69 protein-coding genes (1 of these 69 running past the window's edge) are annotated in these 55,489 nt (G+C 40.6%); 42 read left to right on the top strand and 27 right to left on the bottom strand.

Going from position 1 to position 55,489, the window contains the following annotated elements:
• Positions 1-437: 437 nt before the first annotated feature.
• The 5 genes from LXF01_RS06460 to LXF01_RS06480 all read right to left on the bottom strand — a co-directional run bounded on the left by LXF01_RS06460 (position 438) and on the right by LXF01_RS06480 (position 4,406).
• Complete coding sequence (locus tag LXF01_RS06460) at positions 438-995, bottom strand: flavoprotein (protein ID WP_233945227.1); 558 nt, start codon at positions 993-995, stop codon at positions 438-440.
• Positions 996-1,259: 264 nt separating this feature from the next.
• Positions 1,260-1,736 carry an inner membrane protein YiaA gene (yiaA, locus tag LXF01_RS06465; RefSeq protein ID WP_233945228.1) on the bottom strand — a complete coding sequence of 159 codons (477 nt, stop codon included), beginning with the start codon at positions 1,734-1,736 and terminating at the stop codon, positions 1,260-1,262.
• A gap of 233 nt (positions 1,737-1,969) precedes the next feature.
• Positions 1,970-2,977: an LLM class flavin-dependent oxidoreductase gene (locus LXF01_RS06470; protein ID WP_233945229.1), complete on the bottom strand. Its 1,008-nt coding sequence runs from the start codon at positions 2,975-2,977 to the stop codon at positions 1,970-1,972.
• A gap of 179 nt (positions 2,978-3,156) precedes the next feature.
• A complete protein-coding gene (locus LXF01_RS06475) occupies positions 3,157-3,684 on the bottom strand; it encodes a hypothetical protein (RefSeq protein ID WP_168377731.1) in 528 nt (175 codons plus the stop codon).
• Between the two features lie 293 nt (positions 3,685-3,977).
• Positions 3,978-4,406 (bottom strand): glycine zipper domain-containing protein, encoded by a 429-nt coding sequence (locus LXF01_RS06480; protein ID WP_078193959.1) that lies wholly within the window; start codon positions 4,404-4,406, stop codon positions 3,978-3,980.
• A 368-nt stretch (positions 4,407-4,774) separates the two neighbouring features.
• On the opposite strand from LXF01_RS06480, the gene prfA reads away from it, so the two are divergent.
• Positions 4,775-5,863 carry a peptide chain release factor 1 gene (gene prfA, locus LXF01_RS06485; RefSeq protein ID WP_078188570.1) on the top strand — a complete coding sequence of 363 codons (1,089 nt, stop codon included), beginning with the start codon at positions 4,775-4,777 and terminating at the stop codon, positions 5,861-5,863.
• The gene (prmC, locus tag LXF01_RS06490) at positions 5,863-6,681 is read left to right on the top strand and encodes a peptide chain release factor N(5)-glutamine methyltransferase (protein ID WP_078188569.1); all 819 of its coding nucleotides are present in this window, start codon (positions 5,863-5,865) and stop codon (positions 6,679-6,681) included. The genes prfA and prmC overlap by 1 nt, the downstream gene beginning before the upstream one ends.
• A 115-nt stretch (positions 6,682-6,796) precedes the next feature.
• On the opposite strand, the gene LXF01_RS06495 is transcribed toward prmC, so the two are convergent.
• From LXF01_RS06495 to LXF01_RS06510, 4 genes are all read right to left on the bottom strand, one after another.
• A complete protein-coding gene (locus LXF01_RS06495) occupies positions 6,797-7,558 on the bottom strand; it encodes an ABC transporter permease (protein ID WP_372491147.1) in 762 nt (253 codons plus the stop codon).
• A 70-nt stretch (positions 7,559-7,628) separates the two neighbouring features.
• Complete coding sequence (locus LXF01_RS06500) at positions 7,629-8,597, bottom strand: aliphatic sulfonate ABC transporter substrate-binding protein (RefSeq protein ID WP_233945230.1); 969 nt, start codon at positions 8,595-8,597, stop codon at positions 7,629-7,631.
• 314 nt (positions 8,598-8,911) lie between these two features.
• On the bottom strand, positions 8,912-9,265 hold the full coding sequence (locus tag LXF01_RS06505; protein WP_078188566.1) for a hypothetical protein: 354 nt from the start codon (positions 9,263-9,265) through the stop codon (positions 8,912-8,914).
• A gap of 200 nt (positions 9,266-9,465) precedes the next feature.
• Positions 9,466-10,500 (bottom strand): AraC family transcriptional regulator, encoded by a 1,035-nt coding sequence (locus tag LXF01_RS06510; protein WP_233945231.1) that lies wholly within the window; start codon positions 10,498-10,500, stop codon positions 9,466-9,468.
• Between the two features lie 141 nt (positions 10,501-10,641).
• Here LXF01_RS06510 and LXF01_RS06515 point away from each other — a divergent pair, with 141 nt between their 5' ends.
• The 3 genes from LXF01_RS06515 to LXF01_RS06525 all read left to right on the top strand — a co-directional run bounded on the left by LXF01_RS06515 (position 10,642) and on the right by LXF01_RS06525 (position 14,822).
• A complete protein-coding gene (locus LXF01_RS06515; RefSeq protein WP_078193953.1) occupies positions 10,642-11,412 on the top strand; it encodes a 3-hydroxyacyl-CoA dehydrogenase in 771 nt (256 codons plus the stop codon).
• A 319-nt stretch (positions 11,413-11,731) separates the two neighbouring features.
• Positions 11,732-12,868, top strand: coding sequence for an acyl-CoA dehydrogenase family protein (locus tag LXF01_RS06520; protein ID WP_078193952.1), 1,137 nt, complete (start codon positions 11,732-11,734; stop codon positions 12,866-12,868).
• A gap of 310 nt (positions 12,869-13,178) precedes the next feature.
• Positions 13,179-14,822 (top strand): AMP-binding protein, encoded by a 1,644-nt coding sequence (locus tag LXF01_RS06525; RefSeq protein WP_233945232.1) that lies wholly within the window; start codon positions 13,179-13,181, stop codon positions 14,820-14,822.
• A 162-nt stretch (positions 14,823-14,984) separates the two neighbouring features.
• On the opposite strand, the gene LXF01_RS06530 is transcribed toward LXF01_RS06525, so the two are convergent.
• On the bottom strand, positions 14,985-15,500 hold the full coding sequence (locus LXF01_RS06530) for a pyridoxamine 5'-phosphate oxidase family protein (RefSeq protein WP_180023516.1): 516 nt from the start codon (positions 15,498-15,500) through the stop codon (positions 14,985-14,987).
• A gap of 661 nt (positions 15,501-16,161) precedes the next feature.
• Between LXF01_RS06530 and LXF01_RS06535 the strand changes: the two genes are divergently transcribed.
• The 6 genes from LXF01_RS06535 (at position 16,162) to LXF01_RS06560 (ending at position 20,616) form a co-directional block, all read left to right on the top strand.
• Positions 16,162-16,890: a HesA/MoeB/ThiF family protein gene (locus LXF01_RS06535; RefSeq protein WP_180035801.1), complete on the top strand. Its 729-nt coding sequence runs from the start codon at positions 16,162-16,164 to the stop codon at positions 16,888-16,890.
• A gap of 58 nt (positions 16,891-16,948) precedes the next feature.
• Positions 16,949-18,247 (top strand): ABC1 kinase family protein, encoded by a 1,299-nt coding sequence (locus LXF01_RS06540; protein WP_233945233.1) that lies wholly within the window; start codon positions 16,949-16,951, stop codon positions 18,245-18,247.
• Between the two features lie 83 nt (positions 18,248-18,330).
• On the top strand, positions 18,331-18,711 hold the full coding sequence (gene folB, locus LXF01_RS06545; RefSeq protein ID WP_180004951.1) for a dihydroneopterin aldolase: 381 nt from the start codon (positions 18,331-18,333) through the stop codon (positions 18,709-18,711).
• Entirely contained in the window at positions 18,668-19,117 is a 450-nt protein-coding gene (locus tag LXF01_RS06550) for a 2-amino-4-hydroxy-6-hydroxymethyldihydropteridine diphosphokinase (RefSeq protein WP_180111673.1), read from the top strand. The genes folB and LXF01_RS06550 overlap by 44 nt, the downstream gene beginning before the upstream one ends.
• A gap of 162 nt (positions 19,118-19,279) precedes the next feature.
• The gene (locus LXF01_RS06555; RefSeq protein ID WP_233945234.1) at positions 19,280-19,858 is read left to right on the top strand and encodes a DedA family protein; all 579 of its coding nucleotides are present in this window, start codon (positions 19,280-19,282) and stop codon (positions 19,856-19,858) included.
• Positions 19,859-19,935: 77 nt separating this feature from the next.
• A complete protein-coding gene (locus tag LXF01_RS06560; RefSeq protein WP_233945235.1) occupies positions 19,936-20,616 on the top strand; it encodes a hypothetical protein in 681 nt (226 codons plus the stop codon).
• A gap of 68 nt (positions 20,617-20,684) precedes the next feature.
• Here the strand turns inward: LXF01_RS06560 and coq7 are convergent, their stop codons facing one another.
• Both coq7 and LXF01_RS06570 read right to left on the bottom strand, forming a co-directional pair.
• Positions 20,685-21,320: a 2-polyprenyl-3-methyl-6-methoxy-1,4-benzoquinone monooxygenase gene (gene coq7, locus LXF01_RS06565; protein WP_233945236.1), complete on the bottom strand. Its 636-nt coding sequence runs from the start codon at positions 21,318-21,320 to the stop codon at positions 20,685-20,687.
• 3 nt (positions 21,321-21,323) lie between these two features.
• Positions 21,324-22,643, bottom strand: a complete 1,320-nt coding sequence (locus LXF01_RS06570) for an MFS transporter (protein WP_233945237.1) — start codon at positions 22,641-22,643, stop codon at positions 21,324-21,326.
• 177 nt (positions 22,644-22,820) lie between these two features.
• On the opposite strand from LXF01_RS06570, the gene LXF01_RS06575 reads away from it, so the two are divergent.
• From LXF01_RS06575 to LXF01_RS06585, 3 genes are all read left to right on the top strand, one after another.
• Complete coding sequence (locus LXF01_RS06575) at positions 22,821-25,562, top strand: autotransporter assembly complex protein TamA (RefSeq protein WP_233945238.1); 2,742 nt, start codon at positions 22,821-22,823, stop codon at positions 25,560-25,562.
• A 21-nt stretch (positions 25,563-25,583) separates the two neighbouring features.
• Entirely contained in the window at positions 25,584-30,104 is a 4,521-nt protein-coding gene (locus LXF01_RS06580; RefSeq protein WP_233945239.1) for a translocation/assembly module TamB domain-containing protein, read from the top strand.
• Positions 30,105-30,257: 153 nt separating this feature from the next.
• Entirely contained in the window at positions 30,258-31,463 is a 1,206-nt protein-coding gene (locus tag LXF01_RS06585; RefSeq protein WP_233945240.1) for a tyrosine-type recombinase/integrase, read from the top strand.
• Here the strand turns inward: LXF01_RS06585 and LXF01_RS06590 are convergent.
• From LXF01_RS06590 to LXF01_RS06650, 13 genes are read right to left on the bottom strand one after another with little or no spacing between them, the layout of a single operon-like run.
• Positions 31,460-31,726: a helix-turn-helix domain-containing protein gene (locus LXF01_RS06590; protein ID WP_233945241.1), complete on the bottom strand. Its 267-nt coding sequence runs from the start codon at positions 31,724-31,726 to the stop codon at positions 31,460-31,462. The genes LXF01_RS06585 and LXF01_RS06590 overlap by 4 nt on opposite strands.
• On the bottom strand, positions 31,723-32,037 hold the full coding sequence (locus tag LXF01_RS06595; RefSeq protein WP_233945242.1) for a hypothetical protein: 315 nt from the start codon (positions 32,035-32,037) through the stop codon (positions 31,723-31,725). The genes LXF01_RS06590 and LXF01_RS06595 overlap by 4 nt, the downstream gene beginning before the upstream one ends.
• Positions 32,030-32,281 carry a hypothetical protein gene (locus tag LXF01_RS06600; RefSeq protein ID WP_233945243.1) on the bottom strand — a complete coding sequence of 84 codons (252 nt, stop codon included), beginning with the start codon at positions 32,279-32,281 and terminating at the stop codon, positions 32,030-32,032. Before LXF01_RS06600 ends, LXF01_RS06595 begins: the two co-directional genes overlap by 8 nt.
• On the bottom strand, positions 32,274-32,588 hold the full coding sequence (locus tag LXF01_RS06605; RefSeq protein ID WP_233945244.1) for a hypothetical protein: 315 nt from the start codon (positions 32,586-32,588) through the stop codon (positions 32,274-32,276). Before LXF01_RS06605 ends, LXF01_RS06600 begins: the two co-directional genes overlap by 8 nt.
• Complete coding sequence (locus LXF01_RS06610) at positions 32,588-32,902, bottom strand: hypothetical protein (protein ID WP_233945245.1); 315 nt, start codon at positions 32,900-32,902, stop codon at positions 32,588-32,590. The genes LXF01_RS06605 and LXF01_RS06610 overlap by 1 nt, the downstream gene beginning before the upstream one ends.
• On the bottom strand, positions 32,902-33,063 hold the full coding sequence (locus tag LXF01_RS06615; RefSeq protein ID WP_233945246.1) for a hypothetical protein: 162 nt from the start codon (positions 33,061-33,063) through the stop codon (positions 32,902-32,904). The genes LXF01_RS06610 and LXF01_RS06615 overlap by 1 nt, the downstream gene beginning before the upstream one ends.
• Positions 33,063-33,380 carry a hypothetical protein gene (locus LXF01_RS06620; RefSeq protein WP_233945247.1) on the bottom strand — a complete coding sequence of 106 codons (318 nt, stop codon included), beginning with the start codon at positions 33,378-33,380 and terminating at the stop codon, positions 33,063-33,065. Before LXF01_RS06620 ends, LXF01_RS06615 begins: the two co-directional genes overlap by 1 nt.
• A complete protein-coding gene (locus LXF01_RS06625; protein ID WP_233945248.1) occupies positions 33,373-33,516 on the bottom strand; it encodes a hypothetical protein in 144 nt (47 codons plus the stop codon). The genes LXF01_RS06620 and LXF01_RS06625 overlap by 8 nt, the downstream gene beginning before the upstream one ends.
• Positions 33,513-34,496, bottom strand: coding sequence for a recombinase RecT (locus tag LXF01_RS06630; protein ID WP_233945249.1), 984 nt, complete (start codon positions 34,494-34,496; stop codon positions 33,513-33,515). The genes LXF01_RS06625 and LXF01_RS06630 overlap by 4 nt, the downstream gene beginning before the upstream one ends.
• A gap of 23 nt (positions 34,497-34,519) precedes the next feature.
• Entirely contained in the window at positions 34,520-35,500 is a 981-nt protein-coding gene (locus LXF01_RS06635) for a YqaJ viral recombinase family nuclease (protein WP_233945250.1), read from the bottom strand.
• A 1-nt stretch (position 35,501) separates the two neighbouring features.
• Complete coding sequence (locus LXF01_RS06640; protein ID WP_233945251.1) at positions 35,502-35,759, bottom strand: hypothetical protein; 258 nt, start codon at positions 35,757-35,759, stop codon at positions 35,502-35,504.
• A 10-nt stretch (positions 35,760-35,769) separates the two neighbouring features.
• The gene (locus tag LXF01_RS06645) at positions 35,770-36,030 is read right to left on the bottom strand and encodes a hypothetical protein (protein ID WP_233945252.1); all 261 of its coding nucleotides are present in this window, start codon (positions 36,028-36,030) and stop codon (positions 35,770-35,772) included.
• Positions 36,027-36,278 (bottom strand): hypothetical protein, encoded by a 252-nt coding sequence (locus LXF01_RS06650; RefSeq protein WP_233945253.1) that lies wholly within the window; start codon positions 36,276-36,278, stop codon positions 36,027-36,029. Before LXF01_RS06650 ends, LXF01_RS06645 begins: the two co-directional genes overlap by 4 nt.
• Positions 36,279-36,483: 205 nt before the next feature.
• Here LXF01_RS06650 and LXF01_RS17525 point away from each other — a divergent pair, with 205 nt between their 5' ends.
• Entirely contained in the window at positions 36,484-36,609 is a 126-nt protein-coding gene (locus LXF01_RS17525) for a hypothetical protein (protein ID WP_267967531.1), read from the top strand.
• On the opposite strand, the gene LXF01_RS06655 is transcribed toward LXF01_RS17525, so the two are convergent.
• Together LXF01_RS06655 and LXF01_RS06660 are read right to left on the bottom strand one after the other, a co-directional pair.
• The gene (locus LXF01_RS06655; protein ID WP_233945254.1) at positions 36,610-36,834 is read right to left on the bottom strand and encodes a hypothetical protein; all 225 of its coding nucleotides are present in this window, start codon (positions 36,832-36,834) and stop codon (positions 36,610-36,612) included.
• A gap of 89 nt (positions 36,835-36,923) precedes the next feature.
• Positions 36,924-37,592 carry a LexA family protein gene (locus LXF01_RS06660; RefSeq protein ID WP_233945255.1) on the bottom strand — a complete coding sequence of 223 codons (669 nt, stop codon included), beginning with the start codon at positions 37,590-37,592 and terminating at the stop codon, positions 36,924-36,926.
• 77 nt (positions 37,593-37,669) lie between these two features.
• Between LXF01_RS06660 and LXF01_RS06665 the strand changes: the two genes are divergently transcribed.
• From LXF01_RS06665 to LXF01_RS06795, 27 genes are all read left to right on the top strand, one after another.
• Entirely contained in the window at positions 37,670-37,858 is a 189-nt protein-coding gene (locus LXF01_RS06665; protein WP_180004867.1) for a Cro/CI family transcriptional regulator, read from the top strand.
• Complete coding sequence (locus tag LXF01_RS06670; RefSeq protein ID WP_078191951.1) at positions 37,855-38,130, top strand: hypothetical protein; 276 nt, start codon at positions 37,855-37,857, stop codon at positions 38,128-38,130. Before LXF01_RS06665 ends, LXF01_RS06670 begins: the two co-directional genes overlap by 4 nt.
• A 161-nt stretch (positions 38,131-38,291) precedes the next feature.
• A complete protein-coding gene (locus LXF01_RS06675) occupies positions 38,292-39,185 on the top strand; it encodes a hypothetical protein (RefSeq protein ID WP_233945256.1) in 894 nt (297 codons plus the stop codon).
• Positions 39,182-39,925, top strand: a complete 744-nt coding sequence (locus LXF01_RS06680; protein ID WP_233945257.1) for an ATP-binding protein — start codon at positions 39,182-39,184, stop codon at positions 39,923-39,925. Before LXF01_RS06675 ends, LXF01_RS06680 begins: the two co-directional genes overlap by 4 nt.
• 23 nt (positions 39,926-39,948) lie before the next feature.
• Positions 39,949-40,887 (top strand): DNA cytosine methyltransferase, encoded by a 939-nt coding sequence (locus LXF01_RS06685; protein WP_233945434.1) that lies wholly within the window; start codon positions 39,949-39,951, stop codon positions 40,885-40,887.
• Positions 40,884-41,132, top strand: a complete 249-nt coding sequence (locus LXF01_RS06690; RefSeq protein ID WP_233945258.1) for a hypothetical protein — start codon at positions 40,884-40,886, stop codon at positions 41,130-41,132. The genes LXF01_RS06685 and LXF01_RS06690 overlap by 4 nt, the downstream gene beginning before the upstream one ends.
• Positions 41,129-41,365 (top strand): hypothetical protein, encoded by a 237-nt coding sequence (locus tag LXF01_RS06695; RefSeq protein WP_233945259.1) that lies wholly within the window; start codon positions 41,129-41,131, stop codon positions 41,363-41,365. Before LXF01_RS06690 ends, LXF01_RS06695 begins: the two co-directional genes overlap by 4 nt.
• A gap of 2 nt (positions 41,366-41,367) precedes the next feature.
• Entirely contained in the window at positions 41,368-41,718 is a 351-nt protein-coding gene (locus LXF01_RS06700; protein ID WP_233945260.1) for a hypothetical protein, read from the top strand.
• Positions 41,696-42,100, top strand: coding sequence for a DUF1064 domain-containing protein (locus tag LXF01_RS06705; protein ID WP_233945261.1), 405 nt, complete (start codon positions 41,696-41,698; stop codon positions 42,098-42,100). The genes LXF01_RS06700 and LXF01_RS06705 overlap by 23 nt, the downstream gene beginning before the upstream one ends.
• Positions 42,101-42,109: 9 nt before the next feature.
• Positions 42,110-42,352, top strand: a complete 243-nt coding sequence (locus tag LXF01_RS06710) for a hypothetical protein (protein ID WP_233945262.1) — start codon at positions 42,110-42,112, stop codon at positions 42,350-42,352.
• Between the two features lie 12 nt (positions 42,353-42,364).
• Positions 42,365-42,916 carry a hypothetical protein gene (locus LXF01_RS06715; RefSeq protein WP_233945263.1) on the top strand — a complete coding sequence of 184 codons (552 nt, stop codon included), beginning with the start codon at positions 42,365-42,367 and terminating at the stop codon, positions 42,914-42,916.
• 763 nt (positions 42,917-43,679) lie between these two features.
• A complete protein-coding gene (locus LXF01_RS06720; protein WP_233945264.1) occupies positions 43,680-44,102 on the top strand; it encodes a hypothetical protein in 423 nt (140 codons plus the stop codon).
• 251 nt (positions 44,103-44,353) lie between these two features.
• A complete protein-coding gene (locus tag LXF01_RS06725) occupies positions 44,354-44,545 on the top strand; it encodes a hypothetical protein (RefSeq protein WP_233945265.1) in 192 nt (63 codons plus the stop codon).
• Positions 44,520-44,795, top strand: coding sequence for a DUF968 domain-containing protein (locus LXF01_RS06730; RefSeq protein ID WP_233945266.1), 276 nt, complete (start codon positions 44,520-44,522; stop codon positions 44,793-44,795). The genes LXF01_RS06725 and LXF01_RS06730 overlap by 26 nt, the downstream gene beginning before the upstream one ends.
• A 112-nt stretch (positions 44,796-44,907) precedes the next feature.
• Complete coding sequence (locus LXF01_RS06735) at positions 44,908-45,777, top strand: hypothetical protein (protein WP_233945267.1); 870 nt, start codon at positions 44,908-44,910, stop codon at positions 45,775-45,777.
• Positions 45,778-45,800: 23 nt separating this feature from the next.
• Positions 45,801-46,406 (top strand): hypothetical protein, encoded by a 606-nt coding sequence (locus LXF01_RS06740; protein ID WP_233945268.1) that lies wholly within the window; start codon positions 45,801-45,803, stop codon positions 46,404-46,406.
• A gap of 58 nt (positions 46,407-46,464) precedes the next feature.
• On the top strand, positions 46,465-46,959 hold the full coding sequence (locus LXF01_RS06745; RefSeq protein WP_233945269.1) for a hypothetical protein: 495 nt from the start codon (positions 46,465-46,467) through the stop codon (positions 46,957-46,959).
• Entirely contained in the window at positions 46,956-47,585 is a 630-nt protein-coding gene (locus tag LXF01_RS06750) for a putative metallopeptidase (RefSeq protein WP_442781354.1), read from the top strand. The genes LXF01_RS06745 and LXF01_RS06750 overlap by 4 nt, the downstream gene beginning before the upstream one ends.
• A 46-nt stretch (positions 47,586-47,631) precedes the next feature.
• On the top strand, positions 47,632-48,090 hold the full coding sequence (locus LXF01_RS06755) for a DUF2280 domain-containing protein (protein ID WP_233945270.1): 459 nt from the start codon (positions 47,632-47,634) through the stop codon (positions 48,088-48,090).
• Position 48,091: 1 nt separating this feature from the next.
• The gene (terL, locus tag LXF01_RS06760; RefSeq protein WP_233945271.1) at positions 48,092-49,627 is read left to right on the top strand and encodes a phage terminase large subunit; all 1,536 of its coding nucleotides are present in this window, start codon (positions 48,092-48,094) and stop codon (positions 49,625-49,627) included.
• A gap of 9 nt (positions 49,628-49,636) precedes the next feature.
• Positions 49,637-51,121 (top strand): phage portal protein family protein, encoded by a 1,485-nt coding sequence (locus LXF01_RS06765; protein ID WP_233945272.1) that lies wholly within the window; start codon positions 49,637-49,639, stop codon positions 51,119-51,121.
• Positions 51,122-52,324 (top strand): phage head morphogenesis protein, encoded by a 1,203-nt coding sequence (locus LXF01_RS06770; protein WP_233945273.1) that lies wholly within the window; start codon positions 51,122-51,124, stop codon positions 52,322-52,324.
• Positions 52,325-52,378: 54 nt separating this feature from the next.
• Complete coding sequence (locus tag LXF01_RS06775; protein ID WP_233945274.1) at positions 52,379-53,347, top strand: YkyA family protein; 969 nt, start codon at positions 52,379-52,381, stop codon at positions 53,345-53,347.
• A gap of 3 nt (positions 53,348-53,350) precedes the next feature.
• Positions 53,351-53,725, top strand: coding sequence for a hypothetical protein (locus LXF01_RS06780; protein ID WP_233945275.1), 375 nt, complete (start codon positions 53,351-53,353; stop codon positions 53,723-53,725).
• A gap of 5 nt (positions 53,726-53,730) precedes the next feature.
• The gene (locus LXF01_RS06785) at positions 53,731-54,810 is read left to right on the top strand and encodes a major capsid protein (protein ID WP_233945276.1); all 1,080 of its coding nucleotides are present in this window, start codon (positions 53,731-53,733) and stop codon (positions 54,808-54,810) included.
• A gap of 10 nt (positions 54,811-54,820) precedes the next feature.
• Positions 54,821-55,177, top strand: a complete 357-nt coding sequence (locus tag LXF01_RS06790; protein WP_233945436.1) for a hypothetical protein — start codon at positions 54,821-54,823, stop codon at positions 55,175-55,177.
• A 7-nt stretch (positions 55,178-55,184) separates the two neighbouring features.
• Positions 55,185-55,489, top strand: partial view of a gp436 family protein gene (locus tag LXF01_RS06795; protein ID WP_180182811.1) — the 5' portion only. The gene runs 136 nt beyond the window's last position; only the first 305 of its 441 coding nucleotides appear in the window; its start codon is at positions 55,185-55,187; its stop codon lies beyond the right edge, outside the window.

A 55,489-nucleotide genomic window follows, 5' to 3' on the forward strand; every position in this document is an offset into this window, starting at 1 on the left:
AAATATAGATAACAATATAGGTAAATATCGGTTGAACATAAGCATCAATATAAATTTTTCAACTTACAGTTAAGGAGTAAATAGAGCTGTGTAAAAAAATAAGCACTGAAAAAATTATTGGTTTGAAATAAAGTTTTCATGAAGAATTGATCATAACTATTCAAAATTGCACGTCTATAAACTCGCTGTAGCTGCTGGTGCAGGTCGGAAACATGATTTAAGTCTGAGAGCTGAAAAAGCATGTAGCACGATTAAAGCTATTTTCATTTATGGATTTTTAAGAATCCTTAGCCTTTTCGAATGAAAGTATCCAATATAGTAGGGGAGCAACCAAAAGCCGCCAGAGATGGCTTTTGGTGTTGTGAGTTTTGATCAATCGGATAAATTATAGTAAATGTTATGTGAAAATCATTTCATTGTAATTACTTTTCTTTAGGCTAGTTAGATTCGCTGCGCACAATGACATCACACTCAAACGTATGCTCATCTAAAGCCGTGATTGAATTACTCTGAATTTTTGCAATTGGCCAAGTATTTAAGATGCAGTTTGGCTGCTGTAATGCTGCATAATAATGATCAGATTTTAGGAAGGTTTTGTTCTGAATTGCGGTATTTGGACTGAGTAAATGTCTTAACCAATGGTTCGGCACTTGATCTTCTAAAAAGCGAATCGCCAAAATACTCTTAATACGATTGCTAAATAAACGTCGATTTTTTGCAATCAGTGGGTGCTGAATTAATTTATTCAGTAGACGTTCGGTGCGTGGTAAGACAAATTGCGGTTTGATTTGATAGACCATGATGTTATCTGCAACCTGACATAGATGGTGCAATTCAGAGACCACATGCTGATCTATCCCAATAATTGCGATTTTTTGCTTCTTAAAGTCATAATCTTTGATCTGTTCTGAACTGATGATCGTTCCACGAAAGTGTTCAAAATCCTCTAGATGATTATTAAAAATATGGTGGGTTGCATCCTGCTTGTTGGCCATATTTATTCCTTGTCTTTTGTTTTTTTAGTTGAGTCTTAGATAAGAATATATTCTGTGATGGGCCACTTGGCGTAAAGCGTTATTTCAGTCTGAAGAGTCATGCAATTTGTCTAGAATTGATTTGCTTGGCCCTTGTCATTGGTAAATTTCTAGGAGTGAGCTAATTTTTTTCTGCATTGAAGTTTATGAATTGCTCAAGTAGGTCGAAAAAAACAATAAGCGACCTGCATGAACAGCTTTTGAGAACTATGGATGTGGCGAATTTTAAACTGGTTCATCATTTTGTGAGCTATAGTCAAGCTGACTCGGGGTTGAATGCTTAAATTCGGGTTGGTCGGTATGTGTACGTAAATAGTCCATATCACGAATATTTTTTTGTACAGCAACTGCACCAAACAGACTCATTAGGAAAGCCATCATGTAAAAACCTTTTTCACTTAATGCCAGTTCAGCATTCCATAGACCAATGGCAAGAAGTACGAGGCAAATAATGACGGATGCCCAGCACAGTCCAAAGTAGATTGCAGTGACATGCATTCCTTCTAAACGGTCACGAATGATTTTTTGTAGTGAAACCGATGAAAATAATCCATAAAGCAATAAAATGAGATAAAAGCCTTTTTCATTCAACATCATATTTGCATTGAATAAACCTATGCAAAACACCACAGCGCCTAAGATCAGTGCACACCAACTTGCTGCGATAAATGCGGGTGTGGGTTTATTAATATATTGGCTCATCTGCTTATTTTTCTCTTTGTTTTGCTTATGTTTAATATTTATACAGCAATAAAAATGAGTAAAGCAATTATTTCGTTGAGGCAATGATGGTTTTTAAGTACAGGTTTGGTCGTTGTTAGCCGAAACCATATTATCTGTTGACTGCTATCCGTCTAAAGAGCCACAAAAAATGTAGTCACAATTCTACCTTTAGACGGATTAAACGCTTGGATTAGATCATTAAGTTGAGAGTCTTAAGCCAGATCATTTTTGATTTGCATTAAACGTTCGAAGTTTTCAATGCGCTTATCGGTATCGTAAATGTCGCAGGTGAAAATAAATTCATCAACGTCATATTTGGTGAGTAGGTTTTCTAAACCTGCTCGAACGGTTGCATTTGAACCGACTTGTCCCATAGCGTAGAAATTATCAACAGACATCTTCTCTGCAGCAGACCATAAGCCTTGCATACTGTCGACTGGAGCTTTGAGTTTTAAACTTTGACCACGCATTAAACCTAAAACGCGTTGATAAGCACTCGTTGCCAGATATTCTGCTTCTTCATCAGTTTCAGCAACAACCGTTGGTACGCCCATAGACACATAAGGTTGATCTAAATATTCGGATGCTTGGAAATTTTCACGATAGAGCTGAATTGCTTGTCCAAGCATGCGTGGTGCGAAATGTGAAGCAAAAGAATAGGGTAAACCTAAACGTGCAGCGAGTTGTGCACTGAATAGACTTGAACCTAAAAGCCATACAGGAACATGTGTATTTTGTCCCGGTGTAGCAATGATGCGCTGCTGTGGCTCAGGTGCTTTAAAGTATTGCAATATCTCAAGGACATCTTGTGGAAATTGATCTTCGGTTTCCTGACGGCCACGGCGTAAAGCGCGCATGGTGGTTTGGTCGGTACCTGGTGCCCGACCTAAGCCGAGTTCAATGCGGCCAGGATATAGCGTTTCAAGCGTGCCAAATTGTTCAGCGACAACCAACGGCGCATGGTTAGGCAACATAATCCCGCCTGAACCGAGCTTGATAGATTGTGTATTTGCTAAGAGATAACCGAGTAAAACCGCAGTTGCAGAACTTGCGATGCCATCCATATTGTGGTGTTCGGCTAACCATAGACGCTCATAGCCAAGTTGTTCTGCTTTCTGTGTTAACTGGAGTGCATGTTTGAGTGAAAATTCGATGGTTTTATCATCTCGAACAGGTGCGAGTTCAAGTATTGAAAATTTTGTATCGGTTAGAGTACGCATGTTTTCTCTCAGAGATCTTTATATCGAAATAATACGATATAAAAAGCTGAATGTATATCGAATAAGTTCGATATAGTTGTGGGGCGGTGTAAAAAGACAACTTTAGATATATCTAAACTTTTTTTATATACAAAAAAAGCACCCGAAGGTGCTGATTTTTTTCCATTGAAATATATCGATTAACGTTTACCGTTTTTGTACCAACCTAAGTGACGACCATTGTCTCCACGGTAGCCTCGGTCGTTGTAGCTATAATTATTGGTACGATAGCCACGGTTGTTATAACGACGGTCATAGCGATCATCATAACGACCATTGTAGCGGTCATCATAGCGACGGTCTTCAGACACTTTTTTACCTAGTGCAGAACCACCAGCTGAACCAAGTGCAGCACCGATATAACCACCGTTTGTGCCGCCCATGTTTTTACCTACGGTATAACCACCTGCGCCACCAAGTGCACCACCGATGATGGCACCATTACGGTCACGTTTGTTTGCCGATGCTGCTGCACCTGCACCGCCACCAATTGCTGAACCAATCATTGCGCCAGTTTGGCCGCCAACTTGGTTACCGATTGCTGCACCAACAACACCACCTAAAGCAGATGTTAATGCAGTATTGGTGCTATTACCTGCATGTGTTGCAGTCATAGTAAGTGCTGAAGCGGCAATTGCTGCACTGAATAGAATTTTATTAATTTTCATTTTTAAACTCCTTACGAAGCATGATGTTTATCTGTTGATATCAATATATGAAAACACATAGCGAATATTTGGAGCGTGATGTGAAATAAAATACGTGTTCCGTTGCTGCAATGTAAATTTTGCACTTTATTTCTACATGATTGATTACATGGATAGAGAGAAGGCAAATCTGCATATGTATGAAGTGCAATAAATTAAGTTGTACTTATCATTTGAAAAATGGCGATACATAAAAAAAGCACCCGAAGGTGCTCTTTTCACTATCCAATAAGTTTGGACTCACTAATTTAAAATTAGTGACGACGGCGGTAACGTTTTTTGTATTTACGTTCTTGGTGTTTGTCGTAAGCTTTATCTTTAGAAATTTTGTTACCTAAAGCAGCACCACCAGCAGCACCTAGTGCAGAACCGATGTAACCACCGTTTGTACCGCCCATGCTTTTACCAACGGTATAACCTGTACCGCCACCTAAAGCACCGCCGATTGCAGATTCTGTACGGTTACGTTTATTACTTGCTACCGCAGCACCACCAGCACCACCAAGAGCAGCACCAATTGTAGCGCCGGTATTACCGCCCATGTTTTTACCAATTGCAGTACCTGCAACACTACCTAATGCACTAGCTGCAGCAACGCGTGTTGTACTATCTGCATTTGCAGACACAGTGAACATAGAAGCAGTTGCTAGAGTGGCTGTCATTAAAAGAGTATTCAGTTTCATAGTTCACTCCATGTCCTTCATAAACGCGAGGACTTTTTCATAATCATTTCGATGGCAGTAAATGTAACAAAACTATTCGCTATAAATATGGAGAGCTTTCTCTTTATCTGGTGATTTGAGTGTCTAGTTTGTATAAGTTTTATTAATATTGTGAAAAAAACGGTTGAATGCTGAAAATCTATACAGCTTTGTGAAGAAAGGTAGGAGTGATGAAGTTCACACTTTGATATTTCGGGCGATAGATAGGCTAGAAAACAATATATATGTCATTTCAGACCCATTATCGGTACACTAGCGCCATTATTTTGAATTTTGGCATATCCGTGAAAGTTTAGCGGTAGAGCCTGTGTATTGAGATTTTTTGAAAAATGAAAGAATCGTTACGTTTACGATTAGATCAGCTCTCTGACCGTCACGAAGAATTAAATGCATTACTCGCAGATGTAGAAGTCATTTCAGATAACAAACGTTTCCGTCAGTTGTCACGTGAGCATAGTGATTTATCTGAAATCACTGAAGTTTGGAAAAAATACCGTCAAGCAGAAGAAGATATTGAGACTGCTGAAGTAATGATGACGGATCCAGATTTTAAAGAGATGGCCGTTGAGGAAATCAAAGAAAATAAAGCTTTGATCGGTCAGCTTGAAGCAGACTTAAACATTCTGATGATTCCAAAAGATCCGAATGATGCGAACTCTGCTTATTTAGAAATTCGTGCCGGAACAGGTGGTGATGAAGCTGCAATTTTCTCTGGTGACTTGTATCGCATGTACAGTAAATATGCTGAATCACAAGGTTGGCGTATTGAAGTGCTGTCTGAAAATGACGGCGAACATGGCGGTTATAAAGAAGTGATTTGCCTCATCAATGGTGAAGGCGTATATGGTCGTTTGAAATTTGAAAGTGGTGCACATCGTGTACAGCGTGTTCCTGCAACTGAGTCACAAGGTCGTGTTCATACTTCGGCATGTACTGTTGCGATTTTGCCGGAAATTGATGTAGACACCAGTGTTGAAATTAATCCTTCAGAATTACGTATTGATACCTATCGTGCCTCTGGTGCGGGTGGTCAGCACATTAACAAAACTGACTCTGCTGTACGTATTACCCATATTCCAACGGGTACAGTTGTAGAATGTCAGGACGAACGTTCACAGCATAAAAACAAAGCCAAAGCGATGGCGCTGTTGGTTTCTCGTTTAGAAAATGCCAAACGCGCAGCGGCAGATGCCGCGACGTCTGAAATGCGTCGTGACTTGGTGGGTTCTGGTGACCGTTCTGAGCGTATTCGTACCTATAACTATCCACAAGGTCGTATGACTGATCATCGTATTAACCTAACACTGTATAAGTTGGATGCAGTGATGGAAGGTGATTTGACTGAATTGCTAGATAGTTTGCATCGTGAATATCAAGCCGATCAGTTGGCGTTATTAGCACAGCAGAATGGTGGCTAATGAATATTGCACAGGCTTTGGCCTATCGTGGTGAACCTGAGAGTTATGAACGTCAGGAAAATGCGTGGTTGTTAGAGCATATCACCAAGATTGATTCTTTTGATTTAATCATGAAAAAGGATCAAGAATTGACGGCAGAACAAGAACAACTGTATGTCGACAGTCTTACTCGTATTGCTGCGGGTGAGCCTTTGGCTTATGTCACAGGTTCTCAGCCATTTTGGACGCTAGACTTAAAAGTGACTAAAGATACTTTGGTGCCACGTCCTGATACGGAAGTACTTGTTGAAACTGTACTGCGTTTAGAACTTCCTGAAGATGCTCGTGTGGTCGATTTAGGAACAGGAACTGGTGCTGTAGCGTTATCATTAGCCAGTGAACGTCCAGATTGGTCAATTGTGGCTTCAGATATTTACGAACCTACATTGGAAGTCGCTGAGTTTAATGCCAAAAAGCATGATCTTGAACATGTGCAGTTTGTCTTAGGTTCTTGGTTGAAACCCTTTGGTCGTGCTTTCTTTGATGTAATTGTGTCAAATCCGCCGTATATCGATGCTGATGATGTACACATGAAGGATTTGGCAACAGAGCCTGAACGTGCTTTGGTTGCAGATAATCATGGGCTTGCAGATCTTGAACAAATCATTCTTCAAGCCAAAAAACATTTAACCGTGAATGGTTGGGTGGTGCTCGAACATGGTTATGACCAAGGGGAAGCAGTCAGACATTTGTTCTTACAAGCTGGTTATCGAAATGTTCGGACTGTAAAAGATTATGGTGGCAATGACCGTGTCAGCTTAGGTCAGTGGCAACATTGATTTGGTATTAGAGAAATAGTCAAAAATAAAGCGCATTGAATGTGCTTTATTTTTTTGTTTTTCAATTCACATGTGAGCGTTTGTATGTGTGCATTTGCAAGTGTAGAAAATAGGTTTACTTCACCACATCTCGCCAACGCAATAGATATTGTTCTAGATATTTCATCAGGCTATCGGTGATTTTCCCTAAGAGTGCCAATAGAATAATGGCGATAATCACGATATCTGGACGTGAGGTTTCACGACCATCACTGAGCAAATAGCCAATACCTTGCGTGGCTGCAATCAGTTCGGCAGCAATCATAAACATCCACGCCAAACTTAAACTATTGCGTAAGCCTGTAAGTATACCCGGCGATGCAGCAGGTAAAATAATCTCACGAATCTGCCTGAAATATTTCAAACGATAAACTTGTGCAACTTCAATGAGTTTTCGGTCTACACCTTGAATCGCTGCAACGGTATTGGTATAGGTCGGGAAAAAAGCACCTATGGCAATGAGGGTGATTTTTGATGATTCATCAATACCTAACCATAAGAGCAGTAAGGGAATCCATGCCAAACTAGGGATAGATTTAATTGCTGAAAATGTAGGTTCCAAAAATGCTTCGGCTTGTTTGTTCAAACCGACTAAGAGTGCAAAAATCAGAGCAAGTCCGCTACCAATAAAAAAGCCTAAAAATACCCGCCAAGTACTAGTCCAGATATGCTGCCAAAGTTCACCTTCAGATAACTCTATAAATGACTGCCAAAGACTACTCGGAGCGGGGAGTAGATACGGTTCGATAACACCATTTTTGACCAAGATTTCACATAGCAGCAATAAAACCACAGGTAGAGCAAGACCTTTTAAAATCAAGATCAACTTGGGTTTTATATGGTTTGATGAATCGGAAGCGGTCGAAACCGCTGTATCGATTTTGGGTTGAGTCAGTGATGATGACATGTTATTTCACAACCTTTTTCGCATAACGTGCTTCAAAAAGTTGATCAATGACTTGATTGACATTGGTTCCTTTACGAACTAAATCTTCTTCAGTCAAAATCGTGCCAGATTTCTTTAAGGCCGCAATGTGTTTAGCTGTTGGGATATTTTGATCAAAATTGGTACGACTCAACTGAAGCTTGGCAACAGCCAATGGAAGCTTGGACTCACGTGCCAATAATTCGGCTAATTTATCTGGATTGGCTTTAGCCCATTGTCGTGCTTGTTCATAGGCTTTAATCACAGCTTCAACGGCTTCAGGACTTTGCTGGCTAAATTGTTGTTTGGTACTTAAAACACTATAGCTGTTAAAACCCACATTTCTATACAGCAAACGTGCGCCTGATTGTACTTGTACCGATGCCATAAGTGGATCTAATCCCGCCCATGCATCGACTTGACCACGTTCTAAAGCTGTTTTTCCATCAGGATGTTGTAAATGTACCAATTGCACATCACGTTTATTGAGGCCGACTGTTTCCAACGACTGCAATGTAAACATGAATGGATCGGTTCCTTTGGTCGCTGCAATTTTTTTGCCTTTGAGGTCTTTCAGACTTTTAATCGGAGAGTTTTTTGCCACAAGCAATGCCGTCCATTCAGGCTGTGACTGTATATATACGGTTTTAATCGGACTGCCATTGGCACGACTCAAAACGGCTGCAAGTCCTGCCGTTGAGGCAAAATCCACACTGCCACTATTTAGATATTCGAGTGAGCGATTACTGCCTTGGCTAAAGACCCATTTAATTTGTGTCTTGGGTAAAGCTTTTTCTAAGAGTTTTTGTTCCTTCACCACTAAACTGGTCGGTGCATAGTAGGCATAATCCAGTTTGAGTGTCGAAGGAATAGCAGCAAAGATAGAGCTACTGAGTAGGCTGAACGTCAGCGTAGAAAAAATCAGTTTTGAGCTTTTAAATAGGGAAGTCATATCGTTCACAAACAAGTGTTGAATTATGAGCACATAGATACGACGGAAATATTTCAGAAACAAAACAGAATAAATGCTAAGAATAATAGAAAACGAGATAAGCTTATAGTTTAAATATAAGTAGTTAATATAAAATATTTTATTGAATTTAATTATGCTGAATTTTTTTTATATAAATTAATGTGTAAGCTTGCATGAAAAATGCTTAGGTATTTTAGTGTAATGAATATTCAAAAATTATAGTGAATTATAGGCTTAAATAATCTTTCCAATAAAAAAGCAGCTTTCGCTGCTTTTTTAAATTCGATCAATGCTTACATTGGGTAGTCTTGTAAGCTATCGAAAACTTCAACTTGTTCTAAAGCTGCTGTTTCTACTGCAAGACAGTAAGCAATAATTTTTGCAGTTGCATTCACTAAATTTTCATCTTTTAGATTTGCACCTGCTTGAATTGCTTCAATGTCATCCGCTTGGATATCCAGTGCATGAGCAACTTCAACTGCATTTTCAGTGCTAAAAAATTGTGAGATCAAATTTTGCAAATCGATATCTGCGACAGTTTTAAGCTGTTCATGAAACAGTTCATCAATTGCGTCAATCTGAGTGAAAAGAGAATCTGAAAAGTTTTGAACAAGTTGTTGTTCAAGAACATCAATCATCTTAAGCATAGGAAAGCCTTTCAAGGAGATGCAGGAGAATTGGAAAATAAATAAGCAAAGTGCTTTAAATTGAGTGAAAAATAACCTAATTAGACTAAAGTAGCAATCGTTCAAGGATGAATGGTCAGTCTATTTATTGAATATTTTTAAGTTATTGATTTTCTATTAATTAGATGAATATTCAATTTGTAAATAGCGAATATCAAATTTTAGGCCTTGAATTCAGGCGCATTATTTTGTCGATACGCACCGGGACTGACGCCTGTCCATTTTTTAAATGCCCGATGAAAAGCACTCGGATCATGAAAATTTAGTTCTTCACTGATATCTTGTAAGCTTTTATCAGTATGAGTTAAAAAATCGATGGCGGTATCTCGTCGGATATCATTTTTGAGTTGTTGATAACTCACACCTTCACTTTTAAGACGGCGATGCATCGTGGCTTCCGACATATTCATTTTGACCGCCAACTCATAAAACTCTAACCATTCAGCAGGAGGAACGTCTAACAGTTGTTTACGAATTTGGCTGCTGAGCGCATAGGGGTTTTTAAAGCGCACCAAAAGGTTTTCAGGTGTTTGTTGTAGGAATTGATACCACGAACGTGTGTCTTGTTTGATTGGCAGACTTAAATAACTGGCATCGAGCTGTATATAGTTTTGACTGGCTTGGTAATGAATATTCTCACAGAAGCGAACTTTATAGTCGTGATCATCAAGCGGCGCATCACATTTAAATTGGATTTGGTTTAATAAAATCCGTTGACCACTTAGCCAGCACAGTAGCGTGTGGATGAGCATTAAATATGTTGCATAGCTGAACATGCGTTTAGGCGCATGTTGGTCATAGATCACGATATAAGCAAAGTGATCTTCAATAGTTAAATCACTATGCAAGTCATCTAAAACCAGATTTAAAAATTGTAGGATTTGCTTGAGTGCATCACCCAAGCTGCTGTTATGCATGACTATTTTTGACAGTAGCTTAAAACTGCCACGTCGCATGGCATGCCGATCCATGCCAAAAAATTCATCATCCATCACATCTGCAAGATGAGTCCATAAAGCCGCATATTGTGAAACGGAAACTCTGGTCTTACTTGATAGCAGTAACTCTGAGGGTATACCAGACTTTTGTAAAATAGCAGAAATATCAAAGTGCTTTTTTTGCGCATCGTGTAATGCTTCATGCACCAAGTCGATTGAAATCGTCCCTTTGCTGTATTCGAGTCCATGCTTCGGCATATGTGCGGATAGGTCCTTGTTCAGAATTGTCCAAATACATCAGAAAAGATGCAACATTTGGAAATTGTACTGAATAAATTCTCTGTTTACTCTGCATCTTAAGTCGAATTTAAAACAAGACATCGTAAATAGGGAATTGATATGGACATTAAAGGAAAAGTTTTTGTTGTGACTGGTGGTGCATCAGGACTAGGCGCTGCGACAGCAACACATCTGATTGGCCTGGGTGCAAAAGTGATTATTGTGGATATGAATCATGAGCATGGCGAAGCGATGCAACGTCAACTGGGTGATCATGCCAAATTTGTTCAATTGGATGTCACTGATGAACAAGCGGTTGGCGCTTTCTTTGCACAAGTTGAAGCGGAATTTGGTCAACTCAATGGTTTAGTGAACTGTGCCGGTATCGCACCCTCTGCAAAAGTTTTAGGTCGTGACGGATTGCATGATTTGGCGATGTTCCAAAAAGTATTAAATATTAATGTTTCAGGTACATTTAATATGCTGCGCTATGCGGCACAACTGATTGCTAAATATGAATTAAAAGCGGGTGAAGAAGAGCGTGGCGTGATTGTGAATACGGCGTCAGTTGCTGCTTTTGATGGTCAAATTGGTCAGTCGGCTTATGCAGCATCTAAAGGGGCAGTGGTTGCAATGACATTACCTCTTGCACGTGAGCTTGCACGTGAGTCGATTCGTGTGATGACTATTGCTCCGGGCATTATGGAAACCCCGATGCTCAAAGGCTTAGCACAAAATGTACAAGATGCTTTGGGGAAAATGGTGCCTTTCCCACCACGTTTAGCAAAACCACAAGAGTTTGCAAAATTAGTGACGCATATTTTTGAAAATGCTTATCTCAATGGTGAAGTGATACGTCTTGATGGCGCGATCCGTATGCAGCCTAAATAGTTATTTATTAAAACTGCTTATTCAGGCTTCTACGACGGAGTCTTATCGAGAATAACTTCGTTGACAGTAGCTCATCTCGTTACTTTTGTTTCGGCAAAAGTAACCAAAAACATTGTCATTTGTAAAGCTCGTCATCAAGTATTTATTGATTTATAGGTTGCAGAAAGATTAGAGATTAATGGCGTCCTGCCTCAGACAGTTGCAAATGACTTCGTCGTGTATCCAACTTTGCTTTAATACAGTCAAAGAATTTTTAATTCCGCAGTTATCCAACATTTAAAGCTATACGCGCTATAAAAGATTTAGAAAAGGAAGTCTCATGATTTTAAATGATGAACAAAAAATGGTTCAGGACATGATGCGAAGCTATTCGCAAGAAAAACTGAAACCAACGGCTGCAGAGCGTGATAAAACGGCAGCATTTCCTGCACAAGAGTTAAAGGAGCTTGGTGAGCTGGGTGCTTTAGGCATGACGGTTTCGGATGAATGGGGTGGTGCTGGTTTAGACTACGTGTCTTTGGTTGTTGCCTTAGAAGAAATTGCTGCAGGTGATGGTGCGATTTCGACGATTGTCAGCGTACAAAACTCACTGCCATGTGGTATTACACAGCGTTATGGTACAGAAGCACAAAAAGAAAAATACTTAAAAAAATTAGCCACTGGCGAATGGTTAGGTTGTTTTTGCCTAACAGAACCACAAGTGGGTTCAGATGCGAGCGCATTGGAATGCAAAGCGGAGCGTGATGGTGACGAGTGGGTGTTAAATGGCACCAAGCAATTTATTACCACAGGAAAACATGCCCAAGTAGCCTTAGTTTTTGCGGTAACGGATAAGTCTGCAGGTAAAAAAGGGATTTCGTGCTTTTTAGTACCAACGGATGCGCCAGGTTATATCGTATCGCGATTAGAAGACAAAATGGGTCAGCATTGTTCCGATACAGCAACGATTGTTTTAGATGACTGTCGTATTCCTGCGGATAGTCTTTTAGGCCAAGAGGGGGAAGGCTATAAAATTGCCTTATCAAACCTAGAGTCAGGTCGAATTGGTATTGCTGCGCAGTCTGTGGGTATGGCACGAGCAGCATTAGATGCGGCTGTTGAATATGCCAATGAACGCAAGGCATTTGGGGTGGAGATTGTACAGCATCAGGCCGTGGCATTTCGCCTAGCAGATATGGCCACCCAAATTGAGGCGGCACGTCAATTAATCTTCCATGCAGCGACGTTAAAAGATGCAGGTTTTCCATGCTTAAAAGAAGCCTCGATGGCGAAACTTTTTGCATCGACGATGGCTGAACGTGTGTGTTCAGATGCGATTCAAATCCATGGGGGCTATGGTTATGTATCTGATTTCCCAGTAGAGCGAATTTATCGTGATGTGCGTGTCAGTCAAATCTATGAAGGTGCATCGGACATTCAGCGGCTGGTGATTGCACGTGAAGTCACCAAAGGGTGAAAGGTTAAAAAATAGACTTTAGTCGATGTTCAAACCCTGCAATGGCGTTGATGGTTATGGAAATTGCAGGGCACATCCAAACATGGTTATCTAGGTATAGACAGTCTAAGAATAGGTAATTTACGAATAGATTGTCGAAGAGTATAAGTTTCAAAACTAAAAAACCGACATTGCAATCGGTGTATAGAAAAGCAGTAAAAGCGGATGTGGCAAAGGAATCGTCACTAGTACGCAGCGGTACAACAACAAGATCAATAAACCTCAAAGTCTTGCACTTTGAATCATAGAGAACAGGATAGGAATTGTCGTCATGAAGACACTAGAACAAGCATATCGTGATTTTAATTTTGAAAAAATGGTTGCAGAACAATTGGTCGGTACGCCAAGTTCTATAAACGCTTATGATGAATGTTGTGGGCGCTATGTTGGGCAAAATAGAACTGCGCTGATTTGGGAAGGTAAAAATGGTGAATCTGAACAATGGACTTTTGAGCAATTAGATTTAGCTTCTGCACAATTGGCGAATTATTATCAGCGCATTGGGCTAAAAGCAGGTGATTGCATTGCAGGTCTATTACCCCGTACTGCAGAGTTATTGATTACTATTTTGGCAACATGGCGTATAGGGGCAATTTATCAGCCTTTGTTTACGGCATTTGAGTCCAAAGCGATTGAGCATCGGGTGCAAACTGCGGGAACAAAGCTGATTGTAACCAACACTGAGCAACGATCAAAACTTAATCACATTGATTTACCGCATATTTTAAACGTACATGCCGATCAAGCAATTCAAACAGATCCTGACTTTTGGTCAGAGTTGCAATTGCATGACGCCACATTTAACTCAGTTCCCCGTTCATTTGACGATGAATTTTTAATGATGTTTACATCAGGAACGACCGGTTTAGCCAAGTCTGTACCTGTGCCACACAAAGCGTTATTGGCATTTAAAGGGTATATGACACATGCGGTTGATTTGCGTGATGAAGATTCATTTTGGAATTTGGCAGATCCGGGTTGGGCTTATGGTTTGTACTATGGAATTGCAGGGCCATTAAGTTTAGGACACAGCATTATTATGGATGAACGTGCTTTTAGTGTTGATCATGCACTTCAAGTCATCAAAAAATATAAAGTCAGTAATTTGACCGGTTCACCAACGGCATTTCGTATGTTCTTTGGTTTTAAAGAAAAATTTGATGAATCCCTAAAATCACATTTACGGGTTGTGAGTAGTGCAGGAGAGCCACTAACGCCCGAAGTGATTCAATGGTTTAATCACGATTTAAACGTCAATATTTATGACCAATATGGGCAAACAGAACTCGGTATGGTGATTGCAAATCATCACGCTTTAGAACACTACAAAAAAGTGGGTTCAGCCGGTTTTGCTATACCGGGCCATCGTTTCGCGGTGCTTAATAAAGACTATCAAGAAATTGAACGTGGTGGCATTGGAACATTGGCATTAGACTGGTCGCAATCTCCACTCATGTGGTTCACAGGCTATGGTGGCAATAATCGTAAAGCCTTTGTCGGGAACTACTATTTAACTGGTGATACTGTTCGTTTAAACGAAAAAGGCGGCATTGATTTTGTAGGTCGTGCAGACGATGTCATTACAACGTCAGGCTATCGTGTAGGGCCTTTCGATGTGGAAAGCACATTATTAGAATGTGAAGAGGTTTTAGAGTCAGCAGTTGTTGGTAAGCCTGATCCTCAGCGAACTGAATTGGTTAAAGCTTTTGTGGTATTGAAACCACAATATCAAGCAAGTTCGGAACTCATGGATAAACTACAAGCCTATGTACGATCTCGTTTATCCAAGCATGCTTATCCAAAAGAAATTGAATTTGTAGATGGGTTGCCTAAAACATCGAGTGGAAAAATCCAACGTAATTTGTTGAAGCAACAAGAAGTGGCCAAAGCGCAATTAATTCAAAAGGTCAGTTGAGTCAATTTATATACGCAAAAAAGGCTGCTTGATGCAGCCTTTTTGAAATTGATATTTGAGCTGGTGAAACCATTCATTCCAGATCATATATGCACTTGACTAACTATGGGCCAATCCAAATTAACCTAAAATTAAAGCATTAATTCAAATCAATAAAATCATTTATTTTAAGTTCAGGGTATTATGTTCAGTATCAAGTTCTTGAGTTTTACCCGTTAAATTGCCCTTCAAAACTTTGAATAAATGGGTGACTTTATTGTCTTTGACATTCCAGAATTCTGCACTAATAGCATTAGCTATCAAAACGCGAACAGTAGGATCAGTCTTGCCATCGAACCAGTTTTCAGCCCAAGGATTCCATAATTTATCGATTAGGGCCGCATCTGTACTGATTTCTCCATGAGCACTAATTGATACATAAATATCGTCTGAAGGTTTAGCGAATGCTAATCCAAGATGATTACGACCTGCATTGACTGCCTCTACAAGGTCATTGTTTTCTTTCATAAGAAAATAGATATTTTCATGCTCATTCATCTTATCAGAATTAAGCATGGTCATAGGTTGAGAATGAATTTCTTGCTTGTCAGTGACATGGCTAATCATGGTGAAACGCACGTCTTTAATGAGTTCCCATAATTTTTGTCGCTGATCTTGTTCAACGTATTCTTGTGACATTTTTATTCTCCACTTTTAAGTAATCACTTTGGGGTAAAGGGGTAAATATAACTGAGCACAAAGTATGTGAATAATGTGTGTTAGGTCATAAGTTTATCGAACATATTGTGTCAGCAATTTAATTCTCACTGAATTCATACATATACCTACGGATTAAATCTCTTTGCATACATAAACGCTTAAAATGTCTTGGATTAAGTTTTATTTTCTGAGGCTAAGGTAGAAAAGAATCATTAAAATTAACCTAATATAAGCAGCTCTAGTGCAACTAAATACGGTTAAAAATATAACTATATTTTTAATTTATTATTTTTAAAACATGTATACGCTATACCTCTATGATGTTTCTACATACTAAGGTGTTTGAGATACTGTATTTTAAATAATGTAATTGAAGATACGCTAACTGAGAAAAATGCCATGTCTACAGAGCATTTATTTTAACTTTAAGCTGTATATTGTCTTGCTCAAATAGCAGGGTGTTTTTACACTGTTTCGGGTTTGTACTCGAACAACATTTGATGGATATCGATGTTTTAATCTTTTGCGTGCGGTATAAACTCGCCTATTTTTTATGCTTGACGAATTTTAATAAGGAAATACTTTGTCTACGTTTAAATCGAATGAATCAACATCTGAATTTGAATTAAGTGATGATGAAATGCATTTATATAGCCGTCAAATATTGCTTGATGGATGGGACATCGATGCACAAGAGAAGCTAAAACTTGCCAATGTACTCATCGTAGGGTGTGGTGGAATTGGGTGTACCACAGCCGAATTATTGGCACGTGCAGGCGTCGGACAAATCACTTTAATCGATGCAGATCGAATTGAAATCAGTAATTTACAACGACAAATCGCGTATACCAAAGACGATGTGGGTTTTTATAAATCAGAAATTTTGGCTAAACGCTTAAAAGCGATTAACCCGCATATCCGAGTGCAAAGCTATACCACAAAATTAGATGAAAGCAACGCAAAGACATTGATTTCACAGCAAGATTTGGTTCTCGATGGTTGTGATAATTTCAGCACGCGTTATTTGGTCAATGTGAGCTGCGTAGAAAATAATGTGGCGCTGATTAGTGCTTCAGCGATTGGTTTCCAAGGGCAACTGTTTATGGTCGAAGGAAACGCGGCATGTTATGAATGTCTATTTCCAAAAGAACAACAAGCCAATGAAAGTTTGCGCTGTGCAGACTCGGGTGTGCTTGCAACCACACCAAATGTTATGGCAAGTTTGCAAGCACATCATGCTTTGCTTTATTTGGGTTTAGGAAAGACAGTATTGAAACAAAAACTTTTGTTGTGGGATGGTCTGTCAATGAAACAAAAAATTCTCGCTTTTGAAAAAGATCCCGATTGTCCAATCTGTCAGGCAAGATAAAGCAGCAAGCCCTTATTTTTTTGCTACACTCACGTTAATTATTTTTTTCTAAGACATTATGAAAAACAATATCTGGTTAGATGGAATTCGCTCGGTTGCCCGCATGGGTGAGACCGCTGTCGTTGCGGCTAAAGCCGGCTTTAAATATGCAACTGAAAAACCAAGTAACGCAAAATTAATGCGTGAAACTTTTGAATCACTAGGTTCAACCTATATTAAATTGGGTCAATTTATTGCCAGTACACCTTCTTTATTTCCGCGTGAATATGTCGAAGAGTTCCAAGGCTGTTTAGATCAGACACCGTCATTGCCGTTTAGTTATGTGCAGCAGGTATTGGCTTCAGAATTTGCTGGTCGTAATTTAGATGAAATATTTGCTTCAATTGATGAAAAGCCTTTGGCTTCTGCATCGATTGCACAGGTGCATGCCGCTAAATTGGTCACTGGTGAAAATGTTGTTATTAAGGTGCAAAAACCGGGTGTCGAGACGATTCTCTATACAGATTTAAACGTCTTACATTGGGCTACTAAACTGGTCGAAAAAGCTGTACCCAAAGTCAAATTTGCTTCACTTGCAGATATCGTTGAAGAAATTAAAGTTCGCATGGTACGTGAGGTGGACTTTATTGAAGAAGCTCAAAATCTTGACGACTTTGTGAATTATCTGAATGTGACTCAAAACAAAGCCGCAACAGCACCAAAAGTTTATCACCAATATTCAACGCGTCGAGTCTTAACGATGGAACGTTTATACGGCGTACCATTGACTGATTTTGATGTGGTTAAAAAAGTCGCTAAAGATCCATCGCAAGTTTTGGTAACAGCGATGAATACATGGTTTGGCAGCTTGATGTTATGTAATAGTTTCCATGCAGACTTACATGCAGGCAACCTGATGCTGCTTGAAGATGGTCGAGTTGGCTTCATCGATTTTGGTATCGTGGGCCAGTTGAAACCTGAAGTGTGGACAGCATGTATTGCGTTTATGGATGCCCTACAAAAAACTGACTACAACTTGATGGCTGAAAATATGCTGAAAATGGGCATGACGGCTGTCAAAATTGACACACAAGTCTTAGCTGCCGACTTAGAGCGCTTATTTAGCGGTGTGCTTTTGGCTGATCCACAGGAATTATTAACCTCAAATCCTGCCGATTTGAATGACATTATGATGGATATGGTACAAGTCGGAGAGCGTCATGGTATTCGCTTCCCACGTGACTTCGCTTTATTATTCAAACAAATGTTGTACTTCGATCGCTTTATGCGCATCCTTGCGCCATATATCGATATTTATGCAGACCAGCGTATTCAAATGGTGCAGACTATGGACCCTAATTTATTGTTGAAGCAATAATTTAGCCGCAAGATATAAATAAAATCCTCTTGCTTAAACAGGAGGATTTTATCGATGTTTAAGATTTTATTTTGAGTGTAAGAATGGACGCAATTATCATTGAAGGTTTGAAAGTTGAAACTGTAGTCGGCTGTTTCAATTGGGAGCGTCAGATTATTCAGCCTTTGATGCTCGACCTCAATATTCAAACCAGTTTAGCGCAGGCGGCTCAGTCAGATGAGCTTGAAGATACCTTGAATTATGCTGAAATTTGCGAAATATCAGCCAAAGTCATTCAAACTGCTCAACCTAAATTGATCGAACATGCAGCAAAACTGGTGATTGATGCACTTTTTGCTACCTATGACAGCATTGAATCTATTATGATTAGCATCCGGAAGCCTGCCATTATCGCGCAAGCCAATTCTGTAGGAATTCGTCTTGAACGCCACCGAAACGATTTTCGCCCTAGCTCTGGCGAGTAATTTCAATCCCAAACCGCATTTTCAACTGGCTTTACGTCAAATTCAGGCTTTGGGTCATGCTGAATTTTCCAAAATTTATGTGATTCCTTGTCGTGATGGCATTGGGGCGGATTATTGGAATGCAGCTTGTTTGGTGAAAAGCAGTTTATCTGTAGATGAAATCAGCACCTTACTGAAAAAAATGGAAGCAGACTCAGGTCGTGTTCGTCCGTCTCATAATATCGCTTTGGATCTGGATCTGATCGCGTGGGGCGAAAGTTTAGCGCACATGCAATTTAATCCGAAAAAACTGCCTTTAGCACTCGATGTTAAAATACCAATGTTCGACATTTGGAAAAATGAAATGTTTGAACATCCAGCACATCAATTTCCTATGGTGAGTTGCCAAAAGGTTTTAGTGGATTGAGCGAATGAAACGCAATGCTTTCAAAACTCATGACGTATATTTCAAATGTCCCTAAATATCCCAAGTAGACAATAACAAAAAATGTTCAAATCCTGTCATGGTATGCGCTAGCGTATAGGCTGTCGTAGGATTACATTATCTTTTTAGCTTCCAAATAATGATATGAACTGGACGGATCTGATTCAGCACTATGGCTATATTGCGATTTTTATTGGCACATTGTTTGAAGGAGAAACAGTGCTGATGATTGGCGCCTATGCCGTACATCAACACATACTTCATTTTCCAATGTTGATTGTGGTGGCGATGTTAGGCAGTTTTATTGGCGATCAGTTTTATTATCAAATGGGCGCTCGCTATGGGCAAAAACTTATCCAGTCGAATGCAGAATTTGCACAAAAATTCGATCGTGCGAGCCAGTTTATTGAACGTTATCCTATTTTGACCATTTTATTTATGCGCTTTGCTTGGGGCTTTAGAACCATTTTGCCTATTGCAGTCGGTGTGCGTGCTTATCCTGTTTGGAAATATGTGCTGATTAATCTGGTCGCCTGTTTTATTTGGGCGATGTTGGTCGCAACGATTGGCTTCCAAATCAGTCATTATTTACATCTATTTTGGGCGAAAATGCTGCCTTATCATCAAGATATTTACATCGTTATTGCCGTTGTATTATGTATCGTATTTTTACGTGTGCTCTATACGGTGTTGAAGTGGTGGCGTAAGCATCATCAACATTGATAAAGTGAACGTGGCTGATCTGATAAAATCGTCAAAACATAATCAAAAGATTTAAAAGGATATTCAGTGAGAGCAATATGGGCTTAGGTTATGGTGCGGGTGCGGGAGGTTTTCTTATTATTTGCTTTGCGATTTTGGTGCTATTTATTGTCATTGCCATTTGGTTGAGTTGGAATAATTGGTATAAAAAGCAAAAAAATCGACCATATAAAGTAAATGCGGTACTTAAAATTGGTTTATCTGGCGTATTGTTTTTCCCTTTATTTGTTGCAGTAACGCTTGGATTGTTTGTGATTTCAGATCTTAGTTCTGACTATGCAGAGTGGCAGCATCAAAAGAAAATTCATATACAGTTGCAGGAACCCTTAAACTTTGGAGAGGTTGTATTGCCTGAAGGCACGTGGATTAACCGATCATTTGAAACCGACTATACTCTGGAGCAGATGACTGATATTCGTCAAGGTTTGACATCGGTTCGTTTTCCACAGCCTATTCAAATAGCTGGATTTGATGTTATTGCATTTGAGCTACATCGCCATTTATTGCTTGAGTTGGTACATGATCAAACCGTTATGATGAATAACCAAAAAGAAATTTGTCCGGCAGGATGGCTGCTTGAGTTAGGTGGAGCAGGTTATCCGTCCACTGCACAACGTTATAGTTTGAATTTTGATTGGTTTACACCAAGTCGATGGCAGCCTATAAACTGTTTTGATGGTGAAGGAATTATTGTATTAAAGTCAAAAGATTTCTCATAAAAAAGCCTGCATCATTGCAGGCTTTTTTTCACTATTTATAAAACTTAGCGACAATCATTAGAAAAGCATTAAATGTAATAACTGGTTTTGGTCATCAGCTTAGAAATACCAGTCATGGCAATACGAACTGGAACAGGAAGGTCTACACCACCTGCATTGAGTGCTGTATCACGGTGATGCAGCTCATCTTCATTCATTTGCACTAAGATTTTACGTGAACGTTCGTCTTGTTCAGGAAGTTGGCGGATGTGATCTTCTAAATGCAGGCTCACTTGACGCTCAGTTTCAGCGACAAAACCTAAGCTATATTTATCACCGGCAATACCTGCCAATGCACCCATCCCAAAAGAAAGGCCGTACCAAACAGGGTTGAGCAGACTGGTATGGCTGTCTAATTCTTTTAAGCGGTCTTCACACCAAGCCAAATGATCTTGTTCTTCAATCGCAGCGTGTTCCATTTCACGGCGGACATTTGGCAGTTTCGCGGTGAGGGCTTGGCCATGATAAAGCGCTTGTGCACATACTTCACCACTATGATTGACCCGCATTAAACCTGCAACATGACGCGCTTCACTCACTGCTAATTGTGTTTCTTCAATGTTAGCAGGGTTTTCTCGATGTGCGGCAGTCGCCCCAGGTACTAAACTACGTAAGGCTTGATCAAATGAATGAATAAGTTTGTCGACACCTGTAAATTGACGCATGGATTAATCCTCCAGAGAGACTTGCGTAGTTTGAAGCAAAGGTTTGATTCGTTTTAACAGCCAAATACAGAAAATGGCGCTAAGTACAGCAGTCGTGCAGAAAAGTATTTTAATATCAATCTGTAATATGCTCAAAATAATAATACAGAATAAAGCAGAAGATACCATAAATACCGCATTTAAAATGTTGTTTGCTGCAACTACACGGGCACGATGTGAGCGAGGCGAATAAGCTTGCATCATTGCATAGAGCGGAACGATGTAAAAACCACCACTAATACCCAATAAAGTCACGGCAATCATGACATGGTAATAGCTCCACCCTTGGTGAAATACTTCTGAAAGGGTAATAAGTGGGCCAGTTTGAGTCGGGACGAGGGTCAAACTAAACGCTAAATACAGTGCAAATACCGTTAAACCGACAGCACCGATGGGAACCATCTTAATATTGACTTGAGTGCCGCCCAATTTACGACAAAGCAATGAACCTACGCCCACACCGACAGAGAAAAAGGTCAATAGCAAGCTAACGACATTTTCAGAGGCATGTAGATTTTGCTGAGTCATTTGTGGAATTTGGGTGAGGTAGGTTGCACCATAAAACCAATACCATGAATTACCGAGTAAAATTGTGAAGACTAAAGGCAAGCTTTTAGCGTATTTGATGGTTTGATAACTTGTTCGAAAAAAATTCCAGTCGATCTTTAAATCTGGGGCAGTCACATTTTGCTTAAGGATAAAACGACTTGAGATATAACCCAAAATAGCAATGCTTAAGACTGTCAGGCTGATCCAAGTGAGATTGCCATTTGAAGATGCAATGACAGTTCCACCTAAAATCATACCGATCAAAATTGCCATGGATGTACCAGATTGGAATAAGGCATTTCCAGACATGAGTTCATTTGGCTTTAAAATTTCAGGCAAAATGGCATATTTGATTGGACCAAAGAAGGTGGAATGGATTCCCATCATAAAGAGTGCCAATAACAATAACCAAATATGTCCCGTAATGAAGCCCAAACTCCCAATCATCATGATGATAATTTCTAAAATTTTGATACCACGGATAAGTTGTGAACGTTCAAACCGATCTGCGATCTGTCCCGCTGTCGCTGAAAATATAAAGTAGGGTAAAATAAAAAGTAATTGAGCTAGATTTGTAAGCGTACTTACTTGAAATGCTTGCTGTTGAATTAGTCCATAAGTGATAACGAGTAGTAAAGCCTGTTTATAGACATTGTCATTGAGCGCCCCAAAAAATTGGGTCAAAAACATAGGCAGGAAACGGCGTGTACCTAGCAGATGTTCGTTGTTATTCATAAGCGTCTTGCTACATTAAGTTTTATTAAGAAATGTGAGTGATTGGTAAAATCTCTAAAAAAATCATGTAATATGTTTTTGAGTTTGGGGATGGCGAAAAACCAATAGATATAAGATCTTTAGCTCTACATCTGATTGACTAAGTCCATTACATAATGAAATTTGTTAGAGTTTGCTATGCCTGCAAAAATCAAGTTTAAAAAAACAATGCTTCATCACAGTATGGCTCACTGCATACGACAGCATCATAGCAATAAAAGTCTATATATGAGCATCTTTTTGACCTTGTGTGCTCAGCATAGTTTCGCCCAAACTCCCGCGGAAACTGTTCCAACCTCTGCAGATACAAAAGCAGAGATTGTTACTGAAATCAAGGATGAGGCTGTAAAGCAAGGGCTGTCGACGCCTGAAGCAATTGAAAAAATTGAAAATATAAATGAGCCGGAAGAATCTGTTGATAGCATGAAAATGCTGCAAGAACAGCAGCAAGCAGGAACACAACTACAAGAATTTAAACCCATTGAGTTTGAAGATTTAGAAAACTTACCCGTGACACCTGTTGATCAAAACATGGCGAATGAAATCTTCCAAGTTGCTGAAGAAGCCAAACGTCAGGCGCAGGAGTACCGTGCGACACAACAAACAGAAGTTGCTGTTGCGGACATTACCCAAAAAGAGTTAACGGAAATTAACCAAGCGCCAGTCAATATTGATCAGCTCATGAGTGAAATTCGCTCTGATAATGAAATTATTGCAACACAAAATGAAAATGCCAGTACGCTGCAAGAGCTGAATAATCCAACCGTGGAAGATGATGCAGAGCCGGGTATTTTTAAGCGCTTATTATATAAAGTACGTCCGCCACGTCAGATGAATACGGCAAAAGTGCCACGAATTAGTGCGGATGTTGAAATTACCTCAGCACATAATACCAGTCAGACTTCGAGTAAGGCTTACGGTGCGGCGCTGGAAGATCTCAAAGCCAATATTAAAGGCAAGCTTTCAAGTTTTACTCAAGAGTCTTTTAGCGATTTTCCATCGGCTTTGCCTCAATTACGCAGCTTGTCCAATCAAGCTGCACAAGCTGTGGGCTTCTATCAGTCTGAATTCAAATTTGAAAAAGTGTCTGACAGTAAAGTTCGTGTATTGGTTACACCAAATACGCCTGTGCAAATTCAAAAGCAAAATATTGAATTTTCAGGGGCTGGAGCAAATCAAGCTCAGTTTCAGGTGATTGGTGTGTTACCAGATCAGGAAGAAGGTGACATTCTTAATCATGGTGAATACGAAACGACGAAAGGCCGAATTAATGATGCAGCAACTAATAACGGTTATTTCGACTCGTACTGGCGTTTGCACGATGTAAGAGTGGCTCAACCACAAAATACTGCCGATATCAATTTGCGATTTGAAACGGGTGAGCGTTATAAGCTTGGCGAAGTCGAATTTCGAATGAGTGATCCTAATGCAGAGTTTCCATTGGATCGCGATATTTTAGAAAGTTTGGTGACGTGGAAAGACGGTGCTGACTATACTTTCTGGCGTGTGAATGGTTTGGCTAACAACCTGACCAACTCTCGCTATTTTAACTACACCTTAGTTGATGCGATTCGACCAGACCCAATTGAAAAGCCGCTTGAACTGCCACCAGATATTCAGACCTTGGTCGATCAAAATCAGTTGTCTGAAAGTTCACAAGTAGTGAAAGACAAAACGGAAGTGATGTCGAATAAGGAAGTCACGCAAAAAGTGGTTGATGAAGACCAATTTGCGGGGGTGAATGATGCAGAGCAATCCTCTAAATTACGCAGTTTGCAAGATACGCAAGATGCTAAACAAGCAGAACAAGAACGTTTAAAAGCGCAAGCACGTGAAGATAAAAAAGTCCCTGTGATCGTGACGCTGAATGCAGACAAGTTGAATAGTGCAGAAATTGGTGCAGGTTTTGGTACTGATACAGGCACACGTGTTCGTGGCCAGTATCGCCGTGCCATCGTGAATAAACGTGGTCATTCTTTTGACGCCAACATGGAAGTATCCAAAATCCGTCAATCGATTGATGGACGCTATAACATTCCATATAACCACCCATTAAATGACTATGTCAGCTTAGTCGGTGGTTATGAACGTGAAGAACGTGATGATGTCGGTCAAGGTGTTAATCTTTCCATTGAATCTGCTGTAGCGGGTGTGGACCGGATTATTAAAAACCCCCGTGGTAGTTGGCAGCATACCTTTGGTTTACGTTATCGTTTGGACCGTATTACTGATGACGGACTTAATCCTAGTGATGACATTCCAGATGCATTCTTGGTGAATACCAACAATGAACAACAGTCCTTGATGTTTGGCTATGAAATTTCTCGAACCGACTCAGATAAACGTGTGAATCCGAGTAAAGGGATCAAGCAAACCTATAAAGTTGAAGTCGGAAGTGAAAGCTTACTTTCAGATGTTGATATGGCTATCTTGAATGCGGGCTGGCGCTTTATTTATTCGTTGGGTGAAAATGATAATCACCAAGTCGTTGGGCGCAGTGATTTAGGTTATATTCTGACAGAGAACTTTGATAAAGTTCCTTATAACTTACGCTACTTTACCGGTGGTGACCAAACCATTCGCGGCTTTGACTATAAGAGTTTAGCGGCCGAAGAAAATGGCTATAAAATTGGTGGTCAAGTCTTGGCAACGGGTTCATTAGAATACAACTACCAATTTAAAGAAGGCTGGCGTGCTGCGGTCTTTAGTGACTTTGGTAATGCGTACGATAAAGACTTTAATACACCGACTGCATATAGCGCAGGTGTGGGGATACGTTGGGCTTCTCCAATTGGCCCAATTCGTTTAGATGTCGCTACCGGACTTTCTGACGACAGCAAACCAATTCGTTTACATTTCTTTATTGGTTCACAATTATAATTTTTAGGTGATGTGTTTTTTATGACTGAACAAGAACAGCAAGAACCAGAAAACGAAACGCCGGTAGAGCAACTGCCGAAGAAGCGTCGTATTCTTCGAAGTGTCATTTTGACCTTCGTGTTCGTGCTTATCTTTTTGGTGGCTGCATTGGCGGTCATGTTCTCTACAGACAAAGGCAGTAAGTTTTTACTTGACCGTGTTCTGGAACGTCAGCAAATCATTCACTATGAATATGAAGGTGGTAACCTGTGGCGGGGCATTATTCTACGAAATGTCCTCGTTACGCTAAAACCTGTCGATGTAAAAATTGACCGTGCCGATATTACACTCGGTTGGCGCGCCATTATTAATAAAGAAATTCATTTAAATAAAGCAGATGTTAAAAATCTGCAAATTATTACCAAGACCCCACCTAGCGATAAACCTTTTGTATTTAGTGAAATCCGTTTGCCGTTCGTACTTCGTGTCGATCATGCAGATTTAGATCATATGTTGATTAAAACCCATAGTTCAGGTGTGGATTTTTATGACATTGAATTAAATGAAGCGCTTTGGTCAGGGACGGAATTAAAATTCGAAGATACCCGTATGGATATGGGCTATTTATCTGTGCGTCAAGCTTCGGGAAATATGAAATTTGAAGGCAAATATCCGCTAAATGCTGTGGGCATTGTCAATTTACCTTCACTACGTGAAAGCTTGAACATTCATGATATTCAAGTGGTAGCTAAAGGATCTCTTGATACGATTCAAGCTGGTGTGGCAACCCATACCCCAGATCTTCTAACTGGTTGGGCTGTGGTCCATCCGATGCGTCCACATGTCCCGATGTTTGGTGCACTCAAATTTAAAAACTATCATTTACCTTTACTGACGGAGCAAAAGCTTTTTGCTAAAAATGGTCTGGCAAAATTCAAAGGGGATATTCAGCGTCTCAATTTAGATTTAGACACGGACCTGAGCGGTGCCAATATCCCTGAAGGTAAATATACCGCGCTCATGAGTACGGACTTGGTCAACCAACTTGATATTACTAACCTAAATGGTCAAGTGATGGGCGGCTCTGTCAACTTGGGTGGCGTGGTGAGTTGGAAAGATCAGGTCACTTGGGATGTAAGTGGTCGTTTAGATAAAATTAATCCAAAACATAAGCTGATCCCGCAGGTGGTTCAAGATTTTCTACCTGTGAGTTTAAATAGTAATATTGCGTCCAAAGGGACCCTTGAAAAAGGCATGCACCTGACGGCGTTGGTGGATTTTGATCAATATGAAACTTGGAATTTAAAACTCGATCAAGCGCCTGCTAAAAATAATAAAGCTCAGCCGATGCTGATGGATGTGTCTTGGAAAAATATAGACCGTGCAGTGCCATATGTTGGATGGTTGAGTAGTGATTCGGGCAATGTGCAATTGGCGCTTACAGAAGGTCAGCAGAACATTAATGTGGCGACCACAGTGTCACGACATGAAAAAGGTGCTCTGCCTGCTGGACAATATCAAGCCAAATTGAATCTGAAAAATAACAATCTCAATGTCCCTGCCTTTAGTTATGTGGCCGACAAAGGTCAGCTCAAAGGTAACGCAGTTGTAGAATTGCCTGATCAAAAACGTATGCTGAAATGGCAAGCCAATGTACAAGCACAGCAGTTCAATCCGCAAACCATCGTAGCTGCTGCGCCTGTCGATCAAATTACAGGGTCATTAAAAGCCAATGGTTATGCAAAACCAAATCAACAGATTATTCAGCTGAATAATATTGATTTGTTAGGCCGACTAGCACAGCAAAATGAAACAGTTCATTTAACAGGTCAATCTACTGCTGCGCTGACTTTCCATGATGAGAAACAAGGTGGAGGCTTTAAAGCTTTTGCTGTGAATTATGATGGTGGCCTTAATGCAAGCCAAGTTGCTGCAAGTAAAGGCAGTTTGATTTTCAAAGTATCGGGTACACCTGAATTAATTAAAATAGCCGAGCTGCGTCATGATGGCGTGGCAGGTAAAATTTCTGCCAATGGACAAGTTTTACTACAAAAAGCCATTGGTTGGGATATCAATGCATCACTGGTGCATTTTAAGCCGCATTATTTTGCCTCAAATGTACGGGGTGAATTATCTGGAAATTTAAAAACCAGTGGTGTGTGGTCAGATGCGCTAAAACGTATTCAAATTGAACGTCTGAATTTGGCAGGTATGATCAATAACAAACCTGTCCGTGGTCAAGGTAACTTGGCGATGGTGATTAATTCAAATCAATCTGGCTTTATGCCAAAACAGTTTGAAGCGAATAATTTACTGTTGGCTTATGCCAATAACCAAATTCAAGCCACTGGTAATGCACAAAATTTACAATTGAAAATTAATGCACCAGCGTTATATGAAGTTTATGCAGGCCTACGTGGACGTGCTTATGGCTACTTAAATGTTCAAGCACAGCCACGACTGCAAGCATCTGCCAATATCGCAATAGATGATTTTGCATTTAATAATTTATTCAGTGTGAAAAAAATACGGGTGCAAGGCGAGTTGCCAACTTCTGCGACTTCACCAAGTTTATTAACGGCAACGATGGATAATTTACGCAGTAACAACCGTGAGATTGTGAAAGGTCAAATTTCACTGGCCGGTACACGTAATGCGCATTTATTAAAAGTCAGTGCTGAAAATAAATTATCAAAATTTTATGTGCAGTTAGCTGGTGGTTTTAACGCACAAAATAATTGGCTTGGTCAGATTCAAAAAGGCGATTTTGACTCCTTGCGTACACGTCTTGTGCAGCGTCAAAATGCATCGATTATTTACAACACTGCACAGTCTGACTTATTTGTTGGCGCGCATTGTTGGATGAGTCAGCAAAGTGAATTATGTTTTGATCAGCCGATTCGTGTGAATAAAAACCGCGGCAATGTATCTTTTGTGACAAAAAACCTAGACCTAAACGACTTCGCAGCATTTATGCCTGAAGGCCTGGCGATTACGGGTAAAGTGAATGGTTATGCGAAAGCGTCTTGGGCGAAAGGTGCAAAACCTAAAATTGATGCACGATTAGTGACTCGTGACGGTTTACTCGGTTTAGCAGCGGAAGACCCACAGTATTTAGCATCCACTTTAAAATATGATGAAGTAGGTTTGATTGCGAAAAGTGTCGCTGAAGGGCTACAAATTCGACTCGATACCAAAGCTCCTGATATTGGTACAGGTTATGCCAATATTATTATTGATCCGTATAAAGCCAATAAACCGATCCGCGGTGAAGTGGCCTTTAACCAAGTTCAATTGAAAATCTTAAAACCATTTATACAAGATGTCCGTTCAATGGGCGGCACGTTGTCTTATGCGGCAAAAATTAGCGGAACATTGTCTCAGCCTTTAATGGATGGTGAGATTCGAGTGAAAAATGGCTCGATTAGCATGATTTCATTACCTGTGAACTTGACCAATATTCAGTTGTATTCTGCTGTACGTCAAAACCACGCGACGATTGATGGTGCATTTAATAGTGGTCGTGGTGTGGGCAAATTAAACGGAAATATTGACTGGAAAAATGATCCACGTATCCAGTTGAATTTAACGGGTAATGAAATGTTGGTCCGTCAAGCGCCATTGATCACTGCTGTTGTAACGCCTGATTTATCTTTAGATGTGCTGCCTTTTAGTAAGAAATTAACCCTAAAAGGTAAAATTGATGTGCCGCGCGCATTAATTTCGATGCCAGAATCGTCTGCAACAGTGGTTGGGGTATCTTCAGATGTGCGTGTGGTACATGAAGGTGATAACCAACTTGAAATCTTAAAATCGGCACGTCCTTGGGATATTCGCGCTGACGTACAGGTAAATATTGGTAATCAAGTTATTTTCCAAGGTTTTGATAGCCGAATTCCGTTGATTGGTCGTTTGAATTTGACACAACGTGGATTAGAAACAGCAATGCGTGCCAATGGTGCAATCGGTGTTTCTCAGCGTGTGAAAATTGAAGCTTATGGTCAAAGTCTGGACTTGAACCGTGCGATTGCCCGTTTTAATGGACCATTGGCGAACCCTACTTTAGATATCGATGCCAATAAAGCCGTGCAAGGCAGTACTGTTGGTGTTCGTGTGACAGGTACAGCATCAAGCCCTGCAATTCAGGTGTATAACGATGCAGGTCTATCTGAACAAGAAGCCTTAAATGCCTTAATTACAGGTCGTATCAATGAAGGAAGTTCAGGTTTAAGTCAGGCGGAAGGTTTCCGTTCTGATGTGAACAACACGATTGCTGCAGCCGGTATTAGTATGGGCTTGGGTGGTACACGTGCATTGACCAATCAAATTGGTCGTACATTTGGTCTGAGTGGTTTGGCATTAGATGCTCAAGGAACAGGAGATGATACTCAGGTTTCTGTGACGGGTTATATCACACCTGACTTATTCATTCGTTATGGTGTCGGGGTATTTACACCAGTGAATAAACTGACCTTACGTTATCAAATGAATCAACGTTTGTACTTGGAAGCGAGTCAGTCTTTAGAGCGTGCAATCGACTTGTTCTATAACTGGCGCTTCTAGTAGTCAGAAAGTACAGGGTGATTTAAGTTGTTGTTATATATTAATTTATTATACATCACGTCTACACTAAAAAATAACGTGTAGACTATATGTAGACTGTTGAGTAATTTCAGGCTTAAAATGCAAGTGTCGAATTTGTAAATTAAGCTTGAAATGAAACTCAACAAATCTAATGTTGATGCTATTGCATTGACTGAAAAAGGGCAAGCCATCTATCGTGACTCAGATTTGATTGGTTTTGCAGTCCGAGCTACAACAAAAAGCAAATCTTATATTGTCGAGCGGAGACATGCCGGGAAGCTATTCCGTGTGACGCTAGGCAAGACTAATGAGATTACACCTGCAGAAGCCAGAAAAAAGGCTCAGTCCATTTTGGCTGATATTGCTAATGGTGTTTTTGAGAAAAAGAAAGATGCCTTAAATAATGAGATCACATTAAGTCAGGCGTTCGACCTGTACTTAAAGCAAAGAAAATTAAAACCGCTTTCTGTGAATACCTACAATCACTGCATTAATACCTTTCTTTCAGACTGGAAAGAACGGCCTATATTTGAAATCAATAAAAAGGATGTATTTGACCGGTTCATTAAGTTGACCGAATATAGCCCCACTCAAGCCAACCTTACTTTAAAAATGCTTGGGTCCATCTGGCGCTTCGCCCAAATCCATTGCTCAACTGATGAAAATCCCATTCTCAAACAAAACCCGGTTGATGTGATTCCTGCAAAACGTGGCTGGAATAAAACTAAAGCACGTACACGCCATCTGGATGAAAGTAATATCTATACTTTTTATAATGCAGTCTTGAATTATTTCACTGAGCGTTCTTTATATGAGGACGCATCCAAGAATGCCACACGAGATCTGGTGCTATTCATCATGTATACCGGGTGCCGCAGAAATGAAGCACAAACCCTGAAGTGGGAAAATGTAGATATTGAGAAGGGCTTATTTGTCTTTAAGGATCCAAAGAACGGTGATGACCACTTATTACCAATGGGTGATCATCTTTTTGAGATTATCAAACAGCGTTATGAGCTGCGAAGAAATGACTATGTTTTCCCGGGCTCCAATATGACTTCAGATGCAAAGCATATTGCAGGCGCTCAAGGCTTGTTAAGAACGATAGGCGAGCAAACAGGTATTGAAATTTCACTGCACGATTTGCGTCGAACTTTTGCGACAATCTGCAATAATTTGGACTATGGTCCATACACCATTAAGCGACTTTTAAACCATCGCTCTGGTGCTAAAAACGATGTGACTGGTGGTTATGTGCAGGTATCACTCAAGAAATTACGGCTTGCAATGAATGACATTGAAGCCGTGTATCAGGGTAAGCTCAACTGCTTCGACTAAGAGGCAAGTTGGGCTGTATTCATTACGGTTTGTCGCTCTTGGTAGGCCAGCACATCCGACTTCTTGTAAGTTACACATCGGCCTACCTTTGTATAAGGAATGCCACCACCTACACAGCGCAAGCGCTGCAAGGTATGAATGGAGCAGGAGAGGTATATTGCTACATCTTCCTGCGGAAATAACTGTTGATCTGATGCAGCAAGGAAGCGATCTAAGCGCATATCTTTGTCTTGCTGTGACATTTCATTTAGCTTAATTTTCATGACACCTCCTTCAAACTTTCCACAACATTTCTAGGCAACCCACTCAAATAACAACTAAACAAGTGATATAGCTCATCCGCATTCATTTCATTTACTTCGATCATTCCGCCTGTGCCATTCACTACACGTTGACGAGACCAACCGCGCATATTGAAAGTAAACTCATTGTCGTAATCGACTGCATTAACAATCGCATTAAACAGTTCAACCTCCTGTGTATCCCAATTTTCAAAGTAGGGCATATCTTTAGATGTGAGGTTGTCAATTTGGAGCTGAGCGAATTGAGGTTTTGTTAATTGAATTTCAGTCATTTTGATCCACCTTAACTTGAACAACACCACCACAAGAAAAATGTGCATTGCTGGTCATATCTTTCGCGCCATCATCTTTCCAGGTGAAGCTATCGAACACAGCGTCAACCACAGGGATTTCAAAAGCTACCATTTGAGCATGCATCAACTTTAGGCCATCTTTTAACTCATCCAAGCAATCATCAATTCGATCCACAGGGATGTTTAGTAGATCCTTTAGACTTGTAATTTTGTATTCAGTCATTGGTTGGCTCCTGAATTTCATATTCACCATTCGCCCAACCATCTTCATAATCAACATCAGGTGGTGAGACCATTTTCGCCACACCTTTAACATCGCTAAAATTTAGATTGTTCGCAGCCCAATCATGAATTTCATATTCATCTTCTTCAAAAAGTGGAGAGGTGTCTTCATTTAAGCTTTCGGCAATTGACACATTGTCTTTTTCCGCAAAATACTTAGCACGATGCTCCGCAATAAAGCGAACAGGGACCGCCCATTTGCTTCCATCTTCCATAACCACAACGTAATTTTTAGTTAAAATACCCATTAGTCTTGCTCCTGTGCTTCGATCACTGCCTCATACGCTTGTTTTGCCTCATCAATTGATAAGTAAACAGAGTTGCCGTGTTGATCTTCACCTAGTGCCACCGACCATGACATTTTTATAAGTGTCTTCTCATTGGGTTGTATTGGCACCAAAACAAACCCTTCCGGCACCGCTTGGGCTTTGGCTAATTCATCAAACATACGCTCAACGATTTCAGTAAAGGTGCAGCCTTCCATATTGTGATCAGCACCAAATTTGCAAAGTTTATTAATCGTTCTTAAGCCTTCGATTTCAATTTTTTCTGGATTTTCCATCACACCACCTTTGAGTATTTTTTATAGTCTTTAGCAAAAGACCAAGCCATAGGTTTCTTTCCAAACCCCAACAACTGCTCGCCATTCTGGACTTTAATATGTCTAATTTGATGGACTGAATTATTGTTGATATTTACAGCTAACTGACCAACCTTAAACATCACGCCACCTTCGCTAAATTATTTATCATCACAGCCTTGCGATACTTGCTCGCCATAGCTAAATGCAAATCCTGAATAAAACCTTTCCCATTATTGAAATACTGCTTTAGAAAAATCTCATAACGCTGGGATAGGTATTCGTCCAATTCGTAAAACTCTTTAATTTCGTGACGCCCGAAAGGAATCACGCTGCGTTTCACACCATCGCTAAATTGCTTTTTTACAATCATGGCGTTTTTCTTGAGTTCGATTTTGTGACCGCCACGATCTAGCCATTCTAAAAACGCTGCAGAAACCGAGTTTGCAAGTCTAGCCATGTCGATACCCCCAACTATTCACGAAATCCTGAATGCAATCCTCAATCCCAAATAGATTGATATTGCGGTAAGTTTTAACCCGACCGTTGTGCTGAATTAACAGCACTCGGGTGATTGCAGAATATTGATAGCTCATGGAGTTAGTGCTGCCTCTTGAGCATCGTAAGCACTACTGATCTGGTTGATTTGAGCCTCTGTCATTTGTGCGGTAAATGGCTCAAAGCGAGACTGCATTAGCTCATTTAGTTGATCTAAATCTGAGGCATTATTGATTTCAGAAATAACCGACTGTACAGAGGAATCAGGGAATGCTTCCGAGAGTTCAGCTTTGCGTGACTTATAAACGGAGTTAATCGTGGATTTGGCAGGCTCACCCAAATTTGCAGGAATTGTGTTGGCAATAGCCTTCAAATCATCCAATGATTGAGCTGTTTCAATAGCATCAAGACAAGCTTGAACATCAAAATCAACTTCAACAGCAGTAGATTCAACAGCTTGCTTTTTTGCCATCCGAGCTTTTAAAGCTGATGAACCACTATTGGATTTTGGCGCATTTACTTCTGATGAGGCTGGGGTGATATCGATCTCCTTATCTTTTTCCTCCTCAGCAATTGCCATGCCTTTTAGAACATCAGGGAAAATATCTCGCAAAGCGTAAGATCGTGCACGTAGCTTCAACATGCGTTTAGGGTATTGAGTCCATGGGCCTTGTTTACCTGATAATCCTGCTTTTTTCGCATCCTCCATAGTGAAGATCGACACCGCAGGTTCTTCGTTTTTACGCTTAACAGTACAGGTCGCTTTTGTACCATCTTCCGAGATTTCTTCACGAATAAAATCAAGTAGACCTGAGCTACGCACAAGTGCAAGCATTGCATCACCCCAGATAGAAGGGCGACCATTGATGACGGCAATATTTTGCATAGCCTGTAAAGGTTGTAATCCAATTTCAGCACCCCATTGCATAGCAACAAGAATGTTGCCAGGCTTGCGCTGATAATCTTTTGGCACAATATCCGAACCAGCAAGCAGATCCGCAATCTGCATAGCTTCCTGCAAGTTGGTTGGCGTTAAGAAATTCACACTTGCGGTTGGCACTTTAACGATTGAGTTCATTTTTTATTCCTTATAAATACTGGTTAAGACACACGTAAAACACGAGTGCTTGAAGTCTTCACAAATTGTTCGTAAATTTTTGGATGAGCTGCTTTCAGTGCTTTGCTATCCAGTGTGTTGCGCTCTTGGTACTTGAAAGTTGCCAGACGCTTTTCTTCTTGAATAATCATTTCCGCATCTTCCATGCGGCTGCAGATTTTTAGCTTCAGAGCATCCAGCTCTTTATCAGCGTCCTTAATGGTTTTGTTAAGGTCTTTATATTCAGCAATGGTTTCTACTAAATCATCATCAGCAGTTAAGGCTTGGTCAGCATTGTGATGTGACCAACGGTGCAACACATCATCGAAAGTTGTAGGGGCAGGCGGCATGTCTGCTTGCACATGCTCAAACCAAAACTTTGAGCACTCTTCCTGAAGCATTGCAAATAACTCTTCATCAAAATCAATCTGGTAGCTTCGAAATTTTTGCCCACCAATCAGCACACCTAGGCCACATAGGGTTGCGCCCGTATTTCCCATGTACCACTGACACTGAGTCAGGTAATAATCTGGTACTTGCTCGGATTGTTCATCACCCCAAAGCTTTGCCAAATATTGGTTTGCAGTCTTACACTCAAGAATACGATCAGTTGTAAGCTTGCCGTCTTTAATGCGTACATTGCCCGAGATTTCAGGGTTAATGATGGCGCGGTCAATATTGGCAATCATCCAGTCGTGTTCAGGATTTTTAATCGTGGCATTCACACGCTGGATCTTCACACCGTTTCGCTTTGCGTATTCCTTAGCTACAATATCTTCAAGTTGGTTGCCCCAGTAAGCAGGCTCACTTTCAGAATCATCCAAGTCAGCACGATTGGTCTTATCTAGCCATAACTGGTACGGAGACTTGTATTTGCTTAATCCAAGAATTGCAGCAACATCAGAACCACCAATACCAAGGCGACGAGAAGCAAGCCATTCTTGACGAGCGTTTTCAATTTCCTTCACATTAACTTGTGTGTTCATATCAATCCCCTTGGTACGCGCCAAGCACGTTTTTACGTGGGTAAATAGGTGAGGGTTTAATTTGTACAGTGTTTCTAACCACTGGTTTTTGATTAATGCGAGAAGCCCAACTTGCTACGTTTGCGTCTTCGTACAGGTCAACCCAAGTACCATTAACTAATTTTTGATTTGGCTTTGTGTCGCTACGAAAGAGACAAATCTGCCCATCTTGCAAAATGTGATGTGTTGCCAGAAGAGTGGGTTTAAGGTGTGCATTCATACTGATACCCCTAACCATTAACCGAGATGCGGAGAGATTCTTTACATTCGGCTGATTTCTCTTTTAACGCGCCATAAATCTTCTTTGCCGTCTCAACATCACCACACACCAAATTGAAAGGAATATCAAAACAGTGCCATTTACCAGGCTGAACATTTTGAGCACTTGCCTGATGGTTATCACCCATGAAGTCAGCAATCTCCTGAGGGAACTTAATTCCGAGTCTTAATTCAATTTCTGCAACACTTAGATTTCCAAGAAGGATGCTCATTTGACACCTCCCTTAATCGCAGCAACAGCCTGACGATCCATTTGTTCCGCATGCTTATAAAAAGCCATTAACGCCAATCCAAAGAAGATTGAAATAAGCAGGGCGATAGCGAAGAAATCACCAATGCGTTTTTTAGCTTTAGAAGGCTTCATTTCTTCAGCGGTAGGGTGTTGATAAAGACGCGCAGATGTTTGGCTTTTGTTAGAAGCAAACTCTGGTGTATTGCTATGTGAAAATTGTTGTTCCATAATGACCTCGCAAGTTGCAAAGCACATCAGTAGGTAAGAGGATTGATGTGCTTTTTTAATGTCTGTGAGATAAATATAAGAAAACTTAGTTTTATAGTCAATAGTTTTTATAAGAAATCTTATATTAATTCTTTGGAAACTTATTTTTGTGTTTTAATAGACAAAAGAAAACCCACCGCTGGGGTGGGTTCAATGGAGTTTCACCATGTTAGATCATAATGAAAAACTAAAACTTGTGATTGAGTTTATTCAGTCTGGCATCAAAGATGCTGATGCAATTATCTTTAATATCAACAAAATTGAGAAAGAGCTTTTTGAGAAAAAGAATTAATTATTCCCCTAGAAGCTTATCAATATCAACATTCTTATAATCAACAACCTTGTAGCATTGATTATAGAGCTTAAGAAAATACTCTCTAGGATTTTTCTGCTTTTGCTCATCCAGATTGTAATAAGATTCGGATTGAGAAATTTTTTCCATTAAATCAAAAGCAATTCTTTCAATCGAATTGTCTTTAATTTCAATTGGTTTGCTTATTTCCATTCTGTCTACCATTTACCTCTCCGCCCGATCTGTTCTTAAGGACTGCGTCGGGTTCGCAGTTTCAATAAACCCCAAGCACCCTCATGCTTGGGTGAATTGTCTTAATTCATTCTTGTTCTACGCTTAGCGCGATATGTATAGCGAATACAATCAACAACCTGACCAACAAAATGACAGTCCTCATCTAGAGGAATAATATTGGGTTGAAAGTTTGGATTTAGTGCTTGAAGGTATCGAGATCCATCAGTCTCAATTACCAATTTCTTAAATGTAGCGTCTTCAAGTCTTCTTACAACAATCATGTCTCCAGATTGCATATCATTGTAATAAACATCAGGATCAACAAGAATATAGTCACCTTCAAGGAAATCAGGATTGTTACTAATACCTTGAACTTTTAAGTAAAAACAATTTGTACATTCTTCAGGAAGTGGAAGCCATTCCTCTACTTGAGACATATCAACAGCTTGAACACTGGTGAATACGCCAGCCTGCACCCATGAAAGTACTGGGGCCATCTTTGACACAACAGGTGTTACATTTCCAAAAGTGCTACAAGGCTCGCCTTTACCGGTAAGAATGTACTCAGTAGAAACACCTAATTCATTTGCTATTGCATCAAGTGAAGCTGCTTTAGGTAAATAACTATCCTTTTCCCATTCCGTGACAGCAGGCGAACTTACACCTGCAATCTTAGCTAATTGCGCTTGAGTTAATTTTTTTGAGCGTCTAAGCGCACGTATACGCTGACCAATAGTTTGATTTTCCATATAAGTTATCTTACATATTGCTTTTATAAGTTTTCTTTGATTAAATACTAAGAAATCTTATTTTTAAGGTGTGCGAAATGACCAGACAAGAAGCTTTTGAGCTACTTGGCGTTAATGGTGTTGAGTTGGCTGAAATGCTTGGAATCAAGCCGCCAGCTGTTTACCAATGGCCAGAAAATAAAATACCACTTGCACGTGAATATCAGATTCGCGACTTAGCAAGCGGAAAAGTTCCACTTAAGCGCCAAACAGAGGTGTGCTTATGAGTCTTGATAAAAAATCTACACATGTTCGCTTGTCTCCTGAGAACCATGAACGTGCAAAGGTTCTCTCAAATATCAAAGGAAAAGATCTTGCACAGTACCTTGCTTATTTACTTGAGAAAGAAATAGCAGGTGAGTGGCATGTACTTAATTTACAAGCAAAATCATTCGAGCGCTTGGGAGTATCAGCTTTGTTGCGGGATTTAAGTACTGAGGTTCAATTCCACGAGGGATCGGAAGGGATTTGTAGGGATTTAGGCAAAGAAAAAGCCTGATGGTCTAGATCAGGCTTTTAGTAATTCAAATAACAGGAGTCATTGAATATGAAATCTAATTTAGCACAACAGCCCCAATGGGGCAAATGTCTAAGCCCTAAAAATATTCATTTCATCAGTGGTTTAACCCTTGCAAGCCCCTTCGAAGGAGCTTAGAAGCTATGCGCGAATATGGAAAAGTATCACCACACTTTTGGACAGGATCGACTGGTAAACAGTTGAGACAATGTCCTGAGTCTTTAGTGGTGTCTATGTATTTAATGACTAGCCCTCACGCCAATATGTTGGGGCTTTACTACATGCCACTTTTATATGTAGCTCATGAAACAGGCTTAGGCATGGAAGGGGCTTCGAAGGGGCTTCAATGGGCTTGCGAAGCAGGTTTTTGCAGTTATGACCACGCTTCCGAAATGGTGTGGGTGCATGAAATGGCTCGCTTCCAAATTGCTGACAAATTAAAGAGTACTGATAAGCGCAGTATTGGTGTTCAAAACGAATACAACTCATTACCTTCAAACCCTTATCTAGCAAGCTTTTACGATAAATACAGTCAAGCATTTTGTATGACTGAAAAACGTCAAAATACAGTTAAAAAAGTAGTTAAAAACGAAGCCCCTTCGAAGCCCCTTGCAAGCCAAGAGCAGGAACAGGAGCAGGAACAAGAGAATACACACACAAACGCGCAAGAAGATTTTTCAGAAAGTGATCATTGGAAACCAGATCTTGAACAACTGGCGATTGCTTTGAGAACCACAAAATATTCTCGACGAGTTTCTGAAATCCTAGGCATGGAAGATTTTCAATTCCATCTTGGGAATTTTAATACTCACCATGAAAACAATCACCAGCTCACTGATAACCAAAAACTTCGGAAGTTTGCACAGTGGATTTTTCAGGAATTTGAAAAACAACTGGCTAAGACTGAGCGTGAAGCTAAAAAATCTACAGGCCGTATTCCTGAAAAACAAAATTCACGAAACGTAAACGATGCGTGGGGTGAGGTTCAGCATTACGCACCTGCTAGTGACAACGTTGAATTGGAGGATTTGGTATGAACGCCTCAATCCTGAATACAAAAATCCAAATGAGTGCTGAGTTCTGTGAAGCTCACAAGGTTCAAAAAGTTCGAGTAGGGCAATCTGCAATTTGCAAGCAATGCGCTTCAGAGATTTTAAACAAAGCTCACAAGGATCACGAGGTTGAAGTAAATCGCATGGTTCGTGAAAAGCATTTTGAGGGGGCTAAGTTACCAGCTCGTCATGCGAATAGCGGCTTCAAAGATTACATCGTAAAAAATATTGGTCAGCAGAATGCCAAGCAACACTGCACAGTATTCACTAAGGACTTCAAGCAAGGCGTTAACCGCAATTTGATTATGGTGGGTCGTACAGGCACAGGCAAAACACATCTGGCATGCGCTGTAGCTCGAAACGTCTTGGAATCACGCAAATATGCTCGTTACATCACTTCGGAAGATATGGGTAATGAGATTGCGAATGCTTGGAAAAAAGCAGATGACAATGAATCAAACGCAATTCACCGATTCACCGAATATGACCTGTTAATTCTTGATGAATACGGCTTGCATGACCGTCACGAAAATCGGTTGCAGCTTGTGCACAAAGTTTTGTATGCGCGTTATGACGCAGCAAAGCCAACGATGTTGATTTCCAATATGACGATGGCTGAGTTGCAAAAGGATTTGGGTGATCGTCTTTGGTCGCGGTTTCAGCATGATGGCCTAGTGATTGTGGAATGTAACTGGGCGGATCAGCGTGTAGGAGGTGGGGTGTGAAGGATCAACATGACAACCTTACGATCGATTGGCTTGAACAAAATAATAATACAGGTGGTTTAAATGAGTTGGCTCTTTTCGCAGGCGCTGGTGGCGGAATACTCGGATCGCATTTGCTTGGATGGAACACAGTCTGCGCAGTTGAACGTGATGCCTACGCAGCACAAGTTTTGGCGCAACGACAAAATGATGGAGTTCTCCCGCTTTTCCCAATTTGGTCTGACGTGTGCAGTTTTGACGGAAAACCATGGCAAGGAATTATTGACGTTATATCTGGCGGATTTCCATGCCAAGACATTAGCTCAGCCGGAAAAGGTGCAGGCATTGATGGAGCAAGATCAGGAATGTGGGCCGAGATGGCTCGAATTATTGGTGAAGTACGACCTAGATACGTCTTCGTGGAAAACTCACCAATGCTTGTTTCCCGAGGACTTACCCGAGTCATCAGTGACCTTGCCAAAATGGGGTATGACGCAGAATGGGCACGTTTTTCAGCATCCAATTTTGGAGCGCCCCATCAACGGGACCGAATCTGGATTGTTGCCAAACGGGGAGAACTTCTTTCATACGCCCAACTGCACCGGCCTGAATGGTGGAAGCAACTCCAGGAGGGCTCTAATAAAGAGGCGGCAACAATTTCCAACACCCGTGGCATCCGATTGGAAGAGAAATGGATCTCCTGCGGATCTAGCGAGAAAATCACCAACCTTGGAGGTAATTGTTCAAACATATCCAACACCAAAAGCATCGGATGGAAACAAGCGAGGCAAGGTGAGCAGCCATCATCAAAACGGATTGGCGGGTGCGGTCAAGAGTGGACACGGTGGTGGAGTATTGAACCCGAATTGGGTCGAGTGGCTGATGGGGTGGCCAATCGGGTGGACAGACTTAAAGCCATTGGAAATGGACAAGTTTCAATCGTGGCTAAAAGCGCATTTGAATATTTAGGCGGTGCAGCATGAGCAAACCTAAAAAAAGAGTTCTCTTTGAAGACCAAATTAGTTTGATGTTGTTCGCTTGCTATGCAACTCAACCGTTTTCAGTCGCAGATGTGCAAGAGGCAGTTTTTGATTTCCATCGAGCAACAGTCTACAGCTTGCTAAATGAGCATGTGAAAGCGGGATATTTAGAGCGCGTTTCATCGAGTCATTATCAAGCGACTCAATACGCTAAAGACATCATGAATGTGAAAGGAGATGCAGCATGAATCTAACAATCGAACAAATGCGGGAAATTGTGGATGGGGCGCCTGAGTGGGCGGTTTTTTGGATCACTCGAAACGAGTACCACATTTCAATGCTGAGCTTTCCTAACATGACAGGGCAGCAAAGTTACTTAATTTCCGATCTACGTGCAGCCATCGCAGACCACGACCGAACCGATCATGTATCAGACATTCGCAATCATATTGCGCCGACGACGAGGGTGATTGAGGGATGAGTATGAATAAACGTCAGAAAAAGAAACTCAACAAAAGGGCTATGGATTTGTTAATTGATTGCGGCTGGTGTGAATCGGGTGATTTTGATCTCTGGGGTGGCGATTGGATTAAGTATGTACACATCGAAACCCGTGAGGAGTCTTGGGTTGATGAGGTTGAGCCTTTTGGCTATCTGAAAGGCTTGGTTCAAGACACATTGCTGGAATACATCGAAGTTAAAGATGATTCTAAATATGGTTTTCATATCGAGCAAGTTTGGAAAAGAGACCCAAATCTCAGTGTGATTGATGTGTTTTCAATTTTTAAAAACACCTATGGATTGAGATTGCATGACCAGTATCTCACTCGCTGAATATCACGCTCAATACGCGCACAAGACCAAACCCAAGTCAGGGCGCAGCAAATTTAACGCTCAGCGCATTGAAAAGGATGGAATGAAGTTTGATAGCGTCAAGGAGTATAAGCGCTATATCGAGCTTACAGCGCGAATGCAGAGGGGTGAAATTTCAGAGCTTAAGTGTCAGGTCAAATTTGTCTTGGCACCTAAGGTGAAATTGGAAGGAGAGAAAAGGGCAAAACCTGAATTGAGGTATTACGCGGATTTCACATACATCGAAAACGGGAAATTCGTTGTTGAGGATGTGAAGTCGCCGGGAACGAGAAATTTACCGAGTTATCGCAATAAGAAACACTTGATGAAAACAGTACACGATATCGATATTAGAGAAGTTTGAGGGATTGGGATGAATGCTAATAATTTTGATTGGGCACTTTATTCAAATGGTAAGTATTGGCTTTATGAGCACTGGAATGAGACCAATACAAATATCTATGGAAAAGCCAAATTTGATTCCAAGGAAGACTTCCTAAAACACGAAGGCAAACACTTAACAACAGAACAGATTGAAACTTTAGAGCAGGGCCGAGGCGTTTCAATCCCTCAACAGGACGGGACTACCTTGTTTTTTAAATACGTGAATTTGTAAGAGGGAATAGGGATGAATGCAGTAGCAGAAAAATTTGAACCGTTTGAGTGGTTGACCAAAGGTATTGCAGCGAAGTCACCAAACTTTGAGCCACAGGCACATGGCACTGGGGAGAAGCCTTTGAATTATGAAGATCGTTTGGGTGCGATTGCGAGCATGGAAACACAGCTTGCAAAGTCAGTTACAGCGCTTATTGTCTTTGATGGGAAGTGCGAAAGCGATTATGAGTATGTGCGTAATCACTTGGTTAAAATTATGTTGGTCAATGCTAAGGATGATAAGAAGCGCGAGCCTGAGCATATCACCATGAATCATTTGGCATACTTGGTTGCACGTATGGTAATTGACTTTGCATTAAATCCTGAGCTTGAAGGAAATTTTACAGCGCAAGGTCGATTGTATTATGCGGGTATTAATTCGATGCAGATGCAAGCCGAACTTTATCGTAAGACGTGGAAACCATACGAAAACCTGATGTGTTTGGCGCTTGAGTCTGCGATTGAAGAGGCTTCTCAAGCTGTTCAGAAGTATAAGAAAAATACTTACAAAGAAATGCGTGCATAGGGATTCCATTATTTCGGAAACCAAGGTATAGTTTTACTATACTGGTCGTATTACGCAGTTTCTGACCATGATTAAATTAAGCTCACCAAACGGTGGGCTTTTTTGTTGCCTGAAATTTATAAAGGTGCTTGTGACATGCACAAGTGATTTAACTGGAGAGCGGCCATGCCAGCATTTGCCTAACTAGCTATTAAGCTACGCTTAGACCCCGCGAAAGAGGGTACAACCCATGCAGTTCATCGAGCATGAATAGGATATGCAGGAAAGTAAAATCAGAATTGGGAGTGATGCCCCGCCAAAAAAATGAAGATGAAACCGAAAATTGATTAGTAGTGTGCCTATTCACTGGCGATCAAAGTAGGGAGTAGCTATGGACCACGGCATAGATCTACCGTGGTGATCTTTAATAGCTGAAATTTAGGGTATATTTGATATATTCTAGTAATTTGATTTTTTGATAATGAAAACGATTTTGAAGAATAATCCTAAGCTTTTTATTTTGTTGTATGTAATCTATGTGATTTTAATTGCAGTAATTACCGGTAATGAATATTCATTCTTAGTTCAGCCACTCATGGTACCCATAACTATTTTAGTCGGTATATTTATTTGGGAGTGGTAAGAGGGTGTAAAAAAGGATTCAGCAAAACAAGAAGTATATGAGAAAAACCTGAATGAGAAAGCTGAAAAAATATTCTTCATTTATACAATGTATGAGAAATGCATTCAGAACTTATATCGTTATTTCACTGATTTGAATGCAGTGCTTCAACCTCAAGCCTTAAGGCCAGTTTCGAAGTCTCAAGCAATTTCTCTTTTAATTGAAAAGATGGAGGGGGAAATAAAGCTCATACAGGGATTGGAAATAGAATTATATAATGAGGCTGTTCTATTTTATTACTTAGTGTCAAAAAAGCAGCCGGACATTAATGTTTATGAAGATGCAACAAACTTGAAGAATAATTTACACCAATTCGCATTTGTATCTGAAAAAGTCGCTAAATTTTTAGAAACCCATAGATATAGCGAAAAGTCCGGGCAAGATAAAGAGTTAGATCTACTTCAAAATTATTATAGATTGAAACCTGACATTAACTCTTTTAATTTCGGAGACCCGCAGGATTCTAAAGAAATTATTTACGTGAGGCCTCGAAAAAAGTTTTTAGAATTAACAAAGCCTTTATAAATTGTATTTTTAAGATTCATTGATAGCTACAGTTGATTTTTGCTACCCGGAGATCCACATGCTCCAATTTTTAAAATGCTTATTTGGCTTCCACAGTGCGGTTGAAATTGATCACACGATTGATGGTGATGAGATAAAGGTTTGTCGTAGTTGTTTGAAAGAAGTTAAATAATTTGCCGAACGTATTACGGCACATAAAAGCCCTCGCATTCTAGATGTTGAGGGTTTTTCTTTTCTATTGCGGGGTGATTATGGTTGATCGAGTAGAGGCATCCAAAAATTTAGAGCTGCTTAAAGCAAACCAAGCTCGCTTGATGAATTACAATCATTTGTATTCAAGTTATGCATTTCGTCAAGACTGCGGTGCTGAGTTGAGAAAGATTGGTAAGCAGATCGCAAGCATAGAAGAATTACTTCATGAGAAACCCAAAACGACTCGCTGAAATTAGAAAGCTACCGTGTGTGCGTTGTGGTAATCCAAACTCACAGGCGGCTCACAGTAATTCAGCCAAGCACGGTAAGGGTAGATCAATCAAAGCCAGTGATGAGTTCACAGTGCCGCTTTGCCATTCCTGTCACTTTAGGTTCGATACCTTTAAATTGGGTAATCGGGCAGAGAGTGAAGCAATGTTTGAGCAGTGGTTGGTGAGAGTTGAGCGGATGTTGGTGATGGAAGATAGAGAGGTGTTTTGATTAATTTTAGTTTGTTAAAAAATGTAATGTGATATTATTTTACTCCATAAGATAAATTTTATATTTAAGTAATGGGGAAATTATGCATACGCTACATCCGTACGGGATAAGAATGCACGATAAGATTGATGGAAAAGTCGGATATCCCTTACTTGGGTCCTTATTTAATGGCAAAGTAGATGCATTTGAATTGCTAAAAACATGGATCGAAGAAAAACAAAAGGAAGGTGCGGAAGTCGACCCAAAAGTTAAGTCAACAATAGTTTTTAGGGATGACTTTGTTTTTGATGTAGTAAATAGAAGAATTTATGGATGGATTTGCACTGGAAACTATGGGCAAAAAAATACAGTAATAAATGTATTTAATCCAGAAGAAAAATATGAAAAAGGGGTGAACTTCGCTGAACAAATACCTCATTTTATTTATTTCTATCTTCCCGCCTCAAAATCGGATGGTTTAGTATTATTTCATGGAGTTAGGGGATCAGGAATAAAAGCTGCGTTCTTAGAAATGCTTAATAAGATGTGCCGAACTAAATACGATAGAGTTTTCCAAATGAAATCGAAGTCGTATGCAAAGTCTCTTAAGATGTGGCAAGAAGCGATGACTAAAGAGATAAAAGCCATTCCTAAGAATAACCACTCTGATTTAGCGGATAAGGTTGCGAATATAACTCCTAAAGCAGAAACTGTGATTAGCATTAAAGCACCTAAGGGCGGCAACTTTGGTACTTGGGGTTCGTTTGGAAAGGACGACTCCAAACAACATCAATTACTAGAAGTCCTTGAACAAGATTATCAAAATATTGTAGCAACCGTTCAAAGAGATGGGAAAACAAGAAAGGTAAGAATTGGTACAAATATCACAGATGCAATTTGTATAATTGAAGCACCTGATGAGCTTGATTTTAATGATGGAAATCCAACTACAGAAAGTATCTTGGCGTGGTGCGAAACGATTAAATCAGATTTTTCAGCTTAACTGAAAATATTGAGTATAAAATTATGAGCAAAAAAATCGATATCATTTCTATTATACGAGGGCATTGCTCAACCTTAGGGAATAGTGATGGAACTTTTAACAAGTATGATTTTTTTACTTTCTATATTGTACCTCTAATTCTCTCCGGCTTAGCGGTGTATTATATGTCTGAAATTACAGGAGATACTCTCTCACTACTTGTTAATTTTGGATCCATATTTACAGCTTTACTATTATCGGTTTTGGTTTTGATCTTTGATCAAGAGAATAAAATAGATGAACAATATGAAAAGTATCTACTTTTTAAGGAAGAAATTGATAAAAACCCAAGTTTGAATGATTCTGCTGCATATAGATGGATTTTTAGTAAGAATCTTGATGAAAATTACACAGACAAAAAGGCGTTATTGAGACAGTTATATTTTAATATTAGCTTTTCAATTGTAGTAGCACTTTTGCTTGTCTTGGTGTGTTTAATTTACTCAAAAGTAGGGGAATTAACTCACACGGTATACACATGTATTTCTTCAAAGATTCTCATTTTTTTAATTGCATTTTTAATGCTCACAATATTTTTAAATATCTTAATGATTGTGAAAAGAATGCATACTATGCTTATTACCAATTAAATTAATGTGAAATTATGAACCACTCCATTCGGGGTGGTTTTTTTATTGGGAATAGGAAATGCAAAAAGCCGTGTTTCCTATCCAGTCACATGCCGACATCACCAAAGCCATTAACTTCATGCATACCAATTACACTCAGGCGATTAATGATGGCAAACCTTTGGTCGTTCGGATCAATCAAAAAGAAGATGACCGGAGTAAAGCACAGAATCGCCTTTATTGGATGTGGATGAACCAGTGGGCTAAGCGTCAAGGCACGGATAAAGAATACGAGCACTTGTATTTTAAGAAACAATTCTTGGCGCGTATCTATGCGCGTGATGATGTGGGCCAGTACAGAGCCACGTTTAACGCAGTCAAAGTTTTAAAAGAACAAAATCATCCGATGTATCAACAAGTGGCAGATGGGCTAAATGAGCTAATTAGCACAAGGGATGCAACGGTCGATCAGTTCACCGAGTATTTGAATGACATTCATGCATTCTGTAATAAACATGGGTGTTGGTTGCAAACACCTGATGATTTGATGTTTGCTTGGGAGATGAAGCAGTGAAACGTCCAATGCCGCCAGACGCTTTACTGGATATTGATCCTGTTGACCCAATGGGATTTGAACCAGCGCATGAATTAAAAGACTGGATATTGCAGACTTTCATTAATGAAGAAGGCGAACTACACAACCCCGACCATGCTCATATCTCTCCATGGGATGATGATTTATTCAAAGTGCTATGGGCTTCAAAAGGGTTTATTAAGGCTGAGCAAGTGGTATTAGGGCAGACTGAAAAGTTTGCACCAATGGCGGGTGGTTGGCGTAAGGCTCGGCAAGAAAAACAAATGATTGATTGGTTTGGCTGTGTGCCTAAATTCATTATCACTATCGATGCATGGTTTGCTTACAAGGCAAGCGATGTTGATTTTTGTGCCTTGATTGAACATGAGTTGTATCACATCGGCGCTAAGCGTGATGAAGATGGAAACTATCTGGTAAGCACATCCACTGGTGAATACAAATATTATTTACGCGGTCACGATGTCGAAGAGTTCCATGGAGTCGTCCAGCGTTACGGTGCATCTGAGTCAGTTAAAAAAATGGTAGACCTTGCAAACAATGGCCCAACAATTTCTAAGGCAAATATTGCTCAAGCATGCGGTACGTGTTTATTGAAGTTGGCTTAAGTTTTTTTGCCTATCTTGCTATACGTAGCTATACAAAGAGGTGGTTATGGCAGCCCTAAAAGAGCCTGTAAAAATATTTATAGTTCAAGCTCTTGCGTGCCGTGATACCCCTCAAGAAGTCGCGGATCTTGTTAAGCAAGAATATGGACTGAAAATTGAGCGCTCACAAATCGCTTTATACGACCCAACAAAGATATCCGGCAAGAACCTATCAAAGAAGTTTGTTGATTTATTTCATGAAACCCGAGCTGAATTTGACAAAGGCTTAATTGATATACCAATTGCTCAGAAGTTTTACCGCATGCGCCAGTATCAAAAGCATCTCGAGAAGAATGCTAAAAATACAGTGATGTCACTCAAAATTCTAGAACAGGCTGCAAAGGATGCAGGTGGTCAGTTTACAAATAAAACCGAGGTAACAAGCGAAGTAACCCAAACCACGGTTACCCAGGCCACTCCTGAGCAGGTTGAAGATGCAATAAGGAAGGCTAAAGAGGAATATTAAAATGGATCTGCAAACACAGGTTGAAAAGAAGCTGTGTGAGGATGAACATTTATATTTCACACGGCGTTTCTTTAAGCCACGCATGGGCTTTAAATTCACCGTAAATTGGCACCATGTCTATATTTCATGGATTATCGATCAAGTCATTGCTGGTGAAATAGCCAACGTTGTGATTAATGTTCCACCTGGTGCAGGTAAAACAGAACTCATGACTAATTTGATTCCACGCGGCCTGGCATTAAATGCACGTTCACGATTCCTTTACTTATCTTTCTCCCAATCCTTAGTTGAAGGTGTTTCTGATGTGGCTAGGGATATTGTTAAGTCAAAAGACTTTCGTAGCATGTGGGATTTGAATGTATCGAATAGCACAGACTCCAAGAAAGAATGGAAGATCACAGTTGAGGACTATGATGTTGGTCATGTGTACGTAGCTTCAATGGGTGGTCAAGTTACAGGTCGTCGTGCTGGCACATTGGCTGATGACGGTTTTACTGGTTGTATCACCATCGATGACCCATTAAAGCCTGAAGATGCTTTTAGTAAGATTAAGCGGGATGCGGCGAACCGTAAATTATTGAACACGGTGAACTCACGTAAAGCGAAGTCTGATACGCCGATCATCATGATTATGCAGCGACTCCACACTGAAGATCCGACTAACTTTGTAATGACTGGAAACCTACCTGGTGAATGGACTCAGATATCTATCCCAGCACTGATAGATGATGAATACATTGCAACCTTGCCAGAACATATCCAAAAGCTTGTACCGCGAGATGTTGAGTGTGATGAGCAGGGTCGTCAAAGCTATTGGCCTAAAAAGGAATCCTTACAATCGCTACTTCAGTTAGAGAAGGGTGGTAAGGATAAGGAAGGTGCAACCGTCTCACGTTACACCTTCAGCAGCCAATACATGCAACAACCTAAGAAATTGGGCGGGGATTTAATTAAGTCAGAGTGGTTTGGGTTCTATAAAGAAATCCCTACGCTTCAGTGGCGTGCAGTCCTTGTAGATACAGCTCAAAAAACCAAAGAGCACAACGATTACTCAGTATTTTTACTTGTTGGCCTGGGTGTTGATGGAAAGCTGTACCTACTGGATCTTTTGCGTGGTAAATGGGAAGCACCAGAACTTAACCGTCAGGCGAAAGCTTTCCTCGACAAGCATAAGGAATATACATGGGAAACCAAGCCTATTCGCTATATGAAAGTAGAAGACAAGGCATCGGGTACGCAACTAATCCAAACTCTAGGCACTTACTCGGGTGTGGCTGTCATACCAGTCCAGCGTCATACAGACAAGCTATCCCGTTTCATGGATGTACAGGTCCATCTTGAAGCGAACTATAAAGATAAGCCGGAAGATCGCTTTGTAATGGTACCTAAGGATGCACACTGGGTTGGGGAATTTTTTGAGGAGTGTGAGGCATTTAATGCAGCATTTACTCATGACCATGATGACCAAGTCGACACATTGATTGATGCAATTGAAGACGCAGTAATCGCAATTAATTACAGCCCTCCGGCTGCATAGGTTTTATTTATGGCTAAGAAAAGAAAAAATCCTGAGAATAAAAAGCCGGAGTCTGGTGCACTTTATTCTCATGAGGCTGAACAGGCTTTAATCAGCTATCTAACCAAAATGCCTGACGGTGATGAGGTGCTACGAAAAGCTGGTGTTACTCGTCCACGCCTAAAAGTCATGATGTATGACGATGAGATTTATCAGGCAATTGAAAAACGCCAAGATAAACTTGAGAGCGCGGCATGGCGTGTAGAACCAATGGATCGACCTGAATCTAAAATCATCATGGAGCATTTGCGTGAATGGTGGTCAGAGATTCTACTTGGTGCACAGAATGCTCGCTGGTACGGGTATTCGGTATTAGAAGCCATCTATACGAAGCCTGAGGAGCCGAGCTTGCATATTGATGGCGATACAATTACACCGTTTATTGGGTTTAAGTGGATTGGTGAAAAACCTATGCAATGGTATGAGCCGAAAAATGATGGGCGTTTATTATTGCTCGCCAATTACAACGCAACTCGGCAGGATCAGGAAGTGGACCAACGGTTTAAGCACTTTCTGACACGTTGCAAATCTACTTATGAAAATCCATTAGGCGAGGCTTTATTAAGTCGACTGTACTGGGTGTGGTTCTTTAAAACATCGGGCTTCAAATTCTGGGCAAAGTTTGTAGAAAAATTTGGTTTGCCAATGCTGGTTGGTAAAACTGCTGGCAAGACTACAGATATGCGTGACGCACTACTCAAAGCTCATGCTAGCTCGGTTATTGCTCTAAGTGGTACGGATTCAGTTGAAATCCAAACTGCCAATACCAATGGCAATGCTTCTCAAACATTTGAAGTGTTTGATAAGAATCTTGAACGTCGTATACAGAAAGTCATCTTAGGTCAGACATTGACAAGTGGAACTGATGGAGCAGGCTCAAGGGCTTTAGGGGATGTTCATCTAGAAGTACAGAATGCGAAGTATAAAGCCGACGTACGAATGATTATGCCTACGATACAAGCCATTATTAATGCGCTATGTGATATCAATGGCTGGGAGCGTCACCGGGTTATCATTGGTGAAGAGAAGTCACTGGAAGAGCCTAAAGCAGACCGTGACGTGAAGTTAAAAAATGCTGGTGCAGTACTAACCCCACAATACTTCAAACGTGAGTATGGTCTGGAAGATGGTGATGTGATTGAGCAGGTATCTACTAACTTAAACCAATTCTCAGCTATACCCAAACGTGCATTTAGCTTTAAAGCCCAGGCCAATAAACTTTCAGCTGAACAGCAAGAAGTTGAGGAATTAACCGATGGCCAAAAGGATCTGCAGCTTTTAAGTAATGAGCAGATTAAGCAGCTTGTTGCTGAGTCGGATAGTCCCGATGGCCTGGCATTCAATTTAATGCAGTTGATTCCGTCTGTATCTGAATCTCAGTTTAAGGCCAATTTAGATCAGGCTTTATATGCTGCAGATGTATTGGGGTATGCGACTGCTGCTAAGGGGAAATAGATGCAACCAGTTACGTTCCTTGAGGCGCTTCAGTACGCGCATGACAAAAAGATTGTGCTACCTGATGAGTTTTACTCAATGGACTTAAAGACTCGGCAGATGGCGACAACAGTGAGCTTTCTATCGAGTCTTGAGCAAATTGAGACAGTGATTAGGTCACTGAATACAACATTGGCCGATGGCGGAACGTTTAACGATTTTCAGAAGCTCATTGCTGAGTCTGAAATCATTCTACCTAAGCATTATTTAGATACCGTATTTCGTACCAATATCCAAAGTGCTTATGGTCATGGGCGATGGCAGCAGCAGAATCGAAATAAAGCCAAACGTCCTTACTTGATGTACTCGGCTATCGATGATAGTCGTGTACGTCCTGCACATTTGGCATTGAATCGAATTGTACTGCCGATTGATCATCCATTTTGGCTAACGCATTACCCGCCACTAGGCTTTCGTTGTCGCTGTACTGTTATCGCACTCACAGAGGCTCAGGCACTCAAATACGGCATTACACCGGATGATAAGTTGCCGGAAGTTGCTGAGGCATTGGACTGGTCATCGCATCCTTTGCAGTTTGGTGATCTAGAAGAGTTAGTTGATAAAAAGATCAATGTGTCGGTACTAGATAAGGAATATCTCCTCGAGCAGAAGGAGGTTATCAAAGCTGAATGGACTGCATCGAAAAAGCTTACGAGCCTATTTGCTCCTATGGATGATAAGACTCGGGACCTATTCGATACGGTGGCCAATACTGTGATTCCACTTGATCCATCGATTCGACCTAGTGCTATTCGTACTTTCTTGGACTATGTGCAAGGCAATGACCAGGCCATTACAAACTATTTGAATAGCAAAGCTGTATCGAAAGCTGACCAAGTGCTTAAGCAATGGTTGGTTCAGGATATAGCAGCGATTCATGCTGTTGCTAAAAACACTGCTGAAGTTGTTACCGGCACAACCACACTGGCTTACGCAGCTTCACTTGAAGTAGGCAAGGTGGTGACTTTGGATGCACCAATGCTTTTGGCAGGTCAGTCAAACATCATGATTCAGATTGAGAATGCTAATGGCCTGGGGATTGATCTTGAAAAGCTGAATGTTGGTGAAGGGGTCTTGCTACCTTTGGGAGTCTCATTTGAAGTTGTTTCGATGGAGATGGTTGAAGGGGTGATGGTTTATACACTGAAGGCATTGGTAAATTAAATTGAAATTAACTAGAGACCGTCCGAAAGGGCGGTTTTTTTATGGAGCATGAAAATGCCAGATCCAAATGAAGAGCGATTGAAGTATCTATTCAATGCTGCAGCTATTGAAGTCCTGAAGGTTGAAGAGGGGCAAAAACGAAAATTTAAAGGCACTGCTTATGCAGGTGGCCGTGTAGATGGTCATTGGTATTGGGGCCGTTCTGGTGTGGTCTTTGATCTTGATGGGATTGAGATTGATAAGCCAGCAGCCTTACTTGAAGAACACTTTAGCTCAAGTCGAATTGGTGTTGTTCAAACAGTAGATACAAACGGAAAGATTGATGTTTCAGGCGATTTTCTTACGAATGCTAAGGCGCAGGAAATCGTTCAGGACTCTGATGATGGCTTTCCATTCCAGATGTCAATGATGATTGATCCTGGATCTATTGAAGAAGTCTCACAAGGCAAGACAGTGACTGTGAATGGTCAAGTATTTGAAGGTCCTATCACAATCTTCCGTCAAAACCGCATTCGTGAGTTCACGATCTGCTCGACTGGTGCCGATCGCAATACCTCAATTAAAGCCTTCTCAGGCAAAGCTAACCCTAACCCAACCAAAGAGGACACCGACGTGACCGAACTTGAAAAAGAAAAAGCTGCTCGTGAAAAGGCAGAGCAAGAACGCGATGCTGCACAAGCCGAACTTAAAAAGTTTAAAGCAGACAAGCGCGAAGAAGACATCAAGTCGCTTGAAACAGCAATGAATAAACAATTCAGTGCTGAAGAAAAGAAATCCTATACAGATATGGATGATGCTGCATTCGCATTTATGGCACAGCAGTTAAAGCAATTCTCTGCAGGTAATCAACAACCAGCTGGTCAACAGCAACAAACACAGCCAACACCTGGTGTGAATCCAGCATTCGCACATTTATTCACTCATCAAGCGAATGGTGGTCAGGGTGGTCAGCAGACTAACCAAAATGACACTCACAAATTTACTTCAGGTGCACAAGCATTTGCACAGCAAAAGGGGAAATAATTCATGGTAACTCACTATGTACCAGCTGTTTCAATCACCTCAAAACGATTGGTCTTGGACAATGAAAAGTTACGCCGTTCCAATGCAAAAGTACCAACCGCTACAGCATTTAAATACGGTGATCTATTGACGCTGTCAGATACCAATGTACTGGCTCACGCTGTAGATGAAAAAACATGGGATGTGATCTGTGGTCAGGATGTGTCAGCTGCAGAAGCCACAATCAAGGCCGCTGATGGTATCGAAATACCAGTGTATTACGGCGGCGTTTTTAACGTTGAGGCTGTATCACTTAATGGCGCTTTGCTTGCTGCTGAGAAATATGATGCAGCACGTGCTCAAGCAACTAAAAACAAAATCGAACTTTCTAAGGTGTAATAAACATGCCACAGTCTTTTAATATTGAGGGTGCTCCGCTCGAACTTCTTGATGTTGGTGAACTTGCGTTAATTCACTCGAATTACCGCCCAATGGATACTTGGCTTTTAGATAAGCTTTTTCCAAATCGCCCCTTATTCACTCGTGATGATGTGCCACTGGCTGAATTGTCAGCTGAACATGATCTTGCACCATTGGTATCTCCACAGCAGCCTGGTAAGCCATTTGATACTACTCAATCTGGTGAAGTGCGCCATGTAAAGCCGGCTTACTACAAACCAAAGAACCAGGTTACTCCAGCAGATACGTTTGAAATTGCATTACTGGAGCGTTTACGTACAGCAGGCATCATTTCTACTGGTAATCAGCAATTATCTGACCAAGAAAAAATGATCATCGCTCAGATCGCAGTGATGAAGCGTAATCATGACGCGATTGATAACTCCGTCTTGATGATGGCGATTGATCTCCTAAAAAATGGTAAATACGCGCTTCATTCAGATGACTATGAATACAACTTAGTGGATTATCGCCGTGATGCATCTTTGACATTCACACCGCTAACGAAGTGGAATGATGCTGGTGCTAAACCAGTAACAGATATTCGCACAATGCTTGAACGTCAATTGGCTGCCGATGGTGGTGAGGCGAAACTAGCTGTAATGTCTGGTTTGGTGTGGGCTGCTCTATGGAACAATGAAGAGTTCAAGAAAGAATTCATTACGCCATATGCAGGTATTTCTGTTCCAGTTAATCCAAGTTTTGGTGCCAAAGAGTCTGCGACTTTTAAAGGTACTTTTGACGGGATCGAGTTCTGGGTTTATGACGCGACCTACCGAAACAAAGGTCAGGTGAAGCGCTTTATTCCTAAAGATTACTTCTCATTAATATCTGATACGAATGGCTCAGTCGCTCACTGTAAGATTAAAAATATGTTGGCCAACGGTGTTGCTCAGCAGTATTTTGACCGTCAGTGGTACTGCGAAGATCCAAGCGGCATCATGCTGATGACTGAATCAGCTCCATTAGTTGTACCGTCTAACAAAAATGGTGTAGTCGGTGGTACTGGATTTATCACCCTATAAGGAGCATGAAATGCCAAAGTACATAGCAAAACAATCCATCGGGCATTTTATGCCAGGCCAAGAAATCACAGGGCTTGAAGCTAAACAACTTCAGGCCCTTTTAGCATCTGGGGCGATTGAAGAAGAAAAAGCTCCAGCAGAACCCAAGGCTGATGGTGCAGCCGCACGCTTAGCTGAGCTTGAAAAAGCCAATACTGATCTTATTGCAGCAAATAAGCTGATGACTGATGAAAAGGTCAAATCAAATCAGGAGAATGGTGAGCTTAAAGCGAAGGTTGCAGAGCTTGAAAAAGCATTAGCTGCATCTGAAGCTGCCCTGAAAAAAACAACTGCCGAAGCGAAGAAGGCTGCTTCAGAAGCTAAGTAGGTGACCTATGTATGCGACTAAATCTGACTTGGTAGCGCGATTTGGTGGTGAGTTAGAGCAGCTTTTAATGATGCTACCAAACGTCACTGCTGTAGATGATGCCATTCAGGACGCGACAGAGGAAATTAACGGTCACATAGGTGGCCGTTATTCTTTGCCGTTGCCAAATGTGCCAAGCAACTTAAAACGCATGGCATGTGATATTGCTCGCTACCGCTTGTATTTCCAGCAACCAACTGAAGAAGTCCGAAAGCGCTATGAGGATGCAATCTCATTCTTAAAGCGCGTGGCTGAAAACAAGGCACATTTACA

Source organism: Acinetobacter sp. SH20PTE14 (genome assembly GCF_021391555.1).
GTDB classification, from domain to species: domain Bacteria; phylum Pseudomonadota; class Gammaproteobacteria; order Pseudomonadales; family Moraxellaceae; genus Acinetobacter; species Acinetobacter amyesii.

Coding starts and splice junctions, on each gene's coding strand:
- LXF01_RS06460 (WP_233945227.1), bottom strand. CDS start 995: ATGGCCAACAAGCAGGATGCAACCCACCATATTTTTAATAATCATCTA.
- yiaA (WP_233945228.1), bottom strand. CDS start 1,736: ATGAGCCAATATATTAATAAACCCACACCCGCATTTATCGCAGCAAGT.
- LXF01_RS06470 (WP_233945229.1), bottom strand. CDS start 2,977: ATGCGTACTCTAACCGATACAAAATTTTCAATACTTGAACTCGCACCT.
- LXF01_RS06475 (WP_168377731.1), bottom strand. CDS start 3,684: ATGAAAATTAATAAAATTCTATTCAGTGCAGCAATTGCCGCTTCAGCA.
- LXF01_RS06480 (WP_078193959.1), bottom strand. CDS start 4,406: ATGAAACTGAATACTCTTTTAATGACAGCCACTCTAGCAACTGCTTCT.
- prfA (WP_078188570.1), top strand. CDS start 4,775: ATGAAAGAATCGTTACGTTTACGATTAGATCAGCTCTCTGACCGTCAC.
- prmC (WP_078188569.1), top strand. CDS start 5,863: ATGAATATTGCACAGGCTTTGGCCTATCGTGGTGAACCTGAGAGTTAT.
- LXF01_RS06500 (WP_233945230.1), bottom strand. CDS start 8,597: ATGACTTCCCTATTTAAAAGCTCAAAACTGATTTTTTCTACGCTGACG.
- LXF01_RS06505 (WP_078188566.1), bottom strand. CDS start 9,265: ATGCTTAAGATGATTGATGTTCTTGAACAACAACTTGTTCAAAACTTT.
- LXF01_RS06510 (WP_233945231.1), bottom strand. CDS start 10,500: ATGCCGAAGCATGGACTCGAATACAGCAAAGGGACGATTTCAATCGAC.
- LXF01_RS06515 (WP_078193953.1), top strand. CDS start 10,642: ATGGACATTAAAGGAAAAGTTTTTGTTGTGACTGGTGGTGCATCAGGA.
- LXF01_RS06520 (WP_078193952.1), top strand. CDS start 11,732: ATGATTTTAAATGATGAACAAAAAATGGTTCAGGACATGATGCGAAGC.
- LXF01_RS06525 (WP_233945232.1), top strand. CDS start 13,179: ATGAAGACACTAGAACAAGCATATCGTGATTTTAATTTTGAAAAAATG.
- LXF01_RS06530 (WP_180023516.1), bottom strand. CDS start 15,500: ATGTCACAAGAATACGTTGAACAAGATCAGCGACAAAAATTATGGGAA.
- LXF01_RS06535 (WP_180035801.1), top strand. CDS start 16,162: ATGCATTTATATAGCCGTCAAATATTGCTTGATGGATGGGACATCGAT.
- LXF01_RS06540 (WP_233945233.1), top strand. CDS start 16,949: ATGAAAAACAATATCTGGTTAGATGGAATTCGCTCGGTTGCCCGCATG.
- folB (WP_180004951.1), top strand. CDS start 18,331: ATGGACGCAATTATCATTGAAGGTTTGAAAGTTGAAACTGTAGTCGGC.
- LXF01_RS06555 (WP_233945234.1), top strand. CDS start 19,280: ATGAACTGGACGGATCTGATTCAGCACTATGGCTATATTGCGATTTTT.
- LXF01_RS06560 (WP_233945235.1), top strand. CDS start 19,936: ATGGGCTTAGGTTATGGTGCGGGTGCGGGAGGTTTTCTTATTATTTGC.
- coq7 (WP_233945236.1), bottom strand. CDS start 21,320: ATGCGTCAATTTACAGGTGTCGACAAACTTATTCATTCATTTGATCAA.
- LXF01_RS06570 (WP_233945237.1), bottom strand. CDS start 22,643: ATGAATAACAACGAACATCTGCTAGGTACACGCCGTTTCCTGCCTATG.
- LXF01_RS06575 (WP_233945238.1), top strand. CDS start 22,821: ATGCCTGCAAAAATCAAGTTTAAAAAAACAATGCTTCATCACAGTATG.
- LXF01_RS06580 (WP_233945239.1), top strand. CDS start 25,584: ATGACTGAACAAGAACAGCAAGAACCAGAAAACGAAACGCCGGTAGAG.
- LXF01_RS06585 (WP_233945240.1), top strand. CDS start 30,258: ATGAAACTCAACAAATCTAATGTTGATGCTATTGCATTGACTGAAAAA.
- LXF01_RS06590 (WP_233945241.1), bottom strand. CDS start 31,726: ATGAAAATTAAGCTAAATGAAATGTCACAGCAAGACAAAGATATGCGC.
- LXF01_RS06595 (WP_233945242.1), bottom strand. CDS start 32,037: ATGACTGAAATTCAATTAACAAAACCTCAATTCGCTCAGCTCCAAATT.
- LXF01_RS06600 (WP_233945243.1), bottom strand. CDS start 32,281: ATGACTGAATACAAAATTACAAGTCTAAAGGATCTACTAAACATCCCT.
- LXF01_RS06605 (WP_233945244.1), bottom strand. CDS start 32,588: ATGGGTATTTTAACTAAAAATTACGTTGTGGTTATGGAAGATGGAAGC.
- LXF01_RS06610 (WP_233945245.1), bottom strand. CDS start 32,902: ATGGAAAATCCAGAAAAAATTGAAATCGAAGGCTTAAGAACGATTAAT.
- LXF01_RS06615 (WP_233945246.1), bottom strand. CDS start 33,063: ATGTTTAAGGTTGGTCAGTTAGCTGTAAATATCAACAATAATTCAGTC.
- LXF01_RS06620 (WP_233945247.1), bottom strand. CDS start 33,380: ATGGCTAGACTTGCAAACTCGGTTTCTGCAGCGTTTTTAGAATGGCTA.
- LXF01_RS06625 (WP_233945248.1), bottom strand. CDS start 33,516: ATGAGCTATCAATATTCTGCAATCACCCGAGTGCTGTTAATTCAGCAC.
- LXF01_RS06630 (WP_233945249.1), bottom strand. CDS start 34,496: ATGAACTCAATCGTTAAAGTGCCAACCGCAAGTGTGAATTTCTTAACG.
- LXF01_RS06635 (WP_233945250.1), bottom strand. CDS start 35,500: ATGAACACACAAGTTAATGTGAAGGAAATTGAAAACGCTCGTCAAGAA.
- LXF01_RS06640 (WP_233945251.1), bottom strand. CDS start 35,759: ATGAATGCACACCTTAAACCCACTCTTCTGGCAACACATCACATTTTG.
- LXF01_RS06645 (WP_233945252.1), bottom strand. CDS start 36,030: ATGAGCATCCTTCTTGGAAATCTAAGTGTTGCAGAAATTGAATTAAGA.
- LXF01_RS06650 (WP_233945253.1), bottom strand. CDS start 36,278: ATGGAACAACAATTTTCACATAGCAATACACCAGAGTTTGCTTCTAAC.
- LXF01_RS17525 (WP_267967531.1), top strand. CDS start 36,484: ATGTTAGATCATAATGAAAAACTAAAACTTGTGATTGAGTTTATTCAG.
- LXF01_RS06655 (WP_233945254.1), bottom strand. CDS start 36,834: ATGGTAGACAGAATGGAAATAAGCAAACCAATTGAAATTAAAGACAAT.
- LXF01_RS06660 (WP_233945255.1), bottom strand. CDS start 37,592: ATGGAAAATCAAACTATTGGTCAGCGTATACGTGCGCTTAGACGCTCA.
- LXF01_RS06665 (WP_180004867.1), top strand. CDS start 37,670: ATGACCAGACAAGAAGCTTTTGAGCTACTTGGCGTTAATGGTGTTGAG.
- LXF01_RS06670 (WP_078191951.1), top strand. CDS start 37,855: ATGAGTCTTGATAAAAAATCTACACATGTTCGCTTGTCTCCTGAGAAC.
- LXF01_RS06675 (WP_233945256.1), top strand. CDS start 38,292: ATGCGCGAATATGGAAAAGTATCACCACACTTTTGGACAGGATCGACT.
- LXF01_RS06680 (WP_233945257.1), top strand. CDS start 39,182: ATGAACGCCTCAATCCTGAATACAAAAATCCAAATGAGTGCTGAGTTC.
- LXF01_RS06690 (WP_233945258.1), top strand. CDS start 40,884: ATGAGCAAACCTAAAAAAAGAGTTCTCTTTGAAGACCAAATTAGTTTG.
- LXF01_RS06695 (WP_233945259.1), top strand. CDS start 41,129: ATGAATCTAACAATCGAACAAATGCGGGAAATTGTGGATGGGGCGCCT.
- LXF01_RS06700 (WP_233945260.1), top strand. CDS start 41,368: ATGAATAAACGTCAGAAAAAGAAACTCAACAAAAGGGCTATGGATTTG.
- LXF01_RS06705 (WP_233945261.1), top strand. CDS start 41,696: ATGACCAGTATCTCACTCGCTGAATATCACGCTCAATACGCGCACAAG.
- LXF01_RS06710 (WP_233945262.1), top strand. CDS start 42,110: ATGAATGCTAATAATTTTGATTGGGCACTTTATTCAAATGGTAAGTAT.
- LXF01_RS06715 (WP_233945263.1), top strand. CDS start 42,365: ATGAATGCAGTAGCAGAAAAATTTGAACCGTTTGAGTGGTTGACCAAA.
- LXF01_RS06725 (WP_233945265.1), top strand. CDS start 44,354: ATGGTTGATCGAGTAGAGGCATCCAAAAATTTAGAGCTGCTTAAAGCA.
- LXF01_RS06730 (WP_233945266.1), top strand. CDS start 44,520: ATGAGAAACCCAAAACGACTCGCTGAAATTAGAAAGCTACCGTGTGTG.
- LXF01_RS06735 (WP_233945267.1), top strand. CDS start 44,908: ATGCACGATAAGATTGATGGAAAAGTCGGATATCCCTTACTTGGGTCC.
- LXF01_RS06740 (WP_233945268.1), top strand. CDS start 45,801: ATGAGCAAAAAAATCGATATCATTTCTATTATACGAGGGCATTGCTCA.
- LXF01_RS06745 (WP_233945269.1), top strand. CDS start 46,465: ATGCAAAAAGCCGTGTTTCCTATCCAGTCACATGCCGACATCACCAAA.
- LXF01_RS06755 (WP_233945270.1), top strand. CDS start 47,632: ATGGCAGCCCTAAAAGAGCCTGTAAAAATATTTATAGTTCAAGCTCTT.
- terL (WP_233945271.1), top strand. CDS start 48,092: ATGGATCTGCAAACACAGGTTGAAAAGAAGCTGTGTGAGGATGAACAT.
- LXF01_RS06765 (WP_233945272.1), top strand. CDS start 49,637: ATGGCTAAGAAAAGAAAAAATCCTGAGAATAAAAAGCCGGAGTCTGGT.
- LXF01_RS06770 (WP_233945273.1), top strand. CDS start 51,122: ATGCAACCAGTTACGTTCCTTGAGGCGCTTCAGTACGCGCATGACAAA.
- LXF01_RS06775 (WP_233945274.1), top strand. CDS start 52,379: ATGCCAGATCCAAATGAAGAGCGATTGAAGTATCTATTCAATGCTGCA.
- LXF01_RS06780 (WP_233945275.1), top strand. CDS start 53,351: ATGGTAACTCACTATGTACCAGCTGTTTCAATCACCTCAAAACGATTG.
- LXF01_RS06785 (WP_233945276.1), top strand. CDS start 53,731: ATGCCACAGTCTTTTAATATTGAGGGTGCTCCGCTCGAACTTCTTGAT.
- LXF01_RS06790 (WP_233945436.1), top strand. CDS start 54,821: ATGCCAAAGTACATAGCAAAACAATCCATCGGGCATTTTATGCCAGGC.